This window comes from Streptomyces sp. WMMC500 (genome assembly GCF_027497195.1).
Lineage (GTDB): Bacteria > Actinomycetota > Actinomycetes > Streptomycetales > Streptomycetaceae > Streptomyces.
Genome location: NZ_CP114905.1, coordinates 6,965,855 through 7,023,525 on the forward strand (window position 1 = coordinate 6,965,855; position 57,671 = coordinate 7,023,525).

The 57,671-nt window shown below is 74.0% G+C and carries 48 protein-coding genes (2 of these 48 running past the window's edge); 14 read left to right on the plus strand and 34 right to left on the minus strand.

Translation table 11 applies throughout. The features are described 5' to 3' along the window. A protein-coding gene (locus O7599_RS30010; protein WP_281618734.1) for an FG-GAP-like repeat-containing protein crosses the window boundary here: on the plus strand, positions 1–677 show its final stretch. Its footprint begins 757 nt before the window's first position; only the last 677 of its 1,434 coding nucleotides appear in the window; its start codon lies off the left edge, out of view; its stop codon occupies positions 675–677. Positions 678–828: 151 nt separating this feature from the next. On the opposite strand, the gene O7599_RS30015 is transcribed toward O7599_RS30010, so the two are convergent. The 6 genes from O7599_RS30015 to gmd all read right to left on the minus strand — a co-directional run bounded on the left by O7599_RS30015 (position 829) and on the right by gmd (position 6,460). Beyond that, positions 829–1,074, minus strand: a complete 246-nt coding sequence (locus O7599_RS30015; protein WP_281618735.1) for a DUF397 domain-containing protein — start codon at positions 1,072–1,074, stop codon at positions 829–831. Further along, positions 1,071–1,886 carry a helix-turn-helix transcriptional regulator gene (locus O7599_RS30020; protein WP_281618736.1) on the minus strand — a complete coding sequence of 272 codons (816 nt, stop codon included), beginning with the start codon at positions 1,884–1,886 and terminating at the stop codon, positions 1,071–1,073. Before O7599_RS30020 ends, O7599_RS30015 begins: the two co-directional genes overlap by 4 nt. A 66-nt stretch (positions 1,887–1,952) precedes the next feature. After that, on the minus strand, positions 1,953–2,792 hold the full coding sequence (locus tag O7599_RS30025) for a glycosyltransferase family 2 protein (protein ID WP_281618737.1): 840 nt from the start codon (positions 2,790–2,792) through the stop codon (positions 1,953–1,955). Positions 2,793–2,801: 9 nt separating this feature from the next. Then, positions 2,802–3,260 carry a hypothetical protein gene (locus O7599_RS30030; RefSeq protein ID WP_281618738.1) on the minus strand — a complete coding sequence of 153 codons (459 nt, stop codon included), beginning with the start codon at positions 3,258–3,260 and terminating at the stop codon, positions 2,802–2,804. Further along, a complete protein-coding gene (locus O7599_RS30035) occupies positions 3,260–5,383 on the minus strand; it encodes a DNRLRE domain-containing protein (RefSeq protein ID WP_281618739.1) in 2,124 nt (707 codons plus the stop codon). Before O7599_RS30035 ends, O7599_RS30030 begins: the two co-directional genes overlap by 1 nt. A 63-nt stretch (positions 5,384–5,446) precedes the next feature. Further along, the gene (gene gmd / locus O7599_RS30040) at positions 5,447–6,460 is read right to left on the minus strand and encodes a GDP-mannose 4,6-dehydratase (protein WP_281618740.1); all 1,014 of its coding nucleotides are present in this window, start codon (positions 6,458–6,460) and stop codon (positions 5,447–5,449) included. Between the two features lie 50 nt (positions 6,461–6,510). Between gmd and O7599_RS30045 the strand changes: the two genes are divergently transcribed. Next, on the plus strand, positions 6,511–7,476 hold the full coding sequence (locus O7599_RS30045) for a GDP-L-fucose synthase (protein WP_281618741.1): 966 nt from the start codon (positions 6,511–6,513) through the stop codon (positions 7,474–7,476). 323 nt (positions 7,477–7,799) lie between these two features. Here O7599_RS30045 and O7599_RS30050 read toward each other — a convergent pair whose 3' ends face one another. From O7599_RS30050 to O7599_RS30070, 5 genes are all read right to left on the minus strand, one after another. Then, positions 7,800–9,275: a sugar transferase gene (locus O7599_RS30050; RefSeq protein ID WP_281623576.1), complete on the minus strand. Its 1,476-nt coding sequence runs from the start codon at positions 9,273–9,275 to the stop codon at positions 7,800–7,802. A 262-nt stretch (positions 9,276–9,537) separates the two neighbouring features. Next, positions 9,538–11,103: an alpha-N-arabinofuranosidase gene (locus O7599_RS30055; RefSeq protein WP_281618742.1), complete on the minus strand. Its 1,566-nt coding sequence runs from the start codon at positions 11,101–11,103 to the stop codon at positions 9,538–9,540. 63 nt (positions 11,104–11,166) lie between these two features. Beyond that, positions 11,167–12,069: a carbohydrate ABC transporter permease gene (locus tag O7599_RS30060; RefSeq protein WP_281618743.1), complete on the minus strand. Its 903-nt coding sequence runs from the start codon at positions 12,067–12,069 to the stop codon at positions 11,167–11,169. 3 nt (positions 12,070–12,072) lie between these two features. After that, on the minus strand, positions 12,073–13,008 hold the full coding sequence (locus O7599_RS30065; protein ID WP_281618744.1) for a sugar ABC transporter permease: 936 nt from the start codon (positions 13,006–13,008) through the stop codon (positions 12,073–12,075). A gap of 39 nt (positions 13,009–13,047) precedes the next feature. After that, complete coding sequence (locus O7599_RS30070) at positions 13,048–14,466, minus strand: extracellular solute-binding protein (protein ID WP_281618745.1); 1,419 nt, start codon at positions 14,464–14,466, stop codon at positions 13,048–13,050. Between the two features lie 151 nt (positions 14,467–14,617). Between O7599_RS30070 and O7599_RS30075 the strand changes: the two genes are divergently transcribed. Beyond that, positions 14,618–15,646: a LacI family DNA-binding transcriptional regulator gene (locus O7599_RS30075; RefSeq protein WP_281618746.1), complete on the plus strand. Its 1,029-nt coding sequence runs from the start codon at positions 14,618–14,620 to the stop codon at positions 15,644–15,646. A gap of 62 nt (positions 15,647–15,708) precedes the next feature. Here the strand turns inward: O7599_RS30075 and O7599_RS30080 are convergent, their stop codons facing one another. From O7599_RS30080 to map, 3 genes are all read right to left on the minus strand, one after another. Beyond that, complete coding sequence (locus tag O7599_RS30080) at positions 15,709–16,701, minus strand: aldo/keto reductase (RefSeq protein ID WP_281618747.1); 993 nt, start codon at positions 16,699–16,701, stop codon at positions 15,709–15,711. A 33-nt stretch (positions 16,702–16,734) separates the two neighbouring features. Beyond that, positions 16,735–17,391 (minus strand): biliverdin-producing heme oxygenase, encoded by a 657-nt coding sequence (locus O7599_RS30085; RefSeq protein WP_281618748.1) that lies wholly within the window; start codon positions 17,389–17,391, stop codon positions 16,735–16,737. A gap of 105 nt (positions 17,392–17,496) precedes the next feature. Beyond that, complete coding sequence (gene map / locus O7599_RS30090) at positions 17,497–18,357, minus strand: type I methionyl aminopeptidase (RefSeq protein WP_281618749.1); 861 nt, start codon at positions 18,355–18,357, stop codon at positions 17,497–17,499. 79 nt (positions 18,358–18,436) lie between these two features. Here map and O7599_RS30095 point away from each other — a divergent pair, with 79 nt between their 5' ends. After that, positions 18,437–18,679 carry a hypothetical protein gene (locus O7599_RS30095; RefSeq protein ID WP_281618750.1) on the plus strand — a complete coding sequence of 81 codons (243 nt, stop codon included), beginning with the start codon at positions 18,437–18,439 and terminating at the stop codon, positions 18,677–18,679. A gap of 58 nt (positions 18,680–18,737) precedes the next feature. Here the strand turns inward: O7599_RS30095 and O7599_RS30100 are convergent, their stop codons facing one another. The 3 genes from O7599_RS30100 to O7599_RS30110 all read right to left on the minus strand — a co-directional run bounded on the left by O7599_RS30100 (position 18,738) and on the right by O7599_RS30110 (position 22,848). After that, entirely contained in the window at positions 18,738–20,087 is a 1,350-nt protein-coding gene (locus O7599_RS30100; RefSeq protein ID WP_281618751.1) for an MFS transporter, read from the minus strand. A gap of 276 nt (positions 20,088–20,363) precedes the next feature. Further along, positions 20,364–20,996 (minus strand): hypothetical protein, encoded by a 633-nt coding sequence (locus O7599_RS30105; protein WP_281618752.1) that lies wholly within the window; start codon positions 20,994–20,996, stop codon positions 20,364–20,366. A gap of 694 nt (positions 20,997–21,690) precedes the next feature. Next, positions 21,691–22,848: an alkaline phosphatase PhoX gene (locus tag O7599_RS30110; RefSeq protein ID WP_281618753.1), complete on the minus strand. Its 1,158-nt coding sequence runs from the start codon at positions 22,846–22,848 to the stop codon at positions 21,691–21,693. Positions 22,849–23,054: 206 nt separating this feature from the next. Here O7599_RS30110 and O7599_RS30115 point away from each other — a divergent pair, with 206 nt between their 5' ends. Then, complete coding sequence (locus O7599_RS30115; RefSeq protein ID WP_281618754.1) at positions 23,055–24,806, plus strand: NAD+ synthase; 1,752 nt, start codon at positions 23,055–23,057, stop codon at positions 24,804–24,806. Positions 24,807–24,887: 81 nt separating this feature from the next. Continuing rightward, a complete protein-coding gene (locus O7599_RS30120) occupies positions 24,888–25,079 on the plus strand; it encodes a hypothetical protein (RefSeq protein ID WP_281618755.1) in 192 nt (63 codons plus the stop codon). A 24-nt stretch (positions 25,080–25,103) separates the two neighbouring features. Here the strand turns inward: O7599_RS30120 and O7599_RS30125 are convergent, their stop codons facing one another. Further along, complete coding sequence (locus O7599_RS30125) at positions 25,104–26,141, minus strand: endonuclease/exonuclease/phosphatase family protein (protein ID WP_281618756.1); 1,038 nt, start codon at positions 26,139–26,141, stop codon at positions 25,104–25,106. Between the two features lie 125 nt (positions 26,142–26,266). Beyond that, entirely contained in the window at positions 26,267–27,853 is a 1,587-nt protein-coding gene (locus O7599_RS30130) for an MFS transporter (protein ID WP_281618757.1), read from the minus strand. 226 nt (positions 27,854–28,079) lie between these two features. On the opposite strand from O7599_RS30130, the gene panB reads away from it, so the two are divergent. After that, positions 28,080–28,967 (plus strand): 3-methyl-2-oxobutanoate hydroxymethyltransferase, encoded by an 888-nt coding sequence (gene panB, locus O7599_RS30135; protein ID WP_281618758.1) that lies wholly within the window; start codon positions 28,080–28,082, stop codon positions 28,965–28,967. 330 nt (positions 28,968–29,297) lie between these two features. Then, complete coding sequence (locus O7599_RS30140) at positions 29,298–29,636, plus strand: hypothetical protein (protein ID WP_281618759.1); 339 nt, start codon at positions 29,298–29,300, stop codon at positions 29,634–29,636. Here the strand turns inward: O7599_RS30140 and O7599_RS30145 are convergent. From O7599_RS30145 to O7599_RS30155, 3 genes are all read right to left on the minus strand, one after another. Continuing rightward, positions 29,633–29,878, minus strand: coding sequence for a hypothetical protein (locus O7599_RS30145; protein ID WP_281618760.1), 246 nt, complete (start codon positions 29,876–29,878; stop codon positions 29,633–29,635). The genes O7599_RS30140 and O7599_RS30145 overlap by 4 nt on opposite strands. Before the next feature lie 137 nt (positions 29,879–30,015). Beyond that, a complete protein-coding gene (gene npdG / locus O7599_RS30150; protein ID WP_281618761.1) occupies positions 30,016–30,720 on the minus strand; it encodes an NADPH-dependent F420 reductase in 705 nt (234 codons plus the stop codon). 40 nt (positions 30,721–30,760) lie between these two features. Then, positions 30,761–32,827, minus strand: coding sequence for a hypothetical protein (locus O7599_RS30155; RefSeq protein WP_281618762.1), 2,067 nt, complete (start codon positions 32,825–32,827; stop codon positions 30,761–30,763). A gap of 242 nt (positions 32,828–33,069) precedes the next feature. Here O7599_RS30155 and O7599_RS30160 point away from each other — a divergent pair, with 242 nt between their 5' ends. The 3 genes from O7599_RS30160 to O7599_RS30170 all read left to right on the plus strand — a co-directional run bounded on the left by O7599_RS30160 (position 33,070) and on the right by O7599_RS30170 (position 35,479). Continuing rightward, positions 33,070–33,483, plus strand: coding sequence for an HIT family protein (locus O7599_RS30160; protein ID WP_281623577.1), 414 nt, complete (start codon positions 33,070–33,072; stop codon positions 33,481–33,483). A gap of 59 nt (positions 33,484–33,542) precedes the next feature. Beyond that, positions 33,543–34,391, plus strand: coding sequence for a hypothetical protein (locus tag O7599_RS30165; protein ID WP_281618763.1), 849 nt, complete (start codon positions 33,543–33,545; stop codon positions 34,389–34,391). A gap of 353 nt (positions 34,392–34,744) precedes the next feature. After that, complete coding sequence (locus O7599_RS30170) at positions 34,745–35,479, plus strand: phosphatase PAP2 family protein (protein ID WP_281618764.1); 735 nt, start codon at positions 34,745–34,747, stop codon at positions 35,477–35,479. Here the strand turns inward: O7599_RS30170 and O7599_RS30175 are convergent. The 12 genes from O7599_RS30175 to O7599_RS30230 all read right to left on the minus strand — a co-directional run bounded on the left by O7599_RS30175 (position 35,476) and on the right by O7599_RS30230 (position 52,479). Then, the gene (locus tag O7599_RS30175; RefSeq protein WP_281618765.1) at positions 35,476–36,198 is read right to left on the minus strand and encodes a DUF11 domain-containing protein; all 723 of its coding nucleotides are present in this window, start codon (positions 36,196–36,198) and stop codon (positions 35,476–35,478) included. The two genes, O7599_RS30170 and O7599_RS30175, sit on opposite strands and share 4 nt — an antisense overlap. A 222-nt stretch (positions 36,199–36,420) precedes the next feature. Continuing rightward, positions 36,421–39,516: a bifunctional [glutamine synthetase] adenylyltransferase/[glutamine synthetase]-adenylyl-L-tyrosine phosphorylase gene (locus O7599_RS30180; RefSeq protein ID WP_281623578.1), complete on the minus strand. Its 3,096-nt coding sequence runs from the start codon at positions 39,514–39,516 to the stop codon at positions 36,421–36,423. Between the two features lie 110 nt (positions 39,517–39,626). Next, positions 39,627–40,583 (minus strand): DMT family transporter, encoded by a 957-nt coding sequence (locus tag O7599_RS30185; RefSeq protein ID WP_281618766.1) that lies wholly within the window; start codon positions 40,581–40,583, stop codon positions 39,627–39,629. Beyond that, positions 40,576–41,118 (minus strand): MarR family transcriptional regulator, encoded by a 543-nt coding sequence (locus tag O7599_RS30190; RefSeq protein ID WP_281618767.1) that lies wholly within the window; start codon positions 41,116–41,118, stop codon positions 40,576–40,578. Before O7599_RS30190 ends, O7599_RS30185 begins: the two co-directional genes overlap by 8 nt. An 84-nt stretch (positions 41,119–41,202) precedes the next feature. Continuing rightward, on the minus strand, positions 41,203–41,883 hold the full coding sequence (locus tag O7599_RS30195) for a hypothetical protein (protein ID WP_281618768.1): 681 nt from the start codon (positions 41,881–41,883) through the stop codon (positions 41,203–41,205). Between the two features lie 3 nt (positions 41,884–41,886). After that, positions 41,887–42,369 carry a hypothetical protein gene (locus O7599_RS30200; RefSeq protein ID WP_281618769.1) on the minus strand — a complete coding sequence of 161 codons (483 nt, stop codon included), beginning with the start codon at positions 42,367–42,369 and terminating at the stop codon, positions 41,887–41,889. Between the two features lie 128 nt (positions 42,370–42,497). Continuing rightward, a complete protein-coding gene (locus O7599_RS30205; RefSeq protein ID WP_281618770.1) occupies positions 42,498–43,220 on the minus strand; it encodes a class I SAM-dependent methyltransferase in 723 nt (240 codons plus the stop codon). A 184-nt stretch (positions 43,221–43,404) separates the two neighbouring features. Continuing rightward, positions 43,405–44,766, minus strand: coding sequence for a glutamine synthetase family protein (locus O7599_RS30210; RefSeq protein ID WP_281618771.1), 1,362 nt, complete (start codon positions 44,764–44,766; stop codon positions 43,405–43,407). Between the two features lie 373 nt (positions 44,767–45,139). After that, positions 45,140–47,323 (minus strand): hypothetical protein, encoded by a 2,184-nt coding sequence (locus O7599_RS30215; RefSeq protein WP_281618772.1) that lies wholly within the window; start codon positions 47,321–47,323, stop codon positions 45,140–45,142. A 65-nt stretch (positions 47,324–47,388) separates the two neighbouring features. After that, complete coding sequence (locus tag O7599_RS30220; protein ID WP_281618773.1) at positions 47,389–50,505, minus strand: alpha-N-acetylglucosaminidase; 3,117 nt, start codon at positions 50,503–50,505, stop codon at positions 47,389–47,391. Positions 50,506–50,572: 67 nt separating this feature from the next. Continuing rightward, on the minus strand, positions 50,573–51,223 hold the full coding sequence (locus O7599_RS30225; protein WP_281618774.1) for a response regulator transcription factor: 651 nt from the start codon (positions 51,221–51,223) through the stop codon (positions 50,573–50,575). Next, positions 51,187–52,479 (minus strand): sensor histidine kinase, encoded by a 1,293-nt coding sequence (locus O7599_RS30230; protein WP_281618775.1) that lies wholly within the window; start codon positions 52,477–52,479, stop codon positions 51,187–51,189. The genes O7599_RS30225 and O7599_RS30230 overlap by 37 nt, the downstream gene beginning before the upstream one ends. A 270-nt stretch (positions 52,480–52,749) precedes the next feature. On the opposite strand from O7599_RS30230, the gene glnII reads away from it, so the two are divergent. The 3 genes from glnII to O7599_RS30245 all read left to right on the plus strand — a co-directional run. Beyond that, positions 52,750–53,793 carry a glutamine synthetase gene (gene glnII, locus O7599_RS30235; RefSeq protein ID WP_281618776.1) on the plus strand — a complete coding sequence of 348 codons (1,044 nt, stop codon included), beginning with the start codon at positions 52,750–52,752 and terminating at the stop codon, positions 53,791–53,793. Between the two features lie 471 nt (positions 53,794–54,264). Then, a complete protein-coding gene (locus O7599_RS30240) occupies positions 54,265–57,279 on the plus strand; it encodes a hypothetical protein (RefSeq protein WP_281618777.1) in 3,015 nt (1,004 codons plus the stop codon). Positions 57,280–57,451: 172 nt separating this feature from the next. After that, positions 57,452–57,671: the start of an integrin alpha gene (locus O7599_RS30245; RefSeq protein WP_281618778.1), read on the plus strand. It continues 1,217 nt past the right edge of the window; the window shows 220 of its 1,437 coding nt (coding positions 1–220); it begins with the start codon at positions 57,452–57,454; its stop codon lies off the right edge, out of view.

Here is a 57,671-nt window from a genome sequence, read left to right on the forward strand (position 1 = left end):
ACTCCTCAGTCCTCGGGGACTTCGACAACGATGGTTACGAGGACATCATCGTGGGCCATGAGGGCGGACAGGGTGGCGAATACACCTACCTTCCGGGGCGCCCTTATTCCGAGACAGACCGCACCTGGACACCGGACTGGAACCTCATCTACACGCACACGCAAGCCGCCTTCGGCACACCTGGTGACGCCGACCTCTACGACCGCTATGGCGCCGGACTTGCCGCGGGCGACATCAACGGCGACGGCTACGACGACCTTGCCATTGGCGATCCCAACGAGGATAGCGACGACGACACCGTCGCCGATTCCGGGCATGTGACAGTCATGTACGGCGGTTCCATCGGGCTCACGACCACCAACCGCCAAGTCTTCCACCAAGGCACCGACGGCGTCCCCGGTGAGGACGAGCCCGGCGACGGCTTCGGCTCACAGTTGCTGCTCAGTGACATCAACGGCGACGACAGGAAGGACCTGACCATCGCGGCGCTCGGCGAAGACAACGACAGCGGCGCACTCACCACGCTCCTCGGCACAGACAGCGTCATTACGGTCACCGGAGCCCGCAACCTGACCCCGACGTCCTACCTGCTGTCGACCGAGGGTCAGCCGCACCTCGGGAGCAGTCTTCAAGGGCACCCACCGATAACGCCTCAGCCGCTTCCCCCCGCCGGGTGAGGACAGTCCGGACACAGGATGGTCCGGGCCGAGGATCAGATCACTGCCCGGACCATCCGCCTGATCACCACGATAGTCATGCAGCGCGGCACACCCCCGTCAGAAACTAGCTGACGACATCGGGACCCGCGCTTCGTGGTTCCGGCGGGGGTCAGGGGTGGGTGGGGGTGTGGGTGAGGAAGGTGGTCCAGGCTTCGGGGGTGAAGCAGAGGTGGGGGCCCTCGGGGTCCTTGGAGTCGCGGACGTGGACGGCGCCGGGGACGGGGGCTACCTCGACGCACTCGCCGCCTTCGTTGTCGCTGTGGGTGGACTTGCGCCAGGCGACGGCGACTTCGACGCAGGCGCCGCCTTCACTGTCGCTGTAGCTGGACTTGAACCAGTCGAGCCTGTCCTTCATCGCTCCTCCAGGAGCCGCGTGATGAACCGTAGGGAGTCCCCCGGGCACAGAGCCTCGCGGGTGACCATGTCGTGCCGTCGCATCACGATACTGACCTTCTCCGGATCAGCGTAGAGCAGTCCGGAGGTATGGCTTTCCTCGTAGGCGAGATGCTCGTGCTCTGGTGTCTCCAGGAGTACGAACGAGCCACGGAGGCCGGCGTGGAGGCCACGGTCGGACGGCATCACTTGCAGGGTGACGTTGCGTCGCTCCGCGGCTTCCAGTAGTCGGTGCAACTGCCGTTTGTACGCCTCCTCATCGCTGAAGCGGCGGCGCAGCACTGCCTCCTCGATGACGAAGCTGAACGAGCGGGACTCGATCTCCAGCAACGCCTGCCGCTCCAGGCGGGCCTTGACCCGTTCTTCGAGCGTCTCCGCGTCCAGTGGCGGCAGGTTTGACGCCAGTACTGCGCGGATGTACTCCTCTGTCTGCAACAGGCCGGGCAGGTACCGCGACTCGTACCAGCTCAGGGCCACCGCCTCGGCCTCGTACACCATGTACTCGTGCGAGTACGACGCGAACTTCTCCGGCTGCAGGTACCCCAGCGCCGCCACCAACAGCCCCTGCGCATCGCACATCTCATCCGCCACCTGCAGCGCCCGCGGCGTCGGCCGGCGGCGGCCCTGCTCCATCATCTTCACGTAGTCGAGGCCGTACCCCGCCTCATCGGCCAACTCCTCCCGGCTGATCCCCGCCCGCTGCCGCCACCGCTTGATCTGGTTGCCGCAGTACCGCCACTGCCCCGGCGGCTGGGAGTTCTCAAGCGTCGTCACCGCGTTCACCTCACCTGTGGTCCCTCGACTCACAGTAGCGAGTCAGAGTCACTCCGTGAGGGGAAACTAGACGCTCTTCTCGCGGGTCTTCAGGCCGATCTGCCAGCGGTAGAAGCTCATCGCCAGCGCGTAGTCAAGACCGGCCCGCCCGTCGAGGAAGCCGCGCTTGTACACGTAGGCGTACGCGAACGACACCAGCGGCTTCAGCGGCGCCCGGTGGAACAACTGCCCTTGTCGCGTTTTCGCCTGGCGGATCTCCTCCCGTACCTCCGGGTGGAGTTCCAGCCACGCCTCCCAGTCCGAGTAGCGGTTGTGCCGCTCGAACCAGGTGCGCACCGGGTCCAGGTCCTCGTGCTCCAGCGTTGCCTTAAGCCGTACCACCGGGCCGTCCGCGAGCGGCTGGTAGTGGCCCTCCTGTTCGCCCATGCCGGGCGCGTCCAGGTCTCCCAGCTCCGGGAAGCGGACGCGGGTGCGGTCCATCAGGGCGCGCTTGACGATGGTGTAGCCGTGGCGGAGGCGCTTGCCCGCGAACCAGTAGCCGAGCGGGATGTCGAACGCGGCCGGCGCCACCTGGAGCGAGCCGTCGATCGCCGGGTCGAAGATGCGGTGCAGTTCGGCGAGCAGCTCCGGGCTCGGGGTCTCGTCGCCGTCGACGAAGAGCATCCAGTCCAGTTCGGGGTGGATGTGGTCCAGGCACCACTGCTTCTTCTTCGGGTACTTGCCGTCCCACTCATACGGGACGATCTCGGCGCCCTGGTCCGCCGCCAGGGCGCGGGTGTCGTCCGTGCTGTCCGAGTCGACCACCACCACGGCCTCGAAGTGGTCGATGACGGACCGCACCGTCGTCGCGATGTTCTCGGCCTCGTTCTTGGTCGGTATCGCGACGACGATGGGCAGTCTCTTCAAGCCGCTCTCCTACAGCAGGTCTTCGTACTGGGGGCACAGGGTGTGGATCGCGTCCTCGGCGTTGGCGATGTCGCCGGAGCGGATGGCCTCCCGGGCCAGCTCGTCGTCCGTCGCCGCGGCGCTCTCGATCTTGGCGCAGGCCTCCTCGCCCGCCTCCAGGATCGCCGCCGGGTCCACACCCTCGGGCACCCGGTCCTTGAGGTACGTCTTCTCCTTCTGGGAGAACTCGCCCTCGGCGGGCGCCAGCTCCTCCTCCGGCACCTTCTCGGTGTCGTCGTCCTTCCCGGCCTCCGGGCCGGGGTCCTGCGGGGCGCGGTCGCCCTCCTGCTGGGACGCCGGGGGCTTGGCGGCCCCCGTGTCGTCCCCGTCGTCGCCGCCGCTGCAGCCGGCGAGGGCGAGAGCCAGGGCCAGGGCGGTGGCCGCCGTCGCCAGTGCCGCGCGTGCGCCGCGCGTCGTACGGGCGCTCATCAGTCCGCTCCGAACGTCAGCGTCAGCTTCGGCGCGTACGAGGTCTCGCGCGCCCGCACCCACCAGGCGTCGGTGCCGTCGCTCGTCAGCGCCACGTCCAGGGTGTCGCCCAGTGAACCGCTGAGCTGGGCGGCGGACAGCGACGCGGTGTAGTCGGTGTCCAGGGCCGTCGTGCCGGTGAACGTGCCCAGCACCGTGGACGACAGGGCCGGCCGGTTCGCGTACGTCACCGCCGACTCCGACCAGGTGCCGGTGACCGGCTGCACGCTGACGGTGTCCGGGGTGCCGGCGCTGGCGTCGGTCGTGGTGCGCAGCGTCAGTTTTGCGGACTTCAGCGTCATCCCGCTGGGCGCCGCCGGCAGCGAGAACCGCAGGTAGCTGAGGTACGCGGAGGTCTTCCTGACCAGGAGCTGGTTGTGCGTGCCGTAGTTGGCGCTCGTCGCGGAGCCGTTGACGTAGGCGTCGGCGGTCGCGGTGCGCTCGACCGTCGTCTCCGTGGGCGTGCCCGGCGTGGTCACCGTGACCGCCGCGGACTTGGCGGTGGTGTTGCCGGCGGCGTCGCTTGCGGTGATCTGGTAGCTGTACGTGGTGCCGGACTTGACCGAGGTGTCGGTGAACTCGCCCTGCGGCAGTGTCCAGAAGTTGGAGTCCAGCGTCGGCTTGGTCGCCAGCGCCTCGCCGTTGCGGTAGATCGTGTACGTCAGCTTGCTGTCGTCGCGGTCCCAGCCGGCCTTCCAGCGCAGCCGTACGCCGTCCGAGACGTTCGCCGCCGTCACGCCGGTGGCGCCGGCCACCGGCTTTCGGCTGTCCGGGGTGTTGGCGAAGCGGACCAGGCCCTGCTGGAGCTTGTTGCCGTTGGACTGGATGCGGGTGAACTCGCCGCCGATCCACATGTAGTCCTTGCCGCCGCTCGACGACGTGACCATCACGCGCGGACCGATCTGCTCGGTGCCGGACGGGCCGTCGTCGGTGTCGGGGAACCAGGACAGCAGCGGCTTGGGGTTGTCGACGGACTCGGCGAGCATGTGCTGCCGCTCGTTCAGCTCCGGGAACTGCCCCATGCTGCCGCAGTTGTGCGCGTGCGAGACGCTGTACAGCACGTCCTGGTAGACGGTGACGTCCTGCGTCGCGCCCAGGCAGGTGTCGCGCCAGCGCTGGGTGAAGGTGCCGTTGAGGTTCATCGCCAGCCGGCCGTCGAAGACGCCGCCGCCGTGGCCCTCGTGCGCGGTGTAGATGCCGGTCTCGTCGATGTGGATGCCCTTGACGAGGGAGTTCCAGTGCAGCTCGTACGGGTTGTTCCTGTTGTTGCTGACGCCCTTGAAGGCCCGTACGGTCGCGCCGGTGTCGGCGCGGACGACGGCGAGGCCGTGCACGCTGCTGTCGCCGTTGAGGCCGTTGAAGTCGCCGCCGACGACGACGTGCTGGCCGTTCGGGGTCTCCTCGATGACCCGGCCGGCCCGGTCCGGGCCCGCGTTGGCCTTCCAGGAGTTCAGCGCGCCGGTGGTCGCGTTGAGGGCGGCGAACTTCACCCGGCTCTCGCCGCGGACGGTCTTGAAGTCGCCTGCCATGTACAGCCGGCCGCTCGCCGCCGCGTCGAGCCCGTAGACCCGGGCGGAGACGCTGCCGGCGTTGAAGCCGGTCTTTACTGTGCACGAGGCGATGTCGATCGCCGCCACGCGGCTGCGCGAGACGCCGTTGACGGTGCCGAACTCGCCGCCCGCGTAGAGCGTCTTGCCGTCGGGGGAGACGGTCAGCGCGCGTACGGTGGCGGTGCCGGAGCCGATGGTGAAGTTCAGCTTGCAGTTCGTCGGCTCGCCGGTCGCCGCGTTGAACGCGGCGAAGTTCGCGACCTTCGTCTCACTGGTCCCGGCCGCCGCGCCGGGCGGGCGGATGGCGGAGAACGTACCGCCGGCGAAGACCGTGCCGTTCGCCTCGGCCATGGACCACACCACGCCGTTGGTCTGCCACGTCGACAGGTCGTCCGCGGTCATCGCCACCGGCGGGGTGACCGCCTCGGCCGCGGGCGAGGAGTACGTGACGCCGACCGTCACCAGCGTGCCGGTCACCACCGCCAGGGCGACGCCGAGCGCCCCCCACTTCCGCGTCCTTCTGTGCTTGTTCATGTGCCCCCCTGGGCCGTCGTCCCCTGCGGTCGCGCATCGCGGGTCAAGGGAGAGAATATCCGCTTACCTGTCGATTCGGACGGTGGTTCCGGCGAGTTCGGCGTCGAGCGCCTCGATGTCCGCCTCCACCATGATCCGGGCCAGCTCGGGCCACCTCACCTGCGGCTTCCAGCCGAGCAGGTCGCCCGCCTTCGTGGCGTCTCCGATGAGCGCGTCGACCTCGCTGGGGCGTTCGTACTTGGGGTCGAAGCGGACGTACTCCGTCCAGTCGAGGCCCGCGGTGGTGAACGCGGCCTGAAGGAACTGGCGGACGCTGCCGGCCTCGCCGGTGGCGACGACGTAGTCGTCCGGCACGTCGCGCTGGAGCATCAGCCACATCGCCTCGACGTACTCCGGCGCGTAGCCCCAGTCGCGTATCGCGTCGAGGTTGCCCATGTAGAGGCGGTCCTGGAGGCCCGCCCTGATCCGTGCCACGGCGCGGGTGATCTTCCGGGTGACGAAGGTCTCGCCGCGGCGGGGCGACTCGTGGTTGAACAGGATGCCGTTGACCGCGAAGAGGTCGTACGCCTCCCGGTAGTTCACCGTCGACCAGTAGCCGAAGACCTTGGCGCAGCCGTACGGGCTGCGCGGGTGGAAGGGGGTCCGCTCGTTCTGCGGCGGCGGGGCGGAGCCGAACATCTCCGAGGACGACGCCTGGTAGAGCCGGGTGTCGATGCGGGCGGCGCGGACGGCCTCCAGCAGGCGCATGGAGCCGAGGCCGGTGACGTCCGCGGTGTACAGCGGGGCGTCGAAGGAGACCCTGACGTGCGACTGGGCGCCGAGGTTGTAGACCTCCTCGGGCGCGAGATCGCGCAGCAGGTTGACCAGCGCGACGCCGTCGGAGAGGTCGGCGTGGTGCAGCACCAGCCGGCGGCCGGGCTCCTGCGGCTCCTCGTAGATGTGGTCGATGCGCTCGGTGTTGAACGACGAGGAGCGCCGCACGAGTCCGTGCACCGTGTAGCCCTTGGCGAGCAGCAGTTCGGCGAGGTACGAGCCGTCCTGGCCGGTGACGCCGGTGATGAGGGCCGTCTTGCCCATGGGATCCTTCCCCCTGATCATTCCGCCGGATGGCAGAATCCGTACTTGTGATGCCATCGAACGAACTGTCCCCACCTGCCGGCGCCGGCGATCTCCTTCCGCCCGGCGCGCGCGTCTTCGTCGCGGGCCACCGCGGTCTCGTCGGCTCCGCCGTCGCGCGCCGCCTGGCCGCCGACGGCTACCAGGTACTCGCCCGCACCCGGGAGGAGCTTGACCTGCGCGACGCCGAGCGGACGGCGGCCTGGCTGGCGGCCGTCCGGCCCGACGCGGTGGTGCTGGCGGCGGCCAGGGTCGGCGGGATCATGGCGAACAGCCGCTTCCCGGTGCAGTTCCTGGAGGACAACCTGCGCATCCAGTTGAGCGTCATCGCCGGCAGCCATGCCGCGGGCGTGCGGCGGCTGTTGTTCCTCGGCTCCTCGTGCATCTACCCGAAGCTCGCCGACCAGCCGATCCGCGAGGACTCGCTGCTGACCGGGCCGCTGGAGCCGACGAACCAGGCCTACGCGCTGGCGAAGATCGCCGGGATCGAGCAGGTGCAGGCGTACCGCAGGCAGTACGGCGCGGCGTACATCTCGGCGATGCCGACGAACCTCTACGGCCCCGGTGACAACTTCGACCTGGAGACGAGCCACGTGCTGCCGGCCCTCATACGGCGCTTCCACGAGGCGCGGGAGTCGGGGGCGGAGGAGGTCGTGCTGTGGGGCACGGGTACGCCGCGGCGGGAGTTCCTGCACGTGGACGACCTGGCGGGGGCGTGCCTTGCGCTGCTGCGGGGGTACGACGCGGAGGCGCCGGTGAACGTGGGGTGCGGCGAGGACCTGACGATCCGCGAACTGGCGGAGACCGTACGGGACGTGGTCGGTTACCGGGGGCGTATCGCGTTCGACGCGGGGCGCCCGGACGGGACGCCGCGGAAGTTGCTGGACGTCTCGCGGATCACGGAGCTGGGGTGGCGGCCGGAGATCCCGCTGCGGGAGGGCATCGCGGCCGTATACGAGAGCTGGCGCCGGCCCTGAGGGGCTGCGCCCCTCAGCGACCCCGCGGCCGGCCGCCGGCCGGGCCTCCGTGGGGCTGCGCCCCTCGGGCACCCCGCCCGTTGCGGCTTCGCCGCGTGCGGGTGGCGGGACCGCAAGCTGTGTGAGCGGGCCGGCCTGGCCTGGCCGGCTGGTGCGACGTGGGTGGGCCCCGCCTGCCGCCGCGGCTTCGCCGCGTGTGGCCGGGGCGCCGGCCCCCGGCGCAGCGTGCGGCGGCCGTCCGGGGCGCGGTGCCACCGCGACGCGGACGGCCGGCCGCGCCGCCTCAGCGGCCGCGCGACGCACGCAGCGTGGTGTCCCGCGTCTCAATACGCCCCCCGGCCGTCGACGACCGCGCGGAGGGTGCGGGCCATCACGTCCATGTCGTGGGCGAAGGACCAGTTCTCCACGTAGTGCAGGTCCAGCGCGATCGTCTCGTCCCAGGTCAGGTCCGAACGGCCGCTGACCTGCCACAGACCCGTCATCCCCGGCTTCACCGCCAGCCGCCGCAGCTCCGTGTCGCTGTAGCGGGCGACCTCCTCCGGCAGCGGCGGGCGCGGGCCCACGAGGGACATCTCGCCGCGCAGCACGTTGAACAACTGCGGCAGTTCGTCCAGTGAGCTGCGGCGCAGCACCTCGCCGACGCGGGTGACCCGCGGGTCGCGGCGGATCTTGAAGATCGGGCTGCCGTCGTGCTCGTTGACGACCGACAGTGCGGACTTCCGCTGCTCCGCGTCCTCGACCATGCTGCGGAACTTCCACATGGTGAACGGCGCACCGCCCCGGCCGAGCCGGGTCTGCCGGTGGAACACCGGGCCCGGGGAGGTGAACTTGACCGCCGCCGCGATCACCGCGAACACCGGGGAGAGCACCGCGAGGCCGACGGCCGCGGCGACGCGGTCGCTCGCCGCCTTCAGCGTCGACTGCGCGCCGCGCCGCAGCGGCGGGGCGATGTGCAGCAGGGTCAGGCCCGCCGCGACCGACAGCCGCAGCCGCCGCTCGGCGACCTCGGCTATGCCCGGCAGGACGGCCAGCGGCAGCCCCGCGTCGTGCAGGGCCCACGCCAACTGCCGCAGCCGGGCCGCCGGCAGCAGCGGGCCGGGGGCGGCGAGTACGAGCTCGGCGCCGTGTTCCGCGGCGGCGGAGAGCACCGCCTGGGCGTCCCAGCCGGCCCGGTCGGAGGGGACCCGGCCCAGCCGCGCGGCCTCCGGGGCGCCGCAGGACAGCGGGGCCTCGCCGACCGGGACGACGCCGACGACGACGTACTCGTGGTCCGTACGCGCCGCCAGCCGGCCGACGACGTGGTCGGCGGTGGCCGGTTCCGCGACCACCAGGACGCGCCGTACGGCGTGGCCCTCCCGCCGGGAGGCGACGAGGTGGTGGTGCAGCAGTTTCGCGGTGACGACGGCCAGCACCAGACCGGGCAGCAGCGCGAGCAGCGCCGGCTGCGGCTCCACGGCGCTGCCGGCGCCGTCGGCGGTGAACGCGCGGACGACGGCGAGCACGCCGAGGAGCAGGAGCCAGTCCTGCAGCACCGGCACCACCGCGCCCGACTCGCCGAGCTGCCGCGCGGAGTAGCGGCGCCGCGCGGCCCGTACGGCGAGCCAGCCGCCGGCGGCCACCGCGGCGCAGAGCGCCGGATAGGGCTGCCGGGTGGTGACGAAGACGAGCACGACGGGGATGGCGATCCCCGCCGCGTCGGTGACGAGGGCGGCCGGCAGGTACCACGCCGGCTTCGCCGCGGCGGAGCGGACGCGGGAACCGCGTCTCGGCTCCGCCGTCATGATCCCGGTATCGGCCACTCCGATACGCCGCATGTTCCCCCCTGGCACATCGCGACTGATGAGGCGCACGCGATCCTCCCCTGGTCGACGTGCGCCTGACGCTCCCGGAACTTTAGGCCAGATTTACGAAGAACACCCAGGGTTCACACAAAAAGGGCCTTATGTGTAGCGAGCTTCACACCAGGTCGGCGACGCCGTGCGAGTCACGACGTACGACTCGCGAGAGGGGCCGAGGGATGTACGGAGTTTTACGGCAGTTTCGATTGCCTACCGCGGCCGGTCACCCACCCCGCTTCCGCAGCCTGATCACGTTCCACGACACGCACGGCAGTTCGGCCTCAAGCTCGCCGTCTGCGCTGATCCGCGTGGTGGCGGCGGACCGCGGCAGCACGCGCCCGGGTTCCGCCTCGGTGTTCGCCGCGTCGGGGTCGTCGTCGGCGAGGACCAGGTGTTCGAGGACCGTGTATCCGTCCGCCCCGGCGCCCGCCCCACCGCGAGCCCCGCCGCCCGCGCCGAAGCCGCGCAGCGCGACGGAGAGCCGCAGCGGCTCGTCCTGGGCCCGGTTGACGGCCAGGATCGTCAGGTCGCCGCTCTCCTCGTCGTACGTCACCACGTGGTCGAGCGCGGGGACGTCGCCGTGCTGCGGCGTCTCGACGCGCGAGCCCGCCGGGTCGGCCGCGGTGCGCAGCACCGTGCCGCGGGCGAACCGGGCGGCCTGCGCGAAGGGGTGGAAGATGGTCTGCCGCCAGGCGGGACCCGCGGGCTCGCTGCGGATCGGCGCGATGACGTTGACGAGCTGCGCCAGGCACGCCACGGCGACCCGGTCGGCGTGGCGGAGCAGGGTGATGAGGAGGGAGCCCACCACGGCCGCGTCGGTCACGGAGTACGTGTCCTCGATCAGCCGCGGCGTCTCGGCGGTGGCCAGGTTTCGTTCGCCGGGGAAGCGGGCGGCGTACCAGACGTTCCACTCGTCGAAGGAGAGCCGGATCCGCTTGTCCGCGCGCCGTACGGCACGGACGTGGTCCGCGGTGGACACCACGTCGGCGATGTACTGGTCCATGTGCGCGCCGGAGGCGAGGAAGCTCGCCCGGTCGCCGTCCAGTTCCTCGTAGTAGGCGTGCAGCGAGAGGTAGTCGACCTCGTCGTAGGTCTCCTCCAGCACCTCGCGCTCCCAGGTGCCGAAGGTCGGCATCTGCGCGTTGGAGCTGCCGCAGGCGACCAGCTCGATCGACGGGTCGACCTGGTGCATGGCCTTGCCGGCCTCGGCCGCCAGCCGCCCGTACTCCCGCGCCGACTTGTGGCCGGTCTGCCACGGGCCGTCCATCTCGTTGCCCAGGCACCACAGCCGCACGCCGTGCGGCTCGGCGACGCCGTGCTTGATCCGCAGGTCGGACCAGGCGGTGCCGCCGGGGTGGTTCACGTACTCGACGAGCGCGCGGGCGGCGTCGATGCCGCGGGTGCCGAGGTTGACGGCCATCATCGGCTCCAGACCCAGCCCCCTGGCCCAGGTCAGGAACTCGTTCGTGCCGACCTCGTTGGACTCCACCGACCGCCAGGCGAGGTCGAGCCGCCGCGGCCGCTCCGCGACGGGACCGACGCCGTCCTCCCAGTGGTAGCCGGAGACGAAGTTGCCGCCGGGGTAGCGGACGAGGCCGGTGCCCAGCTCGTTGACCAGCGCGGCGACGTCGCCGCGGAAGCCGGCGGCGTCGGCGGTGGGGTGGCCGGGCTCGTAGATCCCGGTGTAGACGCAGCGGCCCATGTGCTCGACGAACGTTCCGTACAGGCGCGGGTCCACCTCGCCGATGACGAACTCGGGGTCGACGGTGAACCTGGCGGTGTGCGGCATGCGGTGCCTTTCTCACGGAGATGTGCGGGTGGTGCGTGCTGCGGGGCGGCGCGCGTGAAGGGGCTACTTCAGGCCCGTACCGGCGATGCCCTCGACGATGCGGCGCTGGAAGAGCGCGAAGACGACGAGCAGCGGGATGGCGCCCAGCACCGCGGAGGCCATGAGCTGCGCGTACGGGATGCCGAAGGCGTCCTGGACGGAGTTGAGCCCGACCGGCAGCGTCATCATCTCGGGGTCGGTGACCACCAGCAGTGGCCACAGGAAGTTGTTCCACACGGCCACGAAGACGAAGATCGTCACGGCCGAGACGGCGGGCCGGGACACGGGCATCACGATCTGCCAGTACGTGCGCAGCCAGCCGGCGCCGTCGGCGCGCGCGGCCTCGATGAGCTCCCGGGGGATGCCGTCGAAGAACTGCTTGAAGACGAAGACGGCGACGACGTTCGGCACCTGCGGTAGCACCACGCCCCAGTACGTGTTGAGCAGGCCGACCTCCTGCAGGGCGAGGAACTGCGGGATCATCAGCACCTGCATCGGGACCATGATCCCGGCGAGCAGCAGCAGGAACACCCCGCGGCGGAAGCGGAAGCGCACCTGGGAGAGGCCGAAGGCGGCGAGCGAGGCGGTGACGACGGTGAGCACCGTGGTCAGCAGCGAGACGATGAAGCTGTTGGCGTACCAGTAGGGCAGCTTGCCCTTGTCGAAGAGGTCCTCGTACGCCGCGAAGGTGGGGTTCGAGGAGAACCAGGACGTCGGGTCGACGGCTATCTCGTCCGCCGGCCGGAGGGATATCGCCGTCGCGAACAACAGCGGCACGAGCCACAGCAGGGCGAAGGCGAGGAGGACGCCGAGCGCGACGCGGTTGAAGAGCTTCTCGGCGTCGTAGCCGCGCCGGGGCGCGGGGGCGGTGTCCGCGCGGGCGGGCGCGGCGGCGGGGGCGGCGGGGCTTTCCTTGGTGTGGGCCATGGCTCAGCTCTCCTTCTCTGCCCGGCGGACGAGGAAGAACCAGACCAGGGAGATCAGCAGGATGACGAGGAAGAGGAAGAGGGAGACGACCGAGGCGTAGCCGGTGCGGCCGTCGGTGAAGCCGGTGTCGACGATGTACTGCAGCGTCGGCCGGGTGGAGCCGTCGGGGCCGCCGCCGGTCATCATGTAGATCTGGTCGAAGACCTTCAGCGAGGCGACGATCTGGAGCACGGTGACGAGCGTCGTCGTCCGCCCCAGCATGGGGATGACGATGTGCCGGATCCGCTGCCAGGGCCCGGCGCCGTCGATCGCCGCGGCCTCGTGCACGTCCCGGGGGATCTCCTGCAGACCGGCGAGGTAGAGCACGAAGTTGAAGCCGACGGTCCACCAGACGGTGACGCCGGCCATCGACCACATCGCCCAGCTCGGGTCGCCCAGCCAGGACGGCGGGGTGTCGACGCCGAGCGACTTCAGCCAGTCCTGGGCGAGTCCGGTCTGGTCGGCGAGCACGCCCCACATGAAGATCAGCGAGACGGACGCGGACGGGATCACGTACGGCGCGAAGAACGCGAAGCGGAAGAACCAGCGGCCCCGGACGAACCGGTCGGCGAGGATCGCCAGCATCAGCGCCAGCAGCACCAGCGGGATCGTGGTGAGCACAGTGAACCACAGCGTGTGCTTGAGCGTGCGCCAGAACTCGGAGTCGCCGAGCACGTCCGCGTAGTTGGTGAAGCCGACCCAACTGCCGAAGCCGTCGCGCAGCAGGCTGCCGTTGAAGAAGCCCGCCACGAAGGTGTAGATCAGCGGGCCGACCAGGAAGATGACGTAGAAGAACGCGAACGGCGCGATCAGGGCCGGGCCCGCGAGCCGTCCGCGGACGGCGCCGGCGGCGCCGGTGCGGTCGGGGGTGAGGGCGCCGGTGCCGGCTGTACTCGCCACGGGGATGCCTTTCGTTTGCGGGGGTGTCGGCGGCGGGGTTCAGATCGGGGACTCGACGTCCGCGAGCGTGCGCAGTGCGCTGCGGACCCGTTCCGCGGTGGCCCTCGGGCTCGACCGGCCGGTGAGCGCGGCGGTGACCGCGTCGCCCACGTCGTTCTGCAGGTTGCTGCCCGCGCCGCCGTACCAGGCGACGGGGTCGTACACCGCGCCCTCGGCGGCGGCGGTGTAGTGGGACTGGGGAGTCAGCTCCCGGTACGCGGCCGAGTGCTGGGTCGGCAGCCACGCGGGGACGTGGCCGCCCTCCGCCCAGAGCTTGCTGGAGTCCAGCAGGGAGGCGGCGAACTCCAGCGAGAGGTCGAGGCGTGCGTCGTCCTGCTTCGGCGGCCGGGGAAGCACCAGGGCGTGGCTGTCGGCGAAGCAGGCGTACGGGGCGTCGGAGAAGATCCGCGGCAGCGGCCGCATGTCGAACTTCACCCCCGCGTCCAGGACGGCGATGATCTGCCACACGCCGTCCATCAGGAACCCGGCCTCGCCGTTGGTGAGCAGGGTGATGGCGGCCTGCCCGTTCGCGCCGGTGGGGATCAGCTTCTCCTTGCCGAGGCGCTGGACGTACGCGAGCGCCTCCTCGGCTGCGTCGAGGTCGACCTGCACGGTGGCGCCGGCGTCGGCGACCAGCGGCCGGCCGCCGAGCTGGGTGTAGAGGGACAGGAAGAGGCGGAACTGGGTGGCCGTGTCCTTGACCGAGGCGATCGAGCCGCCCCAGACGCCGGTGACCTCCTTCGCCGCGCGCAGCGCGTCGGCGAACTCGTCGGGGCCGTCGATGTCGACCAGTTCGCCGCCGTCGAGCAGGCCCGCCTTCTCGGCGATGTCGGTGCGGAAGTACAGGGCGAAGGGGTGGGTGTCGAGGGGGACGCCATAGAGGCGGTCGTCGACGTGGGACTTGCGCCACGGCTTGGTGTCGAACTTCTCCGGCATCATGCCCTGCTTGGCGAGCGCGTCTGCGGGCAGCTCGGTGAGCAGGCCGGCCTGGGCGAGCACCGGCAGCTTCGACAGGTGCGCGATGGCGACGTGCGGGGGGCGGTCGCCGACCGTGGCGAGGCTGAGCTTGGTGTAGTACGGGTTGCCCCAGACGAAGGTGGTGGCCCGCAGGGAGTTCTCCGGGTGCGCCTTCTCGTACTCCTCCTGCATGGCGACCATGCGCTCGCCGTCGCCGCCGGTGAACGGGTTCCAGAAGTTGAGCCGGTCCGCGGCGGGTTCGCCGCCGGTGAAGCCCTGGGCGATGGTGCTGCCGCAGCCGCTGAGCGCCGCGGTGGTGGCGGCGCCGGCGGCGAGGGCGGCCCCGCCGCGCAGCAGGGCGCGGCGGGAGGGGGCAGACGCAGTGCGTCGGGAGGGGGCGGATGCGGCGCCGCGGGCGGGGTCGGGCGCCGCGCGGCCGGGGGAGTCGAGGCGTCGGAGCATGGCGGATGTCCCTTTCCGCGGCGAACTTGTACAACGTTGTAATCGGTTCTTGGTGCAACGTTGTATATCGCCGTGCGCACCACGTCAACAGCCTGCGCAGCAAGGCGTAGGGTGTGCGCAGCCAGAACCGCGGAGGAATCGGGAGGAAGCCGTGTCCGGGGCCCGTCTCAAGGACGTCGCAGAGCGCGCCGGTGTCTCCATCAAGACCGTCTCGAACGTCGTCCGCGGCGCCGCGCGCGTCGCCGAGCCGACCCGCGCCCGCGTCCTCGCCGCCATCGACGAACTCGGCTACCGCCCGCACGCCTCCGCCCGCCACCTGCGCACCGGCCGCAGCGGCGTCATCGCGCTGGCCGTCCCCGAACTCGTCGCGCCCTACTTCGCGGAGCTGGCCACCTGCGTCATCGCCGCCGCCAAGGAGTCCGGGCGGACCGTCCTCATCGAGGTCACCGGCGGCGACCCGGCCGAGGAGCTGCGCATCGCCTGCGGCCTCAGCGACCCGCTCATCGACGGCGTCCTTCTCAGCCCCCTCGGTCTCGACCAGGCGGCGCTGGCCGCCCGCGAACGCCGCGTGCCGCTCGTGCTGCTGGGCGAGCGTGACTACGAAGTCCCCGCCGACCACGTGCTCATCGACAACGTCGCCGCCGCCCGCGACGCCACCCGGCATCTGGTTTCCCTCGGCCGCCGCCGCATCGGCGTCATCGGCTGGCAGTACGGCGAGCGGACCACCGCCACCGCCCAGCAGCGCATGCAGGGCCACCGCGAGGCGCTGGCCGAGGCCGGCCTCGCGTACGACCCGGCGCTGGCCCCGCCCGTGGGCGCGTACACCCGCGCGGGCGGCGCGGCGGCGATGCGGGAGCTGCTGGCGCTGCCGCGGCGGCCCGACGCGGTGTTCTGCTTCACCGACATGATGGCGTCGGGCGCGATGCGCGTCGCGCACGACGAGGGCCTGGCGATCCCGGCCGCCCTGGCGGTGGTCGGCTTCGACGACGTCCAGGAGGCGCGGTACATGGTGCCGTCGCTGACCAGCGTGGCGCCGGACAAGCAGGAGCTGGCCAGGCTGGCGGTGAAGGCGCTGCTGGCGCGGATCGAGGGCCCGGCGGAGGCCCCGCCGACGACGCTGCTCGCGGGGTACGACCTGGTGCCGCGGGAGTCGAGCGCGCCGGTGCCCGCCGGGCCGTAGGGCCCGTCCGGCGGATCATCTCCGGGTCCGCGGACGATCCGCCGGAGTGGCCCCCACGGTTCCTACCTCAGCAGCCCCTCGACCTCCGCCAGTTGCTCCGCGGTCAGCGGGCCCGCCGCCAGCGCGCCGGCGTTCTGCTCCGCCTGTGCCACGGTGCGGAAACCGGGGATCGGGACCGTGTGCGGGCTGCGGGCCCAGATCCACGCCAGTGCGCCCTGTGCCAGGGTGCGGCCCTCGGAGGTGAGGATGTCGCGGATCGCCTCGATGCGGGGCAGCCAGCCCGGCGCCATCCGGCCGTCCGGGCCGAAGTACTTCAGCCAGGGCGGCGGCGCGGAGCGGATGTCTCCGGCGCCGACGTGGGCGCCCGCGTCGTACTTCCCGGAGAGCAGCCCCATGGCCAGCGGGCCGCGGTTGACGCTGGCGAGGTTCAGCTCCGCGCACAGCGCCAGCATCTCCGGCGCGTCCTCCAGCACGTTGAGCTGGTGCTGCACCGCCGCGCAGTGCAGGCCCTCGGCGAAGAGCGCGGCGCGTGCGGGGTCGTCGGTGCTCCAGGCGTACGCGCGGATCAGGCCCTCGCGGACGAGTTCCTCGCACGCCTCGCGCAGCGCCACCGCCGCCTCCGGGTCGGCGTCGCCGATGTGCAGTTGGTACAGGTCCACGCGGTCGGTGCCCAGCCGCCGCAGCGACGCGGTCAGCGCCCGGCGCGCGTAGCCGGGGGTCAGGTCGCGGGAGATCGTCGTCCGGCGGTCGGCGTCGAAGGTGTTGCCCCACTTGGTGGCGATGACGACGTCGTCCCGGCGGCCCGCGAGGGCGCGGCCGAGCACGGTCTCGCTGTGTCCCGTGCCGTAGACGTCGGCGGTGTCGAAGAAGGTGACGCCGTCGTCGAGGGCGCGGTGCACGGCCCGCACCGACTCCTCGTCGTCCACCTTGCCCCAGCCCAGCGGGCCGCCCCCGGCGTCCCACCACTCGCCGCCGATCGCCCAGCAGCCGAAGCCGAGTGCGCTGACCTCGATGCCCGTACGTCCCAGAGTGCGCGTCTGCATGGGTACGAGCATGCACCTTCGAGTGCGCTCGCGCGCAAGCCGTTTTCAGGCGCTCAGCGGGTCGGCTCCCTCCAGCTCCCGGAAGACCGCCACGTTGTAGGCGAAGGCCCGGTGGCACTCCTCGACGATCCGCTTCTTCTCCAGGTCGTCGACGGGCAGCTCGTCGAGCAGGCGCCGGTAACCGCGCTTGTACGCCGCCGGGTTGGCCACCCGCTCGAAGACGTAGAAGCGGACGCCGTCGCCCTTGCGGTCGAAGCCCCAGGTCTTCTCCGCGGTGCCGCGCACGACCTGGCCGCCGGAGAGGTCGCCGAGGTAGCGGGTGTAGTGGTGCGCCACGTACCCCGCGGGCCAGTCGCGCGCGCACTGCGCGATCCGGGCCGCGTACGCCGCCGTCGCCGGCAGCGGCGCCGCCGTGGCGCGCCAGCCGGTGCCGCCGTGCAGGAAGTCGAGGTCGCGCGCCAGCTCGGGGACGCGGGCCAGCTCGGGCTGCACGAAGGGGCCCGCGACCGGGTCACCGGCGAGCGCGTCCCAGCCGTCCTCGAGAGCGCGGTAGACGAACCAGAGCTGCGCGGTGTAGCGGCGGTAGGCGTCGATGCCGAGGGCGCCGCCCAGCATGTCGCTCATGAAGGTGGAGTGGTTGGCCTCGTGGTGCTGGTCGTGGGATTCGGTGCGCAGCACGGTGGAGAAGGGCGTCGCGTCCAAGGCAAGCCTCCGAGGCACGGCAGGGGCGGTGGGCCCGACGATTCTCTTTGGTTAGGCTTACCTAAGTCAATAGGTTCCCGACGCCGTGTCGGTATACCCGCGCGGCTACGGCAGGGTCAGCACCTCCGCGCCCGACTCCGTCACCACGAGCGTGTGCTCGAACTGCGCCGTGCGCTTGCGGTCCTTGGTCACCACCGTCCAGCCGTCGTCCCACATGTCGTACTCGTACGTCCCGAGGGTCAGCATCGGCTCGATCGTGAACGTCATCCCGGGCCGCATCACGGTGGTCGCGCGCGGGTCGTCGAAGTGCGGGATGATCAGGCCCGAGTGGAAGGCGGTGTTGACGCCGTGGCCGGTGAAGTCGCGCACGACGCCGTAGTCGAAGCGCTTGGCGTACGACTGGATGACCCGGCCGATGACGTTGACCTGCCGGCCCGGGCGGACCGCCTTGATCGCCCGGTTCAGCGCCTCGCGGGTGCGCTCGACCAGCAGCCGGGAGGGCTCGTCGACGTCGCCGACGAGGTACGTGGCGTTGTTGTCGCCGTGCACGCCGCCGATGAACGCGGTGACGTCCAGGTTCACGATGTCGCCGTCGCGCAGCACCGTGGAGTCCGGAATGCCGTGGCAGATCACCTCGTTGACCGACGTGCACAGCGACTTGGGAAAGCCGCGGTAGCCGAGGGTGGACGGGTACGCGCCGTGGTCGCACAGGTACTCGTGCGCCACCCGGTCCAGCTCGTCCGTCGTCACCCCGGGCGCGATCCGCTCCGCCGCGGCGGCCATCGCCCGGGCGGCGATCCGCCCGGCGACGCGCATCCGCTCGACGGTGTCCGCGTCCTGGACCTCGGGCCCGGTGTAGGGCGCGGGCCCCTTCTTCCCGACGTACTCGGGGCGGGGGATGGCAGCGGGAACGGCGCGGGGCGGGGAGAGGGTTCCGGGCGCGAGCAGAGACGACTGGCCAGACATGGATCCGAGTCTATCGGCGGGGGATCGGGCACGATGGGCGGCGGCAGACCGCGCAGGCACGGCCCAGGTGAGGAGCGAGATGGCGCTGTTCAGGAAGAAGAGGGCGGGCAAACCGGGCGAGTGGTACTACTGCCTGGAGCACGGGCGGGTCGAGGAGGGGCCGCAGTGCAGGGCCCTGAACCGCCTCGGGCCGTACGCGACGCCGGAGGAGGCGGGGCGCGCGATCGAGACGGCGGAGGCGCGGAACGAGGAGTGGGACGAGGACGCGCGGTGGAACGACGACGCGGGAGGCGCGGGGGGCGAGGGCGGGTCGGGACGGTGAGGGGGTAGGGGGCGGTCGGGGGCGGTGCCGCGGCGTCACGTTGCGGTCACGTTGGGCGTCACGTTGCCGGGTCCGGGGCCGGGGTGCCGTCCGGGCCGCCGGGCGCCGGCTTCCCCGCCTTCTCTGCCGCCGCCGCGGCGCGGCGCTCCCGTTCCCGTACCGCGTGCTCGTTCGTGCGCGCGTCGTACGTCATCAGCTTCGGCAGGCACGCCGCCAGCAGCACCACCGCCCCCGCGCACAGCACCCCGCCCGACCAGATCGACGTCCGCACGCTCGTCAGCGCCGCCACTCCGCCGGAGCGGAACTGCCCGGCCACCGGGCCGACCGAGTACGAGAGCAGCTCGATGCCGGCGAGCCGGCCGCGTAGCTCGTCGGGGATGGTCTGGTTCCACATCGCCGCCCGGAACACCCCGCTGACCATGTCGAACGCGCCCGCCACCATGAGCAGCGCCAGCACCGTCCACGCGTTCGGCATCACCCCCGCCGCCGTGATCGCCAGCCCCCAGCCGGCCGCCGACAGCATGACCGCGCGGCCGTGCCGGTGCACCCGCCGGGTCCACCCGCTGGTCAGGCTCACGAGCAGCGAACCCGCGGGCAGCGCCGCGTACATCAGCCCCAGCGCCCACGGCGCGTCCAACTCGTCCGCGAGGAACGGGAACAGCGCGAGCGGGAAGGCGAAGAACATCGCCGCCAGGTCGATGGCGTACGTACCCAGCAGCTCCTTGCGGTGCCAGGCGTAGCGCGCGCCCTCCGCGATAGCGCGCAGGCTCGGCGCCACCGCCTCGCGCGCGGCGGGGGAGGGGGCGAGGAGCAGCGCCAACCCGACGGAGACGGCGAACGTCCCGGCGTCCAGGGCGTACGCCCAGGGCAGGCCGGCGTACGCGACGATGAAGCCGGCGAGCGCGGGTCCGGCGATGCCGCCGAGCTGCCAGCGCAGGGAGTTGAGCGCGGCGGCGGCGGGCAGGTGCTCGTGCGGCACGATGCGCGGGACGATCGAGTCGAGGGCCGGGCGCTGGATGCCGGTCAGGGCGCTGGTCAGCGCGGCGACGACGTACAGGGGCCAGAGCATCGGGTCGGGCAGCAGGCTGTTGACGAGCAGGACGGCGGAGGCGAGGCCGAGTCCCGCCTCGCTGTAGATGATCAGCTTCCGTTTGTCCATGGCGTCGGCGAGGGCGCCGCCGTAGAGGCCGAAGACGATGAGCGGGACGAGCTCGACGGTGCCGATGGCGCCGACCGCGAGGGCCGAGCCGGTCAGCTCCTTCACCTGGACGGGGAGGGCGACGAAGGTGAGGAAGCTGCCGAAGGCGGTGATGAGGCCGGCGACCCACATGAGGCGGAAGTCGCGGGAGGCGTGCCAGGGGGCGAGGTCGGGGAGGAGGTCGCGGTAGGCGCGGGATTCGTCGGCCACGAGGGGCCATGGTCGGGTGGGTGGGGGGCGGGCCGCAAGAGAATTACCGGGCGGAGGTCGCCGGGGCGGGGCGGCGGCGGGACCGGGGGTACGAGCGGGGCGGTGGCCGGCCGGGGGCCGGTGGCGAGGCGGCGGCCGGCCCGGGGACTCCGACGGGCGGTGGCGGTTCGGCGGCGGTTCGGCGGCGGTTCGGCGGCGACCCGAGGTCGCCGGTGGGGCGGTGGTGGGCCCGGGGGCACCGGTGGGGCGGAGGGTCGCCGCGGCGGCCGGGCCGGGTCACCAGCGGGGCGGTGGCGGGGACGAGAGCACTTCGGCGAGGCGGGCGAGGCGGTCGCGGAAGCCGGAGCGGGCGGAGGCGGCGGCGGGCGCGCCGTTGTCGCCGGCGGCGGCGGTGCGGTTCTCGCCGGCGGCGGCGCTGACGAGGTGCTGAACGGTTTCCAGGTCGATGTCGCCGCTGTCGCCGGGCACGGTGAGCAGTTCGTGGGCGAGCCCGGGCAACTCGGTCGAGCCGCCGTCCAGCGCGAGCACCGCGGCCCCGGCGCGGCGGGCGTCGCCGACGCGCTCCAGCAGCGCGTCGCCGGGCTCGTCGGGGGCGACGACGAGCAGGGTCTCGCCGCGCCCGGCGGCCTCCAGCCGGCCGAGCCCGACGCCGAGGTGCGCGGGGCCGGCGGGCGGCACGCGGTGGCGTACGAGGGTGGGGGAGAGGGCGGGCAGCCCGGACCAGGCGGCCTCGTCGTCGAGGTGGGCGGCGAGATGCCACGGCTCGTACGCCTCGGTCCCCACGAGCAGCAGCCCGCCGCCCCGCGCCTCGACGGCGCCCCGCAACACCCCGGCGAACCGCCGGGCGGCGCCGGGCCACTCGGTCCCGGCCAGCACTTCCCGCAGCAACGCAACGCGCACGGCATCCATGCGGCGCGATGCTGCCGGACGGGGCCGCCTCCCGCGGCGAAACGGACGCGGTATCACCGGATCGGGGCGGACCCGGCCGGGGGTCCAGGGGCCTGCGCCCCCGGACCCCCCGGTGGGGGCTGCGCCCCCGGACCCCCCGGTGGGGGCTGCGCCCCCGGACCCCCCGGTGGGGGCTGCGCCCCCGGACCCCCCGGTGGGGGCTGCGCCCCCGGACCCCCCGGTGGGGGCTGCGCCCCCGGACCCCCCGGTGGGGGCTGCGCCCCCGGGCCCCCCGTGGTCCCCGTAGAGGCTTCGTGCCCGGCCTCATCGGGGCGTCGCCTGGACACCCCCGAGGCTCCCCCAGCCCTCGGGGCCGGGGCCTGCCCCGGGGCCCGGAGGGGCCTCGTGTCCGGACCTCCATGGGGCTTCGCCCCCCCCGACATCCGGACGCCCGCGGGCTCGCCCCCCAGCCCTCCGCGGCGTTTGCCCCCGTGCCCCGCCGGGTCTCGCGCTTCGACCTCCGTGGGATGTGCCCCCGGACATCCTGCGGGGCCCATCGGGCTTCGTGGCCGGACCACCCCGGGATCTGCCCTCGGAACGCTCCATAAGGCTTTGCGTCCGCACACCCCGCCGGGCTCGCCCCCAAACCCCACGTGGCTCCGCCCCGGGGCCGCCGCGACGGCCGCTCCGCCCCCCGGGTCCGCCGCGATCCGCGTTACGCGCGGAACGGGCCCCGGACCTCGTAGGTCACCCCGTCCGTGCCCGCCGCGGAGCCGCTCGCGCCCCGCTGGGAGGAGAAGTACAGCCGCGAGCCGTCCGGCGAGAACGCCGGGCCCGTGATCTCGGACTCCGGGTGGCCGTCGATCCGCACCACCGGGGCCACCGTGCCCTCGGGGGTGATGATGTTGATCTCCATGTTGCCGCCGTCCTCGGCGACGTAGAGGTCCCCGCCCGCCCGGCCCGTGATGTTGTCGACCCCGCTCAGCGGGGTGTCCGCGTCGTAGACCATGGCCAGGGTGTTCGCGCCCGCGTCGTAGCCCCACACGCGGTTGTCGCCCTTCGTCGTGAAGTAGCAGACGCCCGCCTGCGGCGAGTAGTAGCAGCCCTCGCCGCCGTCGAAGTGCAGCGCCTCGTCGACCTGCGCCCGCGTCTGCTCCCACGGCCAGGGCGCGTCAGGGTCCGGGACCTCGCGCCATTCCACCGCCCCGCCGCCCGCGTCGCACAGCACGTCCAGGCGGCCCGACGACAGCGCGCCCCACGCTCCCCAGGACGTCGGCGTGAAGCGGTAGAAGCAGCCGTCGTCCTCGTCCTCCGTGAGGTAGACGACCCGGCGGTCCGTGTCGCACGCCGCCGCCTCGTGCTTGAAGCGGCCCATCGCGCCGTACGAGGACGCCGAGCGGTTGCCGTACGGGTCCGTCTCGTAGACCTTGCCGCGGTACGTCTCCTCGCACGACAGCCACGTGTTCCACGGCGTCGCCCCGCCCGCGCAGTTGAGGTTCGTGCCGTCCAGGATGCGGCGGGCCGCCGTCACCGAGCCGTCCGCCCCGAAGCGGATCGCGGAGACGCCGCCGATCAGCGGGAGTTCGGAGTTGGAGACGTAGATCCAGCCGTCGCCGTCCGCGAAGCACGCGCCGCCGTCCGGCGCGCCGTGCCACGTGATGCCGCCGACCGGGCGGGTGGAGCGGGCGACGACGCGGCCGGTGAAGCCCTGGGGCAGCGCCAGGCCGTTGGCGTCCGGGGGCAGCAGCGGCCCGTACGGGCTGTTCGCCGCCGCTGCCGCCGCCGGGGTCGCGGCGGCGTGCCAGAGTCCGCCGGTGACGGCGACGGCGCCGGTGCCTGCGGTGACGGCGCGGAGAAACGAGCGACGCTCCATGGGGGGTCCTCCCGGTGGGGGTGGTCGGTGGCCGGATAACGGGCGAGGGGATGCCCGCGTCACGATGCCCACGCGGCCGTGACGGGTGAACTGGGGCGGATCACAAATCTGCGCGAACATTCTGTGACGCCTGGTCCGCGGCGGATGTGACGCAGTCCGCCCGGTCCGCACACGACATCGCGTCAAACAGACGATAAAATGGCCGCGTGCCTCAACTTCGCCTCGCGCTGAATCAGATCGACGCCACCGTCGGCGACCTCGCCGGCAACGCCGACGCCGTCGTCCGCTGGACCCGGCACGCGGCCGACCGCGGCGCCCACTTCGTGGCCTTCCCCGAGATGGTGCTCACCGGCTATCCCGTCGAGGACCTGGCCCTGCGCTCCTCCTTCGTCGAGGCGTCCTGCGCCGCGCTGCGGGCGCTCGCCGCGCGGCTGGCCGCCGAGGGGCTGGGCGAGACGCCGGTGCTCGTCGGCTACCTCGACCGCAGCGACGAGCGGCACCGCTTCGGGCAGCCCGCGGGATCCCCCAAGGACGCCGCGGCCGTGCTGCACCGCGGCGAGGTCGTCCTCACCTTCGCCAAGCACCACCTGCCCAACTACGGCGTCTTCGACGAGTTCCGCTACTTCGTCCCCGGCGACACCATGCCGGTCGTGCGCGTCGCCGGCGTCGACGTCGCGCTGGCCATCTGCGAGGACCTGTGGCAGGACGGCGGCCGGGTGCCCTCGGCGCGGATCGCCGGCGCCGGTCTGCTGGTCACCGTCAACGCCTCGCCGTACGAGCTGAACAAGGACGACACCCGCCTGGACCTCGTCCGCAAGCGCGCCCAGGAGGCGGGCTGCACGACCGCGTACGTCGCGATGACCGGCGGCCAGGACGAACTGGTCTACGACGGCGACTCGATCGTCGTCGACCAGCGCGGGGAGGTCGTCGCGCGCGCCGCGCAGTTCGCCGAGGAGTGCCTGATCGTCGACCTCGACCTGCCCGCCGCCCCCGCGCGGCCGCCGGCCGGCATCGCCGACGACGGGCTGCGCATCCAGCACGTGACGCTGTCGGCGGAGCCCGTCGAGCCGTACGCGCGCCGGTACGCGGGGACCGTCGCCGCGCAGGTCTCCGACGCCGAGCAGATGTACACGGCGCTGGTCACGGGGCTGCGCGCGTACGTCGAGAAGAACGGCTTCGACTCCGTCCTCATCGGCCTCTCCGGCGGCATCGACTCCTCCCTCGTCGCCGCCGTCGCCTGCGACGCGGTCGGCGCGGAGCACGTGTACGGCATCTCCATGCCGTCGCGCTACTCCTCCCAGCACTCTCGCGACGACGCCGCGGAACTCGCCCGCCGCACCGGGCTGCACCTGCGCAGCGTCCCCATCGGCCCGATGTTCGACGCCTACATGGAGTCGCTGGGGCTGACCGGCCTGGCCGAGGAGAACCTCCAGTCCCGGCTGCGCGGCACGCTGCTCATGGCCGTCTCCAACCAGGAGGGCCCGCTCGTCCTGGCCCCGGGCAACAAGAGCGAGCTGGCCGTGGGCTACTCGACGCTCTACGGCGACTCGGTCGGCGCGTACGGCCCGATCAAGGACGTCTACAAGTCGGTCGTCTTCCGGCTCGCGAAGTGGCGCAACGAGGCCGCCGCCGAACGGGGCGAGATCCCGCCGATCCCGGAGAACTCCATCGCCAAGCCGCCCAGCGCCGAACTCCGCCCCGACCAGGTCGACACGGACTCGCTGCCGGACTACGAGGTGCTCGACGCGATCCTGGAGCTGTACGTCGACCGCGACCGCGGCAGCGCGGAGATCGTCGCCGCCGGGTACGAGCCGGAGCTGGTGGAGCGGGTGCTGCGGATGGTCGACACGGCGGAGTACAAGCGCCGGCAGTACCCGCCGGGCACGAAGATCTCCCCGAAGGGCTTCGGCAAGGACCGGCGGCTGCCGATCACCAACCGCTGGCGGGAGCGCGCGTAGCCGGCGCCCCCCTTGGGACCGGTGGACCGGGCCGCCCTTTGGGTCTGGCTGCCGTGAGACCCCCGCCGCAGGCTGGCGGCCATGAAGGAGATCACCTCGGAGCCGGCCGGCGCGCTGCGCGGCCCCGGGCCGCTGGACGTGGGCACCGAGGCGGGCGCCCGGCTGCTCGAGGAGGCCGTCGGGCTGGTCGCCGCCGGCGTCAACCCGCAGCTCGCCGACGTCGAGACCGCGGTGGCCGCTCTCGCCGAGGCCCGCGCGGTCACGCCGTACTGAGCGGCTCCGCCCGGGCTCCCGGCGTCACAGGTCCACCGAGGCCCGTACCGGGCGGTGGTCGCTGCCCGTCTCGCCCAGCACGTCGGAGCTGACCGGCTGCACGCCGCGCAGCAGGATCTGGTCGATCCGCGCCGTCGGGAAGCCCGCCGGCCAACTGAAGCCGAAGCCGCTGCCCGACGCGCCCTGCGCGGAGCGCAACTGGGAGGTGACGTTCGCCAGCGCGCGGTCGTTCATGGTGCCGTTGAGGTCGCCGAGCAGCAGCACACGGTCGACCGGCTCGTCCTTGATGGCCTCGCCGAGCGCGTCGGCGCTCAGGTCGCGCTGGTTGGCTGTGAACCCGGCGTCGAGCTTCACCCGCACAGACGGGAGGTGGGCGGTGTAGAGCGCGAGCGGGCCGGCGTCGGTGGCGACGGTGGTGCGCAGGGCGCGGGTCCAGCCCATGTGGATGTCCACGGGCCGGGTGTCCGACAGCGGGTACTTGCTCCACACCCCGACCGTGCCCGCCACCTCGTGGTACGGGTACGCCTCCGCCAGGCCGTCCTCGTACGCCGCCCTGTTGTCCTGCGTGACCTCCTGGAGGGCGAGCACGTCGGCGTCGGACTCCACCAGCTTGCGGGCGGTGCCGGCCGCGTCGGTGTTCTCCTCGGCGACGTTGTGGCTGACGGCGGTGAGGTCGCCGCCGCCGCCGGACTTGTCGGTGAGCAGCCCGCCGAAGAGGTTGAACCAGACGAACACCGGCAGCACCAGCGCGCACATCGCCGTCAGCGACCGCCGCCACAGCGCGCACACCAGCAGCACCGGGACCGCCAGCCCGAACCACGGCAGGAACGTCTCGACCAGGCTGCCCAGGTTGCCGACCCGGTTGGGGATCGCCGCGTGGCCCAGCATCACGATGCCGTCGAGCAGCGCGAGCGCGGCGACGACCAGGCCGCGGCGCCAGGTGCCGGGGCCCAGGCCCTCGCGGAGCCGGCGGCGCCAGTACGCCGCGCGTGACTCCGCGGGGGCGGCCGCGTGCGTGGTCCCGGTGCCGCGTCCGGTCTCCGCCATGTCCACGTGCGTCATGCGCTGTTCCTCACGTCACTGCACTTGCCGGTCTGCCCCCGTTACCCCTTACCTGACGAGTGGGACCGCGCCGCGAGTTGCGGACGGGACGTGCCGGAAGGTCACCGTAACGAAACCCGGACATTTCATCGGTCAGGTGAACGGACGCCGTTCCCCGCGGAGGACACATTCTGCCCGCCCTTCGCCGGCCCGGGCGCGCCGCGGTCCTTGGGGGGCATGAACGCCGCGGCCACCGCCGCGCCCGCCAGGGCCGTGCCCGCCGCCGCGAGCGACGTCACGTGCATCGCGTCGATGAACGCGTTGTCGGCCTCCTCGATCAGCTTCTTCCCGGCCTGTCCGGCGCGCTCCGCGAAGGTGCGGGTGGCCTCGATGGACTCGCCCGCCGCGTGCGGCGCCCCCGGAGGCAGCGTCACCTCGCCGCGGTAGACGGACGACAGCAGCGAGCCGAGCACGGCCACCCCGAGGGCGCCGCCGACCTGCCGGAAGGTGTTGTTGACCGAGGAGCCGGCGCCGGCCTTCTCGGGCGGCAGCGACTGCATGATCGAGGTGGTGGCCGGCGGCATGACGTGCGCCATCGCGCTGCCCATGAGGAAGAACAGCACCTCCAGGACCCACAGCGGGGACGACTCGTCCAGCAGCAGGAAGCCGGCGAAGGCGGCGGCGATGGCGAGCATCGCCACCGTGCACACCGCCCGTGCGCCGAACCGGTCGACCGCCAGCCGGGACCGCGGCGCGAAGATCAACTGGGCGACGGCCAGCGGCAGCAGGAGCAGCCCGGAGTCCAGCGGAGACAGGCCGCGCACGCTCTGGATGTAGAAGACCATGAAGAACGTCACGCCCATGAGCGCGAAGAACACCAGGCCGATGACGGCGACCGAGGCCGAGAAGCGCGGGTTGCGGAACCACCGCATGTCGAGCGCCGGGTGCCGGCTGCGGCGCTCGTACCAGACGAAGAGCCCGATGACGACCGCGCCGCCGCCGATCGTGCCCCAGACCTCCGGCGCGCCGAAGTCGGCGCGCTGACCGCCCCGGACCACGCCGTAGACGATCAGCACCAGACCGGCGATGGACAGCAGCACGCCCAGGGGGTCGATCCTCCCGGGGGCCGGGTCCCTGGAGTCGGGGACCAGCAGCACCATGCCGATCAGCGCGACGCTGATGATCGGCACGTTGACCAGGAAGACCGAGCCCCACCAGAAGTGCTCCAGCAGCAGCCCGCCGGTGATCGGCCCGATGGCGATGGCCAGGCCCACGGACCCGGCCCAGATGCCGATGGCCCGGGGCTGCTCGTCGCGCTCGAAGACGTTCACGATGATCGCCAGCGTGGCGGGCAGGACGAACGCGCCGCCCAGGCCCATCAGGGTACGAAAGGCGATCAGCTCGGCCGGGCTGCCGGAGAAGGCGGCGAGCACCGAGCCCACGCCGAAGACGACCATGCCGGCCAGCAGCGTCCGCTTGCGCCCCACCCGGTCGCCCAGGACGCCCGCGGTGAACAGCAGGCCCGCGAAGGCCAGGGTGTACGCGTCGATCGCCCACTCCAGCTCGCTCTGGCTGGCGCCGAGGCCGGTGGGGGCGGGGGTGGCGATCGTCTTCATCGCGACGTTGAGGATGGAGTTGTCGAGGACGACGACGAGGAGGCTGAAGACGAGCACGCCGAGGATCAGCCAGCGGCGGCGGTGGATGTCCGGGGCCGTCTGGTGCGGGGTGTGCATGAAATCCACGCTAGCGTGCGTCCCGCCACGCCGCCGTTTCGTCACACCGGGCCCCGGCACCCGCGCGGGCGGGGGAAAGTGGCAGGTCACAGGCTTGACACGCCGGGCGTGCGACCTTCGGCACACGTGCCGGGGCCGGGGTGTCCTTCGCCGTTGACGCGTGCCAGCATGGAGGTGGTCCGGGGACGCCGTCAGGGCGCCTCGAGATGACGAAGGAGCGTTTGCGATGACGCACGTTTCGCATGCCCCCAAGACGCCCGGCGGCGCCGACTCCGCCCCGGCGCTGTACGGCGGCGCCGCCGATTCCGCCGGCCGCGGCCGGCGGGTGACCGTACGGGACCTGGCCGCCGCCAAGCGGCGCGGCGAGAAGTGGCCCATGCTGACCGCGTACGACTCGACCACCGCCGGCATCTTCGACGAGGCCGGCATCCCCGTGCTGCTGGTCGGCGACTCCATGGGCAACGTCCACCTCGGCTACGACACGACCGTGCCGGTGACGCTGGACGAGATGACCATGCTCTCCGCCGCCGTCGTCCGCGGCACCCGGCGTGCCCTGGTCGTCGGCGACCTGCCCTTCGGCTCGTACCAGGAGGGCCCGGTCCAGGCGCTCCGCTCGGCGACGCGGCTCGTCAAGGACGCCGGCGTGGGCGCGGTGAAGCTGGAGGGCGGCGAGCGGTCGCTGCGGCAGACCGAGCTGCTGGTGGAGTCCGGCATCCCCGTGATGTCCCACCTCGGGCTCACCCCGCAGTCCGTCAACGCCATGGGTTACCGCGTGCAGGGCCGCTCGGACGAGGACGCCCACCGGCTGGTGCGCGACGCGAAGGCGGCGCAGGAGGCGGGCGCGTTCGCGCTGGTGCTGGAGCTGGTGCCGGCGGAGCTGGCCGCGGAGGTGACGCGCTCGCTGGAGATCCCGACGATCGGCATCGGCGCGGGCCCCGACACCGACGCGCAGGTGCTCGTCTGGACCGACATGGCGGGGCTGACCGGCGGCAGGATGCCGCGCTTCGTCAAGCAGTACGCGGACCTGCGGCAGACCCTCGGCGACGCGGCCAGGGCCTTCGCCGAGGACGTCGGCGCCGCCGCGTTCCCGGCCGCGGAGCACACCTTCCACTGAGTCCGCGGGGACGGCGGCGGGCACTCCGGGGCGCCGGAACGATGCGCCGATGCGGTGATCTTATTAACTGCATGCGGGTGCCCGCCGTCGTGCCGACGCGGCGCGTGCGGGGGCCGGGCGGAGGCTGGCGGAAAGACACCGACGGAAGGCGCCGGCGGAAGGACACCGAAGGAAGGACGCCGACGGAAGGTGCCGGCGGTACGACACCGGCGTACGGACGCCGGCGGAGGACCCCCGCGCCGGCCGGTTGCGCCGGTTCCGCGGGTACGGCCGGCCCGCCGGTCCCGTCGGCCAGTCGCCCCCTCGGCCCCGTGGAGAGGAACCCCGCCCATGCCCCCCGGACACCCCGGCCGCCGTCTGCTGCTCACCTGCCTCGCCGCGCCGCTGCTCTGGGCGGCCGTCACCGCCCCCGCCGAGGCCGTGGCGCCGCCCGCCGGGACGCGGGCCGCCGCCCACGTCCCCGTACAGGAAGACGAGCCGCACACCACCGGCGACGGCAAGAACCCCGGCCGCGCGCCCGCGATGGGCTCCCCGGGCGCCCCCGCCGTACGCGGCGACGACGCCTGGCCCGCGGTCACCGCCGGCGGCGTCTTCGCCGCCTCGCTCGGCGCGGCCGTGTACTTCCTCGGCTGGGGCCGCCGCCGCACGGGCCGGCCGGGCGCCGCCTAGCCCGCCGGGTCCGGGTCCCGGTCGCGGTCCCGGTCGCGAGCCAGCCGTGCGCGGCGTACGTAGAAATACGTCATGTTCGACGACAGCCCGGCCAGCAGCACCCAGACCACCCCGATCCAGTAGCCCTTCGCGAAGGACACCACCGCCGCGGCCACCGACAGCACGCACACGACGGTGGCGAAGACGGCGAGCCGGTTCGGCTCGGCGAGGAGGGACGAGGTCTGGCGGGGCTCGGACGGCATGGGGGCGGGCTCCTCGGGGATAAGGCGTGCGGGTCCATTGTGCCTCCACGCCGTACCCGGGCGGCACCGCCCCCGGCCGTTCCCGGCCGCCTGCCGGCCGTCCCACGGTTGTCCGTCAGACGTCTGTCAGACGTCCCTCACACGTCTGTCAGCCGCACCCCGGCGTGCGCCCGGTAGCGGCGGTTGACCGAGATCAGGTTCGCCACCAGCGACTCGACCTGGTGCGCGTTGCGCAGCCGGCCCGCGTACACGCCGCGCATCCCCGGGATCAGCCCGGCCAGCGCCTGCACGACGTCCGTGTCCTCCCGGGACTCGCCCAGCACCATCACGTCCGTCTCGATCCGCTCCACCTCCGGGTCCTGGAGCAGCACCGCCGACAGGTGGTGGAACGCCGCCGTGACCCGCGACTCCGGCAGCAGCGCCGCCGCCTGCTCGGCCGCGCTGCCCTCGGGCGGCCGGATCGCGTACGCGCCCTTCTTGTCGAACCCCAGCGGGTTCACGCAGTCCACGACGAGCTTGCCCGCCAGCTCCGCGCGCAGCGCCGAGACCGTCGCCTCGTGCCCGTCCCACGGCACCGCGACGACCACCACGTCGCTGCGCCGCGCGCACTCCGCGTTGTCCGCGCCCTCGACGCCGTTGCCCAGCTCCGCCGCCGCCGCCTCGGCCCGCTCCGGCTTCCGGGAGCCGATGACGACCCGCTGCCCGGCCCGCGCCAGCCGGTAGGCCAGCCCCCGGCCCTGGTCGCCGGTGCCGCCCAGCACGCCGACGACCAGGCCCGAGACATCGGGCAGCGCCCACGGGTCCTTGCGGGCGGGCGGGGTGTTCTGCTCACTCGAAGTCATGCGCCGATCGTACGGTGATCACCCGCGCACCGGCAGCGGCTCACCCCGCCGGGTCGGCCGTGCACGGCGCGCCGCCGCAGACGTCCACGATCCTGCCGGTGTTCAGGAACGCGGCCATCTGCCGCTGGGCCGCGGCAGAACTGCGCGGGTCGCCGTGCGGGTCCCGGCCCTCGGCGGGCGGGGTGTTCGTCAGCGGCTGGTACGGGCTGCCGCTGTCCCAGACCAGCATCCCGGAGCCGGCGTGCGGGTAGCGCAGCTTCCGTATCCCCCAGTACGGCTCCTCGTCCGGGTTGCGCCCCTCGGCCACCGCGGGGGTGTGGATCCGGGCGCCGACCGTACGGGCCTGCACCTCCGCGGCCGTGGGGGAGACCTGGTGGTCGCCGTACGCGACGTGCATCAGTACCTGATGGCGCGGTGTGCGCGGCAGCGGCTCGGACGTCATGTGCTGCGCGTAGCCGTTCGCCTCGCCGCGGTCCCAGAGCATCTGCATGAGCGCGAAGCCGAGTTGCTGCCCCAGCTTGTCGGGGTACGAGCGGTCCAGGACCTGCTGGAACGGCGCGAAGGCGACGCTGCGGTTGAGCAGCGTGCTGTAGTTCATCGCCGGTACGCCGAGCACGGAGCGCGTGCTGTCCTGCGCCACGGCGGTGTACATGCCGCCCATGATGCCGCCCTGGCTGTGGCCGACGTAGCCGAGCCGGTCGCGGACGTCGATCGCGGGCGCGCCGTCGGCGCCGCGGAAGGCGTCGTCCGCGGCGAGCCCGTCCGCGTGCCGCATGAGGCGGCCGAGCCAGAGGGTGTTGAGCACGCCCTGCTGGAGCCGGTCGGCGACCGCGGGGAAGCCGCTGAGGTCCTGGAGCGTGCCCACGATGAACGGGATGTCCTCGTCCGACATGCCCTGCCACTTCGTGGCGCACAGGACGAAGTTGCCCCGGGCCGCCAGCTCGCGCTGCGTACGGGAGCCGACCTGCGTCTCGTTGCCGAGGAGCCCGTGGCCGTAGAGGACGGGCCGCGCCGCGTCGCCGGGCCCGTGCGGGCCGCCGAGGGCGGCGCGCGGTATCTCGCACTGGAACGGCACCACTTGGTTGTTGCCGGGCAGCCGGGCGGGCAGCGCGTCCTTGCCGGAGTCGGCGCGGTGGAAGCCGGAGCCGGGCGGGCCGCCGGGGGCGTCGAGGTAGCTGGGCACGTTGTAGACGCCGCGGACCGTGCGGGCGACGGGGTCGTCCGCGGGGTGGTCCGTCACCTCGTACACCAGATGCTCGGGTACGCCCTTGCCGAGGCCGGCGAAGGCGTCGTCGCGGATGTGCAGCATCCGCTCGCTCAGGCCGCGCTCGCTGGCGACGGTGAAGTCCCAGGCCAGATAGAGGCCGCGGGACGAGACGCCGGCGCGGTCGAGGCCGCGCCGGACCTGGCGGTGGTCGCGCTGGCGCTCGTGCAGCGGGTCGCCCTTGCGCAGCGCGGGCCCGTCGACGCGGCGGAAGGCGGCGGGGGCGGGGAGGGTGCGGCCCCCGGCGTCCTTGAGCCGGCGCAGGGCGACGATGTAGCGGTGCCCCTCCGCGAGGTTGCGCGCGGGGCGGACGACGAGGGCCCGGCGGGCGGGGTCGGTGGCGTTGGCGTCCAGCTCCGCCCAGTACGGGTGGCGCTCGCCGGTGTCGGCGTCGAGGAGCACGATGGGCGCGTCGCGGTCGAGGGAGGCGCCGATGTCGGTGAGCGGCGCGGCGCCGGTACGCCCGAGGTCGAGGCCGGGCACGTGGGCGAGGATCATCGAGCCGGGCGAGAAGCCGTCGGCCCGGTTCCACTCGGCGGGGTCGATGCGGGTGCCGGCGGCGTTGGCGGGCATGGCGGACGGCTCGAACGCGACCCGGCGGCCGGTGTCCGTGCGGTGGTCCCGCTCGGTGTACCAGTCGTTGGGGAACGGGAGCAGGCAGTCCGCGGGACCGATGGGGTCGCAGCCGGCGCGCTCGGGCTGCCCGGCCCGTACGGGCACCTCGGCCGGATCGGCCGTATCGGCAGGACCTGCCGGATCGGCGGGACCGGCGAGCGCGGTGGGGGCGAGGAGGCCGAGCGCGAGCGCCGTGACGGTGGTCAGGACCGTGAGCCGAGGGCGCACAGGGGGCCTCCAACGGGGTGGTTACCGATCGGTTAACCGAGGTACTTAGTCAGGGCCGCGGGCGGTGTCAATGGCGGAGGCTTAAGCGATTCCGCACGCGGTTCTCACCCAATCTTCAGGCCGGAAGGGGACCTTGGGAGTCATGAACGCGCTTGTGCCCGTCTGTCCAGGCTGCGGCCGCGTGCGGTGCATCTGCCCCCCGCGCGCCCTGCGGTGTCACCGTCCCGGTGTTGACTGGAGGAGTGAACTGCACCTTCTGCGCCATCGCCGCGGGTGACATCGCGAGCCACCGCGTCTTCGAGGACGAGGTCGCGGTGGCCTTCCTCGACGCCCGGCCGCTCTTCGCCGGCCACGTCCTGGTCATCCCGCGCCACCACGTGGAGACCCTCACCGACCTGCCGGAGCCCGAGGTCGGCCCGTTCTTCGTACGGGTCCGGCGGCTGACCGGCGCGGTGGAGCGGGCCATGGGCGCGGCGGGGTCGTTCGTCGCGCTGAACAACCGGATCAGCCAGTCCGTGCCGCACCTGCACGTGCACGTCGTCCCGCGCAACCGCAAGGACGGCCTGCGCGGCTTCTTCTGGCCCCGGACGAAGTACCGGGACGAGGAACACGCCGCTGAGACCGCCCGACTGGTCCGCGCGGCGCTCGACGGGTGAACCGGCGCGGGCGGCGGACCCGGAGGGAACCCGACGCGGAGCGGCCCCGTCCGAGAGTCATGAACAGAACGAGCCCACTGCGCACATCCGCGGCCACGGCCGCGGCACTCGCCACCGCGGCGCTCGCCGCGGGCTGCGGCTCGGAGGACGCCTCCGGGTCCGCGGGCGACGGCAGCCGCGACCCCGCCGGCCAGCTCTACCGCGTCCAGGCGACCGTCCTCGCGAACGACGAGCACGGCCCCCAGCTCTGCCGCACGATGGCGGAGTCGATGCCGCCGCAGTGCGGCGGCCCCGACATCGTCGGCTGGGACTGGGACGACGTACGCGCGCACCGCGCGAGCGGCACCACGTACACCGACCCGCTGGTCCTCGTCGGCACCTGGGACGGCGAGCGGTTCACCCCGGCGGAGAAGCCGAAGCCCGCCGACGAGGCGGCCGAAGAGCCGGACGCGCCCGACGCCGCGGACTTCGACACGCCCTGCAAGGAGCTGAAGGAAGGCGGGAAGGACGCCGCCGGCGCCGGGGACGCCGCCTCGCGGCGGGTGCTGGACAAGGCCCAGGGGATGCCCGGCTACGCCGGCGCCTGGCTCGACGGCGGCATCGTCAACATCAGGTTCGCCGACGCCGGTGAAGGCGGCGGTCCCGACGCCGCCGAGCGCAAGCTGCGCGACGTCTGGGACGGCCCGCTGTGCGTCGTCGGCGCCGAGCACACGGAAAAGGAGCTGGCGCGCGTCCAGCGGCAGGTCGGCAAGCACGTCGACGGCATGCTCAGCTCGGCCGTCGACCCGGTGCGCAACGCCGTGGCCCTCGAAGTCGTCGCCGCCACTCCCGAACTGCGGCGTGAGCTGGACCGGACGTACGGCGAGGACACCGTCCGGCTGACGGGCTGGCTGCAGCCCGTCGCCTGACCGCACCGCCCGTGGACCGGGTCCCGCGCCGCTCCTCCCCATCCGGCGCGGGACCCCGCGCGGCTGGCCGCGGACTCCTCCCGGGGCGGTAGGCGGCGCCGCCGCCTACCGCCCCGGGAGGAGATTCCGGCCCTCGTGCGGCACCGGGGGATGATCTGACGACCCCTCTCCGTCTGGCAAACTGTCTCCTCATGGGCGCGTCGTATTCCCGGGACCTTGCTCCCCGGCCAGCGGAGATTGCGAGGACTCTGCAGGACCGGCGGACCCCCGTTTCCTCGACTGACACGGACGACGGTGAGAGACGTGCTCTCCCGCCGCCGCCCGGGCAGCGCCTGCGCGCCCTCCTCGACCGGATGCGCTCGCCGCGCCCCCCGCGGCTGTGGTTCGAGATCATGCTCGTCGCGCTCGTCTACTGGACGTACTCGATAATCCGCAACGCCGTGCCCGAGCAGGAAGAGCAGGCGCTGAAGAACGCGGACCGCATCTGGAGCTTCCAGGAGGACCTGGGGCTGGCCTTCGAGCGGTCGCTCAACCACGCGGTCGACGGCGTCACCTGGCTCGTCGTGTCGATGAACTACTACTACGGCACGCTCCACTACGTCGTCACCATCGGCGTGCTCGTCTGGCTCTACCGCCGCCAGTCCGGCCGCTACGCCGCCGTGCGCCTCGCGCTCGCCGTGACGACCTGCTTCGCCCTCATCGGCTACTACAGCTTCCCGCTGGCGCCGCCGCGGCTGATGGAGGGCATGGACTTCATCGACACCGTGCGGGTGCACGAGACCCTGGGCTCGATGTCGCAGGGCAACCTGGCCAACGTCTCCAACCAGTACGCGGCCATGCCCTCGATGCACGTGGGCTGGTCCGTGTGGGCGGGCATCACCATCGCCGTGCTGGCCAGGCCGCTGTGGGTGAAGGTGCTCGGCGTGCTCTACCCGACCCTGACGCTGCTGGTCATCATGGCGACGGCGAACCACTTCTGGATGGACGCGGTGGGCGGGATCATCTGCCTGGCCTTCGGCTTCGCGGTCTCGTACGCCTGGTACGGGACGATCGCGTACCGGCTGCCGCAGAAGGTGGCCTCCCCCTAGCGTCGCGGGCGAGGTCCGCGCGCCGTGGTGCGTCCGCGCGGGCCGTCGTCCTCCGTGTCCCGGGACCGGCGGCGGCGCAGGATCACGATCCCCGCGGTGCCGACGAGCAGCGCGGCGGCGGCGCTGCCGACCGCGTAGACCTTGTTCGAGGAGACCCAGGGCTCGGGGGACCACTCGTCGTCGGCGCTGGTGCAGGTGAGCCATTCCCCGCGGGTGCCGCCCTGGAAGCAGACCGTCGTGGCGGACGCGGGGGCGCCGTCGCGGGCGTCGTCCTCGGCGCCGGGGCGCCGCGGGGCGCGTACGCCATCGGAGGCGTCGGCCGGGTCGGCGGCGTCGGCGGCGTGCAGATCCCGGGCGTCCCTTTCGGTCCTGTCAGGAGCGGCGGTCACCGTCAGCACCCGGCTCGTGCCCGCCGGCAGGGTGATCCGCCACGTCACCTGCTGCCCGTTCGTCCTGGCCCGCGGGCTCGCGGACACGTACTCCAGGGATTCGGGGAGGAGCTGGGTGACCCGGCCGTGCGGCGCGTCCGCGCCGGAGGTGTTGCGGACGGTGATCGCGTACGTCGTGCCGCCGTCCGCCGCCGCCCGGCTCTCCAGCGCGATCCGGACCGGCGACGACGGCCCGGCGGGCGGGGGTGCGGCGGGGGAGAGCGGCGGGGAGGTGGCGAGGGACGCCAGCAGGCCGGCGACCGTCGCCGCGGAAGCGATCGCCGTACGCATTCCTGCCACCTCGCTGTCCATGCTGCCCGGCCCGTGCGGACGGTCTACCAGCGGGCGCCGTCGAGAAAAAGGGCAAATCGCACGAGCGAGGCGCCGATGCTACGAACGGCCCGCCGGAGCGTCGCCCCTTCGGAGGAACCGGCCGCGGCGGCGTCCGGGGCCGGCCTCCGGCGTCCGGCGGTCCCGGGCCCCCGGGTCCCGGTGGCCCCGGGCCCGGACGCGTCAGTCGCCGTAGAAGATCCGCTCCACGACCGCCCGCGCCCGCCGCGTCGTCCGCCGGTACTCCTCCGGCAGCTCGCCGGCCTGCCCCGGGCCGTAGCCGAAGTAGCGTGCCACCGCGCCGAGTTCCCGCTCGGCGGCGGGGAAGGTGTCGCCGGGCCGGCCGCGTACCAGCATCACCGCGTTGCGCAGGCGCGTCGCCAGCAGCCAGGCGTCGTCCAGTATCCGCGCGTCGTCCGCGTCCAGCAGGCCCGCGCCGCGCGCCGCGGCCAGCGCCGCGCGGGTTCGGGTCGTCCGCAGCGCGGGCACCGCGCGCGCGTGCTGCAACTGCAGCAACTGCACCGTCCACTCCACGTCCGCGAGACCGCCGCGCCCCAGCTTCGCGTGCAGCGCCGGGTCCGCGCCGCGCGGCAGCCGCTCCGCCTCCATGCGCGCCTTCAGCCGCCGGATCTCGCGTACGGCGTCCTCGTCGAGCCCGCCCGCCGGGTAGCGCAGCGGGTCGATCAGCTCCGTGAAGCGCGCCCCCAGCGCGGCGTCGCCCGCGACCGGCTCGGCGCGCAGCAGCGCGTGGCTCTCCCACGTCAGCGACCAGCGCCGGTAGTAGGCCGCGTACGACGCGAGGGTGCGCACCAGCGGCCCCGACTTGCCCTCGGGCCGCAGGTCGGCGTCGACCAGCAGCGGCGGGTCGGCGCTGGGCAGTTGCAGCAGCCGGCGCAGCTCGTTGGCGACGGCGAACGCCGCCGCGCCCGCCTCCTCGTCGGAGACGCCCGGGCGCGGCTCGTGCACGAAGAGCACGTCGGCGTCCGAGCCGTAGCCCAGCTCGTGCCCGCCGAAACGGCCCATGCCGATCACCGCGAACCGCGTCGGCAGCGTGTCGCCCCAGCGGGCGGCGGTCGCCGCGCGCAGCGCGCCGGCGACGGTGGCGGCGTTGAGGTCGCTGAGGGCGCCGCCGGTGCGGTCGACGGCGGCGGCGATCCGGGCGTGCTCGTCCCCGTCGTCTTCCCGCCCGTCACCGGCCTCCTCCCCGGCGAGCGCCGGGTGCGCCCCGTACGCCGTGATGAGGTCCGCCGCCGCGGTACGGAACAGCTCCCGCCGCCGCACTCCGCGGGCCGCCGCCACCGCCGCCTCCGGGGCCGAGTGCCGGCCCACGGCCGCCAGGATCTCCTGCTCCAGGTGCGCCCGCCCGCGCGGCCGCAGCCCCTGCTCGTCGCCGAGCAGCGCCACCGCCTCCGGCGCCCGCAGCAGCAGATCGGGCGCGAGCCTGCCCGAGGACAGCACCCGCGCCAGGTTCTCCGCCGCCGCGCCCTCGTCGCGCAGCAGCCGCAGGTACCAGGGCGTGCTGCCCAGCGCGTCCGAGACCTTGCGGAAGTTGAGCAGCCCCGCGTCCGGGTCGGCCGAGTCGCCGAACCAGCCCAGCAGCACCGGCAGCAGCGTCCGCTGGATCGCCGCCTTCCGGCTCATCCCCGACGTCAGCGCCTCCAGGTGGCGCAGCGCCGCCGCCGGGTCCTCGTACCCGAGGGCGACCAGCCGCTCCCGGGCCGCGTCCGGGGTGAGCCGCACCTCCCCGGGCGCGAGCCGGGCGACGGCGTCGAGGAGCGGGCGGTAGAACAGCTTCTCGTGCAGCCGGCGCACCTCGAAGGAGTGCCGCCGCCACGCCTTGCGCAACTGCGACACCGGCTCGCCGCGGCCCTCGTCGGGCAGCAGCCGCACCAGCGAACGGCCGAGCGCGCGCAGTTCGTGCTCGTCCTCGGGCACCAGGTGCGTACGGCGCAGCTTCTGGAGCTGGATGCAGTGTTCCAGCGAGCGCAGGAAGCGGTACGCGGCGTCCAGCGCGGCGGCGTCGGCGCGGCCCACGTACCCGCCGTCGGCGAGCGCGGCCAGCGCGTCCAGGGTCGTGCCGCTGCGCAGCGAGGCGTCGGCGCGGCCGTGCACGAGCTGGAGCAACTGCACCGCGAACTCCACGTCCCGCAGCCCGCCCGGGCCCAGCTTCAGCTCCCGGTCGAGCTGCGCCGCCGGGATGTTCGCCACCACCCGGCGGCGCATCTGCTGCACGTCCGGCACGAAGTTCGCGCGCTCCGCCGCCTGCCACACCATCGGCGCGATGGCCTCCGCGTACGCCGCGCCCAGCCCGGGGTCGCCCGCCACCGGGCGGGCCTTCAGCAGGGCCTGGAACTCCCAGGTCTTGGCCCAGCGCTGGTAGTACGCGAGGTGGGAGGAGAGGGTGCGCACGAGGGGGCCGTTGCGGCCCTCGGGGCGGAGGTTCGCGTCGACCGGCCAGATGGTGCCCTCGGCGGTGGTGTCGGAGCAGACGCGCATGAGGCGGGCGGCGAGCCGGGTGGCGGCCTGCACGGCGGCGCGCTCGCGGGCCGGGTCGTCGCCCGGGCCCTCGTCGCGCGGCTCGGCGACGAAGATGACGTCGACGTCCGAGACGTAGTTCAGCTCCCGCCCGCCGCACTTGCCCATCCCGATCACCGCAAGCCGGCACTGCGCCGCGTCCTCGGGCTGCTCCTCGGCCGCGATCTCCAGCGCCGCCCGCAGCGTCGCGGTCGCCAGGTCGGCCAGCTCCGCGGCGGCCTGCACCACGTCCGTCGTCCCGCACACGTCCCGGGCGGCGATCCCCAGCAGCGCCCGCCGGTACGCCACGCGCAGCGCGTCGGCCCGCGGCATCCCCGCGCCCCGCGCCCCCCACACGCCTTCGGCGAGCGCCCGCTCGAACTCCGAGGTCATCGGGTGCAGATCGACCGCCTCGTAGGTGGCCAGCGACTCCCAGTCGTCCGGATGCCGCGCCAGGTGGTCCCCCAGCGCCTCGGACGCGCCGAGCACCCCCAGCAGCCGGTCGCGCAGCGGCTTGGCGGCCACCAGCGTGTCGAGGAGCGCCTGCCGCCGCTCCGGCGCCAGCGCCTCCGCGAGCCGCACGAGCCCGAGCAGCGCCCGGTCGGGATCGGCGGTGCCGCCCAGCGCGTCGAGCAGCACCGGATCGTCCCGTACGCCGTCGAGCACCGGCGACTCCAGCAGCCGCCCGGCGTCGGCCGGTTCGCCGAACCCGTAGCGCAGCAGCCGGGTGAACGCGCTGCTCCTGCGCCCCTGCGGAACCGACATCGCGCGCACCGCCTCCCGTCCCGTGATCACGCCGGGCTACGAGCTTACGACGAGGGGCCCGCGGCCGGGACGGCCACGGGGGCCGGCGGGGGCGGGTGCCTTCCGCGCGCTCACGCCAGCGCGATCAGCCCGATCGCCGCCCCCGCGCACACCAGCCCGGCCGACTGCGGCAGGGTCAGCCGCTCGCGGAGCACGAGCAGGGCCAGCAGCACGGGGATCGCCGGGTACAGCGAGGCGAGCACGGTGGCGACGGCCATCAACTCCGCACGGGCCGCGTAGAGGTAGAGGACGGTCGCGAGGGTGCCGAGCACGCCGGCGACGGCCACGTGCGGCGCGCAGCGCCGGGGCAGCACCCACGGTGCCCGGTCCCCCAGCACCGCGACGGCGACGACGGCGACCGACACGGCTCGGCTGACGGTGACGGCCCACAGGTCGCCTCCCCCGCCGGCTACGCCCTCATTGGCGGGCAGGCGGGCGAGGGCGATGAAGTGGGTGGCGAACCCGGCCCCGGCGATCAGCGCGTCCACCGAGGGGGATCCGCGCCGCCGGGGGTACGCCGCGGGCCGGGAGGGCCCGTGTGCGCCGCGGTCCGGCTCCGGTGCGTACCGCCGCGGCGGCCCGGGACTCCGCCGGCCCTCGCCGCCGTCCTGCCCGTCCGGGCCGCGTGAGACCAGCCACAGGGCGGGGAACGCCGCGGCGATGCCCGCGAGGGCGGCGGCGGCAGGGCGTTCGCCGAGCAGGCTGATGCCGAGGACGACCGGGACGGCCACCGCGGTCACGTCGCTGACCGGCACCACGACGCTCATCGCCCCCGTCGTCAGCGCGCGGTAGAGGAACGCCACCCCCACGCCGGTGCCCACCCCGGACAACGCGCCCCAGCCCAGCCCGGCCGCGTCCGGGGCGCCCGCGGCCGGTATCGCCAGGGCGGCGGTCACGCTCACCACCGTGCCGCACACCTGCGCGTACAGCGCGACCGTGACCCCGGCCGTGCGCCGGGCGGCGAGCCCGGCCGCGAAGTGCGTGAGCCCGAAGCTGACGGCGGACGACAGCGCGAGCAGCTCACCCACCGCGACCACCCTGCCCGGCACGCGCGGCCTGCCCGACCGGGCAGAGGTGCTCCCCGGCCAGGCAGGCGCCGCGGTCGCAGAGCCGGCACAGCACGTCCTCCGAGCCGACGTCCCCGTACACCTCGGTGAGCAGCAGCTCCAGCGCCTCCGTCAGCCCCGCCGCCTGCTGCGCGGGGAGCGCCGCGAGCACGCGCCGCAGCCCGTCCCGGCGCGCCGCCTGGGCCCGCACGGCCGCGGCGGCCCCGGCCTCGGTGAGCCGCAGCGCGACCCCCCGCCCGCCGCCGCGCTCCCGCTCGACCAGCCCGCGGCCGACGAGCTGGTCGACCATCCGCGCACACGCGGGCTGGCTCAGCCCGATCCGCCGCCCCAGTTCCGTGACCCCGATGCCCTCCGCGCCCCGCAGCGTGACGAGCGCGGCGGTGCCGCTGACGCCGACCCCGGAGGCCGCGGCTGCCGCGGCGGTCATCCGGTCGGCCACGGCGAGCGCGGCGGCGCCGAGGAGGTTCGCGGTCCGGATCTCCTCTGGTTCATGCATAACTCATGCATAGCTCACGCGCGCGGGCGTCGTCAACGAGCGGGTACCGCGGCGTTGTCGGGCCGCCGGCGTGTGTGACCGGGCTCAACCGCTGGCCCGCAGGATCCCTTCCTCCACCAGGGCCGCGGCGAGCTCCACCTTCTCGTCGTCGCTCAGGTTGCCCGCCAGCTCGCGCACGTAGAAGGCGCCGGTACGGGCGACGAACTCCAGTGCGTCGGCGGCGACGTCGTTCACGCTGATCAGGATCTCACCGTCCGGCGCGAGCAGATGGACCTCGCTTCTCTCCACCCGGACGCCTTGTCGCCCCGCCTGCTCGTTGACGAGCCGGCGCCGCAACGTCAGAATCCGGCCGTCATACCAGACATCGGGCAGTTCTTCGCCGAACATGTCCTCGTACTGGTCCTTGAACTCCCCGAACGAAGCCGTGGGGCGCTCCGGCGGGGCACCCTTCGCCGGCGCCGGCACGGGTGCGTTGCTGGGCGCGTGATGGACGTAGCGGCCGAAGAAACGCTCGCAGAATTCCTGGTACTGCACCGTGAAGAGAATGAACTGGTGCCATGCCTCGTCGATCCGAAGCGAGTGCATCCGCCAGGACCGCCCGGGATGCTCGTGCACCAGCACGCAGTACCGTTTGACCTCCCTGTAGAGCAGCTCCGCCTCTGCCGGCGAATCGACGATCTTCTCTTTGAGCAGCTTCTCGATCAGGTAGGGCGCCGGATGGTCCACCGCTGCGGACCGCCGGTCGGTCCGCAGGCTCAGAGCCACCGTCTACTCCGGTGGAGACGTGCAGATGCCGCACGGGCTGTGGCAAGGCTGGCAGGGTGAATGGCAGTCCTCTGCGGACTCGGGGCGCTGCCGCCGGGTGATGCGCAGCCGACCTTCCGACGGCAGGGGAGCGGTCACGCCGTAGACGTCGGCCGCGCTCTCCTGACGGCGTTGGGTGGCCGCGCCGTAGACGTCGGCGACGCTCTCCTGACGGTGCCGGACGACAGCGGCATCGGAATCGAGCCAGAGCACGGACCCGCCGAAAGGCAGCAGATGCGCCGGGGCCTCTTCGACGTGCAGAACGTCTGCTCGGCGGATCTCGACGCACTGCGAGAGGTCGTAGAGGTTCGCGTACAGCCGGATGTGGTCACTGCTGTTCGCCGAACCAACGTAGCCGCAGAACATCTTCGCTTTCGGCGCGTGTGGCTGCAGGATGCGCAGGAGCGGATGCTCCGGAACGGACGTACCGGCTTTGTTGGTCGCCAACGTTCTTCCTTCTCTCTGGTTCCACGGGGCTCATGGAAGTCCCGACCGTAGGACCGCAACCGCGAACTCCGCCGACGACGCCACTGGACCGTCAGCCGATTTCAGTAAGCGGCACCGCCACTCGCGCCTCACAGATGCCGGACGGCGGGCCGCGTGGCGCGGATGATGCGGGTGGTCATCGGGAGCCCGCGACCGCGACCGGCGTCGTGGACGGTTTCCACGTCGACGACATCCAGGCCGGCCTGCGCGAGCAGCCGTTCCCACAGCGGGAGGTCCAGGACCCACCGCTCAAGCGTCACCGGAGTCCCGTCGGTCAGGACGGTGGGCAGTCGGGCGGAACGAACCGACCTCTCGGCGGCCTCGCCGTTGCGATAGTGGCCCAGAGTGGAGAACACCAGCATCCCGCCCGGCCGAAGGCTCGCGGCGACGGCCGGGAGGAGACGGCGGGGATCGGTGAAGTCCAGGGCGCCGAAGACGCTGTAGACGAGGTCGAAGGCGGAGGGACGCTCGGCGAGGTGGGAGGCGGCCTCAGCGAGGACCGCGCGGAGCCGCGGCACGTCACCGTACGACCGGCGGCAGCGCTCGTACATGGAAGCGGACGAGTCCAGCGCGGTCACTTCGGAGGCGGTGCTGCTCCGGGCAAGGTGGGCGGCTTGGCGTCCGGTGCCGGCACCCACCTCGATGACGGCGATGCCGTCAAGGGAGCCGAGGATCTCGGCACCCGGCCCGTTGCGCTGGTACCAGTCCCAGTGGAAGGTACCGTCCACCCCCGCAGCTCTGTCGGCCCGGGCCCGGCGGGCGCCGTAGCACTGCCAGAGGTCGGGGCCGGTGTCCCGCGAGGGTGGTGTCACGGGGCTCATCCTCGACCCCCGGTGGCGGTCGACGGGGGCATCGGCGCGTGGTTTCCACCCGAAGGGGTTCGGCGACGCCACGTCCCCGCAGACGGGCCGCGCCTGAAACGTCCACGACCCCGCGTCAGCGGACCGCGGGGCCGATGCGTCGTCCCACCGGGGACGATCACCCTGACCCCTGCGGCTACAGCACCGGGAGGCTCTTGCGCAGCTCGAAGGCCGTGACCTCCGAGCGGTACTCCTCCCACTCCTGCTTCTTGTTGCGCAGGAAGAAGTCGAAGACGTGCTCGCCGAGCGTCTCCGCGCAGATCTCGCTGCGCTCCATCAGCCCGATCGCCTCGCCGAGGTTCTGCGGCAGCGGCTCGATGCCCATCGCGCGACGCTCCGCGTCCGTCAGCGCCCACACGTCGTCCTCGGCGCCCGGCGGCAGCTCGTAGCTCTCCTCGATGCCCTTCAGGCCCGCGGCCAGGAGCATCGCGTACGCCAGGTAGGGGTTGCAGCCGGAGTCGAGGGAGCGGACCTCGATGCGGGTGGAGCCCGTCTTGCCCGGCTTGTAGAGGGGGACGCGGACGAGCGCGGAGCGGTTGTTGTGGCCCCAGCAGATGTACGACGGCGCCTCACCGCCCGCCCCCGCGGTGCGCTGCGAGCCGCCCCAGATGCGCTTGTACGAGTTCACCCACTGGTTCGTCACCGCGGACACCTCCGCGGCGTGCCGCAGCAGCCCGGCGATGAAGGAGCGGCCGACCTTCGAGAGCTGGAACTCCGAGCCCGACTCGTGGAAGGCGTTGCGGTCGCCCTCGAAAAGTGACAGGTGCGTGTGCATCCCGGAGCCCGGGTACTCCGAGAACGGCTTGGGCATGAACGTCGCCTGCACGCCCTGCTCCAGCGCCACCTGCTTCATGATCAGCCGGAAGGTCATGATGTTGTCTGCGGTGGCCAGCGCGTCCGCGTAGCGCAGGTCGATCTCCTGCTGTCCGGGCGCGCCCTCGTGGTGCGAGAACTCGACCGAGATGCCCATCGACTCCAGCATCGTGATCGCCTGCCGGCGGAAGTCCATGCCGATGTTCTGCGGGGTGTGGTCGAAGTAGCCCGAGTTGTCCGCGGGCACCGGGCGGCTGCCGTCGACCGGCTTCTCGTTCAGGAGGAAGAACTCGATCTCGGGGTGGGTGTAGAAGGTGAAGCCCAGGTCGGAGGTCTTGGCGAGGATCCGCTTCAGCACGTACCGCGGATCGGCGAAGGACGGCGAGCCGCCGGGCATGAGGATGTCGCAGAACATCCGCGCCGTGCCGGGGGTCTCCGCTCGCCAGGGCAGCACCTGGAAGGTGGCGGGGTCGGGCTTGGCGAGCATGTCGGACTCGTGCACCCGGGCGAAGCCCTCGATGGCGGAGCCGTCGAAGCCGATGCCCTCGTCGAACGCCTGCTCAAGCTCGGCGGGGGCGACGGCGACGGACTTCAGGAAGCCCAGCACGTCGGTGAACCACAGCCGCACGAACCGGATGTCGCGCTCCTCCAGGGTCCGGAGCACGAACTCCTGCTGCTTCTCCATGGTCCACATCCTCGCAGGTGACTCGGTGGCGCGGGCGCGAGCCCTCAGTATCACGGTAGGGAGTTTCCGCCGCGTTTCGCACCCCGCGGGTGCAGGTGCGTGCGGCGGGGCGGGTGTGGCTGGGGGTACGGGTGTGAGCCGGGGGGTGTGACGTGGGGGGCGCGTGGTCACGTGCGTTGCGGCGGCGGGGCTGGTGGGGCCGGGTACGGGGCCGATCAGGTGCGGCGTGCGTGGGGCGGGAGTGGTGTGGCTGCGGGGCGGGGGTGTGGCGTGGGGGTGGGGTCGCGTGTGCTGCTGCGGCGGGGCGGTGGGGGGCTGTGGTCGGTTCCGCGTGCGTGCGGTGGCGCCGTCCGTGGGTTTCCGCGGGGCCGGGCTACGACAGGGGGCGCAGTGTCGTGCCGTCCGGCAGGGTCGCGCTCAGGTCCGCGCGGGCGCCGCGTTCCGCCGCCGTGGCCAGGAACCGGCCGTCCGCCGCGCCGCTCACGCCGCCGGAGGCGGTGACCGAGGCGACGTCGCGGCTGCCCGCCGCCAGCACGTACCACCTGCCGGAGCGCGCCTTCCACAGCACACCCGCCAGCGCGTGCGGCGCCCGTACGCCGCACGCCGTGGTGTCCCGCGCGCGGGCCGCCACCGCGCCCTGCTGCCCCGGGTCGGTCGCCGGCGGCTGGAACTGCGCCAGGGCCACCCCGCCCGCGCCGCGCCAGGTCTCCGCGCGGGTGCACACCCACGCGGCGGTGCCGCCCGCCTCGGGTAGCGGCTGGCCGGCGAACGTCCAGGAGTTCACGGACCGTACGCCGTGGGCGCGGAGCTCGGCGAGGTGGCACGCGGTACGGGCCCAGCGGTCGCGGGCCGCGGCCCCGGCGACGTCGGTGGCGGCGGCCGGGGAGCCGTACGTCAGCCTGGCCGGCACCAGCTCGCCGAGGTCGGTCGTGAGCTGGGCGGGGGCGCCGGTGCCGGCGGAGGGCCGGGTGCGCAGTTCCAGGGCCGGCCAGGTGGTGCAGGGGCGGCCGGCGGTGTCCGGGTCGTCGGAGGGCGCGCGGGCGCTGGATTCCGCGGGGGTGTCCGAGGGGGCGGTGGTGGGGAGCGGAGGGCTCGGGACGGGGTCGGTGACGCCGTCCGTGTCACGGCCGACCCGCCGCGGCTCCGCCGCCGGGTCGAGCAGCTCGCGCAGCGAGACGCCGGAGACCCACGGGGCGGTCAGATAGCGGACGTCGCCGTCCGTGCGGCCGACGACGACGGCCAGCGCGCTCGTCGCGTCCGCCGCGTCGGCGCGGGCGAAGTCCAGCACCGCGGCGTGCGGTTCGCCCGGCACCTCCGCATATCGCGCCAGCCGCAGGCCGTCGTGGAAGAGGACGACGGTGGCCCGGTCCACGTCCCCCGCGTACAGCAGCCGCGGCGGTCCCGCGGGCGGCCCGGCGGCGGTGCCGGGCGCCGCCGAGACCCGTACGGACGCGCCCGGCCGGGCCCAGACGGCCAGCGCCCGGCGCAGCAGCGCGGCGTCGCCGGTACGGGCGCCGCGGGCCGGCCAGGCGGCGAAGTCGGGGCGGCCGGTGCGCCGCCAGTCGTCGCGGCCGGCGACGGCGAGCCGCGCCGGGTCGAGCGCCTGCTCGGCGAAGGCGTTGCGGGCGTACGGGGCCGCCGCCGCGTCGTCCGCACCGCCCCCGGTGCCGGGGACGCCGAGCAGGGCCACCACGGCGACGACGGCCGCCGCGGCGGCGAGCGCGGCGCGGGTGTGCTGGCGGCGCCGCAGCAGGTCGGTGGGGCGGGCCTGCAGTGAGCAGGGGTCGAACTCCGGGGAGTGCAGCAGCCGCCGCTCCGCGCTGCCGGGCGGCTCGGCGACGCCGTCGGCGGCGGCGAGCGCGGCCCCGGGGTCCTCGGCACCGGCCGCCGCGAGGAGCCGGCACACGTCGGGGTCCGGCAGCGCTTCGAGGCCGCGCAGCACGTACGCGGCCCGGGCCGGCGCGGGGAGCGCCGCGAGGGCGCGGTCGAGGGCCAGTTCGTCGGCGCCGCCCGGGCGCGGGTGGAGCCGCAGCCCCCAGAGCCGCGGCAGGGGGCTGGGCAGCCCGCCGGCCCGCGGCAGGCCCAGCGGGCGCCGGGGCCGCCCGGCGTCGAGGGCGGCCCGTACGATCCGCAACCGCACGTAGGCGTACCCGGCCCCGCCGTCGCCCCCGTGCCACCAGGCCGCGCCCCCGGCCCCGAGCCCGTCCCCGGACCCGTCCCCGAGCACGTCGAGCCCTCCCGCGCCCCCGTCCGCCCGCTGTCCCGGCACCGCGCCCGCGGGCACTCCACCGCCCGCCCCGCCGCCCGCCCCGCCGTCCGGTGCCCCCGGCGCGGTGCGGCCCCGCGGCAGCGAGCGCTGCACCAGGCCGTGCGCCGTCAGCACCCGCCTGCCGCGGTCCTGTTCGGCCGGCAGCAGCAGGTACGCCAGTCGGGTCAGGTGCGCGTAGTGCTCGACGACGGCGGCCTCGGCCTCTTCGACGTCGACGGGTGAGGAGACGGTGTCCGCGGGCGGTGGCGGCTTCGCGGCCCCCCGGGCGGTGACGGCCTGCTGATCCACGCTGGGTTAAACGAGTGAATCCTCGGATGGTCACCCCGGCCGGGGCCCGGCCCGCCCCCGTCACCTCACGCGCTCGTCCAGCCGCTGAACTCCACCGTCCCCCGCACCCCCGCCGCCGCCGACATGAACGGCCCCGCGTCCTGCGCCCCCGCCGTCCCCGGCACCGTCACCGTCGCGACCGTGCGCCACATCGCCCCGCCGTCCGTGGAGAACGCGCCCGTGAACGCGTCGCCCGCCCGCGTCAGCCGCAGCGTGACCGGCGCCGTGACGTCCGTGACGCGGCGGTACGTGTCCAGCGTGCCGTCGCCGTTCGAGTCGTACGACAGCACCACGCCGTTGGCCGGTGTCACCGCCAGGTTGAGGAACCCGGCCGCGCCCGCCGTCCGCAGGTCGTTGCGGGCGACGATGCCGGCCCGCGCCCACGGGCCCGTCGGCGCCTGGGCGTCGACCGTCAGCGTCACCGCGCCGCCGGAGGCCAGCGCCCCCGGCCGGAAGACGGCGCCGAACTCGGCGGTCGCCTTCCACATGTCCGCCCCGCCGCCGTCGATCGCCCAGCGGTCGCCGAGCTGCCCGAAGACGGCGGCGTTCGTCGTGACGGTGGCGACGCTGTCGTCCAGCGGCCCGGCGACGAACAGCGTCCCGGGCGTGTGCACCGTCACCGGGTCCTGCCCCGCCATCCCGTACGCCGTGCGCACCTCGTACCCCAGCGGCGTCAGCGGCTCCGCGGGCGGCCCGGCGGGCGCCCGTACCTCCCACGCGAACTCCGCCCGCCCCGCCGCCGGCACCGGCGGCAGGGTCGCCGCGCCCGGCGGCGCGGCGTCGAGGCCGGTCAGCTCCAGCTCCACGGCGCCCGTGGCGGCCAGCCCGCACATGTTGCGGAAGGCGGCGGTCAGCCGCCCCGTCCCGCCCGGCGCCAGGGCGGGGGGATCCGCGACGGCGGTCACGACACCCTGGTACGGCGCGGTGGCCAGCACGTCGTGGACGCGCCGCGCGACGGCGTGCGCGTCGCCGGAGGGCCGTTCGGGGTAGGGGTTCCGCTGCCGCGTCCAGGGCTCCTCGACCGCGTACCAGTCGAAGGGCCCGGGCTCCCGCCCCGCGGCCAGCGCGTCCTGGAGCTCCTCCAGGTACGCGCGCCAGCGCGGCGCGTGGAAGTCGCGGATCAGCCCGGACCAGTCGCGGTTCGCGTAGTCCGCGAGGTGCCCGCCGTCGGCGGTGGGGCGGTCGGCCCAGGTGGTGACGAGGACCCGCGCGGTGCGCTCCAGCAGCGCGGCCTCCGCGTCGTCGGCGGCCGTCCGGCGGGCGTCGGCGAGCCACGGGCCGAGGAGGAACGCGCGGTGCGCGCCGGTGGTCTCGTCGCTGAGCGCCATCAGCTTCAGCCACAGGTCGGACAGCGTACGGAACGCGGTCTCGTCCTTCCGCCCGTACGCCGCCCTGAGCTGCGGCAGCAGCACCCGCGACCGGCTGGCGAGCGCCTGCCGTGCGAGGTCGACGAGGTCGTGGCGGTACGCGTCCGAGGCGCGCAGCGCCGGGGCGACGCCCAGCAGCGCGCCGAACGCCCTGTCGAACTCGGCGAGGTCGAAGGCGGGCGTCTTGGTCGCGTAGTACGCGCCCGAGCGGGCGTCCAGCGACGGGCGGGCGGCGAAGAGCGAGTCGTGCGGGCGGCCGTCGGCGCTGGAGATCGCGTACGCCGTCTCGCGCAGCGCCGCGAACGCCGCGCGCGCCGCCGGGTCCTCGCCCCCGTAGCGCACGGCGGCGTACTCCTCGAACCACGCCTCGCGGTTCACCGGCTCCGCGCGCCACGCCAGTTCGGTGAAGAGCTCCAGCGCCGCCGGGTCGCGCTCGGCGGCCTCCGGCATGTACGCGGTGCCGACGCAGGCGCTGCCCGGCTTGTCCCGCCAGGAGGCGAACCGCTCGGCCCACATGTGGGTCTTGGCGCCGATCGTGGTGCGCCCGCCGAAGTTGGGGATGGTGCCGAAGGCGTAGGGCACGCCGCCCCAGTCCGCCTCGCGGTCGGTGACCCGCTCCAGGTCGGACAGGCCGTCGACGACGAGCATCCGCTCGGGGTGGGCGAGGCCGTCGAGCAGGTCGCGCCGCGGGTTCTCCTGCCAGCCGAGGATGACCCACGTCGCGCCGGGGCGGGCGGTCTGCAGCGCGGTCTCGACGGCGCGCGCGGCCTCCGGCACGGGGACGTCGCCGGGGTCGCCGCCCTCGTGCAGCAGGTCCATCTTCAGGTGCGCCACGGGCCCGAACAGCGCTTCCTGGTGGCGGTAGTACGCGGCGGCGACGTCGCGGAAGACCTCGGTGCGCGGGTCCAGCCAGTCGGGGCGGGGCAGGCCCGCCCAGGTGCCCTGGGGGATGGTGCGGCCGAGGGGGTGGCGGTCGGTGAAGCCGTCGGGGACGGTGCCGAAGTAGCCGGGCAGGACGGGGGAGATGCCCAGCTCGCGCATGCGGCCGACGATGCGGCGGCCGAGTGCGGTGCGCTCGGCCAGCAGCGCGGGGCTCACGGGGCCGCCGTAGCCGCTCATGTTCTGCAGCAGCCACCACGGCTGGTGGCTGGGGGCGGGCAGCCAGGCGCGGGCCTCGGCGTCGGTGTAGCCGAACTCCGTCAGCAGCCGGTGGTAGACGGCCTCGGTGCCGGGGGTGACGAGCACCTGGTTGCAGCCGTGCAGGGCGAGCACGTCGAGGAACCGCTCCCAGCGCGGCCAGTCGTGGTACGGGCCGGTGTAGCCGTCGTGCGTGTCGTTGAGCGCGAAGCGGGCCGGGACGGTGGCGCGGCGCTCCACCGGCGCCGCGGGCGCCGGCAGGCGGCGCGGGAGCCGGGTCTGGCTGCCGGACCAGGAGACGACGGCGCGGCAGGTGTACTTCAGATACCAGTGCACGCCGGTGAGCAGCACCGCGGGGCTGGTGCCGCCGACCTCGATCCGGCCGGGCCGGCCGCTGACGGTGAACCGCTCGTCGCCGTCGAGGGCGGTGAGCACGAACTGCGGGGCGTGGTCGGGCAGCAGCCGCTCCAGCGCCTCGCTCGCCGCCGTCACGTCGAACCCCCTGCCCGCTGCCGCGTCCGCCGTGGTGCCGTCTCCGGCCGTCACGCTACGGGCGTGCGCCTGCCCGCCGACGAGTGCCGCGCCCGCGCCGAGCGCGCCGGCCGTGCCCAGGATCGTGCGTCGCGTCATGTCCGTCATCAGCGGACCGTAGCCACGCGCGGGGGGAGGGGGCAACGGAGGGAAACGGGTGAAAAGTGACCCTCCGTCAGCCGCGGTCCAGGTACGCCAGCACCGCCAGCACCCGGCGGTTGTCGTCGTCCGACGGCGGCAGCCCCAGCTTGCCGAAGATGTTCGACGTGTGCTTGGCCACCGCCCGCTCCGTGACCACCAGCCGCTCCGCGATGGCCGCGTTGGACCGCCCCTGCGCCATCAGCTCCATCACCTCGCGCTCCCGCGGCGTCAGCGTGTTCACCGGCTGGTCCTGCGCCGCCCGCCGGCTCAGCAACTGCGAGATCACCTGCGGGTCCATCGCCGTACCGCCGCCCGCCACGCGCCGTACCGCGTCGATGAACTGGTCGGCGTCGAACACCCGGTCCTTGAGGAGATAGCCCACCCCGCCCCGTTCGTCGGCCAGCAACTCGCGCGCGTACAACTGCTCCACGTGCTGCGAGAGCACCAGCACCGGCAGCCCCGGCCGCTTCGCCCGCGCCTCCAGCGCGCACTGCAGTCCCTCGTCCGAGAACGACGGCGGCAGCCGGACGTCGACCACCGCGACGTCCGGCTCCAGCTCGTCCAGCGCCCGCGCCAGCTCCGGGCCGTTGTCCACCGCGGCCAGGATCTCGAAGTCATACGCCTCGAGCATGCGGACGAGACCGTCCCTCAGAAGGAAGAGGTCTTCGGCGATGACAGCGCGCACGGAATCTCCAGGGTGACCATCGTGGGGCCGCCGACCGGGCTGTTGACGGCCAGTACGCCGTCGAATGTACCGAGCCTGCGCTCCAGCCCCGCGAGCCCGGAGCCCTTGCCCACCGCCGCGCCGCCTCGGCCGTCGTCCGTGATCGCGATCCGCAGCATGCCGTCGCGGTGCCCCATGTCCAGCCACACGCGCTGCGCCTCCGCGTGCTTGACCGCGTTCGTCAGCACCTCGCTGACCGCGAAGTACGCCGCCGACTCCACCGGCTCGGCCGCCCGCCCCGGCGGCGTGCCCAGGTCGATGTCCACCTCGACCGGCACCGGCATGCGCAGCGCCAGCGCGCGCACCGCGTCGGCGAGCCCCCGCTCGGCCAGCACCGGCGGGTGGATGCCCCGTACCAGGTCGCGCAGCTCCGTCAGCGCCTCCGCGGACTCGCCGCGGGCCCGCGACACCAGCTCCTTCGCCTTGGCCGGATCCTTCTCGATGAGCGCCTCGATGGTGCCGAGGCTCATGCCCATGGCGACCAGCCGGGCCTGCGCGCCGTCGTGCAGGTCGCGCTCGATGCGGCGCAGCTCGGCGGCGGAGTTGTCGACGGCGTCCGAGCGGGTCTCGGTGAGCCGCGCGACCCGCTGGGCGAGCTCGACCTCGCGCGGGGCCAGCACGCCCTTGGTCATCTGGAAGTGCAGCCCCAGCAGGCGGTGGCTGGTGAAGAGGCCGACGACGAGCAGCGCGGTGCCGAGTCCGGCGGCCATCAGCGCGGTGCTCTGCGAGGAGACGGGCACGAAGCCGTACCAGTAGGTGTGGTCGCCGCCGGAGGTGATCGGGTCCCAGACGCCGGCGGCGAGCACGTACCCCTCCAGCGGGTAGAAGGTCAGCGCGACCGTCACGACGGCGAGCACCGTGCCCGCGATCATGTCGGTGAACAGCCAGCGCACGTCGCGCCAGGTCGCCGGGTCGGTGAGCATGTGGCGGGTGCGCTGCGCCTGGCCGACGAGCCCGCCGTGCAGGTTCGGCGGCCAGGGGCGGTACGTGGCGGGGATGCGCACGTCCGACCACTGCGCGGCGAGCAGCCGGCGCAGGTTGGCCTGCATCCGCACGCCCTCCAGCACCCAGGGCGTGGTGATCAGGCCGATGCCGAGCACGGGTATCAGCACGACGGAGACGAGGGTCAGTACGAAGAGCGTGATCGAGGCCGCGGTGCACAGCACCGTCAGCGCCAGCGCCCGTGCGCCGGTGAGCGCCCAGTTCCGGAAGATCATCTCCGTGTCCCCTCTGCTCCTGCGGGTGCCTGCCGGCTACGTGCCCGTCCCGAGTCACAGTCTGCCGCGTGGACCTGACGCGGGCACGGGGCCGTACCCCCGGGCCGGGGTGTAGCTAGCACCACCCCGTCGTACGGGAGGCGGGGGACACACCGGGTTTACATCCGGGCAACGGACGGGAAACGGCGGCTTGCGAGGCTGCCGGCAGGACGACACCGCACACCGGCGGGACGACCGCGCCCGCCCGCACAGGTACGAAGGACGGCGACCGTGAGCCACGCATCGAGCCACCCCGCGAGCTACAAGGCCGAGTACATCTGGATCGACGGCACCCAGCCCACCGCCAAGCTGCGCTCGAAGACGAAGATCGTCGCGACCGGCGCGGAGCCGCCGGTGTGGGGATTCGACGGCTCCAGCACCAACCAGGCCGAGGGCAGCTCCTCCGACCGCGTCCTGAAGCCCGTCTTCACCTGCCCCGACCCGCTGCGCGGCGGCTCCGACGTGCTCGTGCTGTGCGAGGTCCTCGACACGGACCTGAGCCCGCACGCCTCGAACACCCGCGCCGAGCTGCGCGAGGTCGCCGAGCGCTTCGCCGGCCAGGAGCCGGTCTTCGGCATCGAGCAGGAGTACACGTTCTTCCGCGGCTCCCGCCCCCTCGGCTTCCCCGAGAACGGCTTCCCGGCCCCGCAGGGCGGCTACTACTGCGGCGTCGGCGCCGACGAGATCTTCGGCCGCGAGGTCGTCGAGGCGCACCTCGACAACTGTCTGAAGGCGGGCCTCGGCCTCTCCGGCATCAACGCCGAGGTCATGCCGGGGCAGTGGGAGTTCCAGGTCGGCCCGCTCGGCCCGCTGGAGGTCGCGGACCAGCTCTGGGTCGCGCGGTGGCTCCTCTACCGTACGGCCGAGGACTTCGGCGTCTCCGCCACCCTGGACCCCAAGCCGGCGAAGGGCGACTGGAACGGCGCGGGCGCGCACACCAACTTCTCCACCCGGCGGATGCGCGAGAGCTACGAGGCGATCGTCGCCGCGTGCGAGTCGCTGGGGGAGGGCGACAAGCCGCTGCAGCACGTGCGCGCGTACGGCGCGGGTGTGGAGAGCCGGCTGACCGGGGCGCACGAGACGGCGCCGTGGGACGAGTACTCCTACGGGGTGTCGGACCGCGGCGCGTCGGTGCGGATCCCCTGGCAGGTGGAGAAGGACGGCAAGGGGTACATCGAGGACCGGCGGCCGAACGCGAACGTGGACCCGTACGTGGTGACGCGGCTGATGGTGGACACGTGCTGCGCGGCGCTGGAGAAGGCGGGCCTGGACTGAGGACGGGCCGGGGGCCGCGGGGGCGGCCGGGGCCGTCGGATGCCGGGGTGCGGAGCGTGGGGAGCGCGGGGGGATTGCGGAGCGGCGCGCGGCGGTGGGCGGAGTCCGCGTAGCCGCTGCGCCCGGAGCCCCTGGCCGTGGCGGGGCTCGCCGGGTCGCGGTCGCCGCGGATCCCGTTCGCGTCGTGCGCGGCGGGACTTCGGGTGCCCCGGGCGGCGACGGCGGCGCTGAAGCCCTTGCCGGGGGTCCTCCGGCGGTGATTCCAGCCCGGCGGTCGGGGGGTCGGGCGGCAGCAGGGCCGAGCGCGCAGCCCCGCGCGCTCGTCGGGTCGTACGCGTACCTCATCGGGCACCGCGCGCTCTCCGGCGGCCGTACGGACTGGTGCAACCGGATTGTCCCCTCGCCCGTTCGGCTCGCTCGTTCGGCCGCGCTGCGCTGGCTCGGGGCCCCGGAGATGCCGAGGCTGAGTGCATGTCAGGGGCGCGGCGGGTCTGGACGGCGATCGCCGCCGCGCTGCTGGGCGCACTGACGGTGCTGCTGCTGTGCCGGTACACGGTGGCCGACCCGGCGTACTACACGAGCGCGGTCCGGGAGGCCGACGGCTACCAGCGCGTGTACGACGAGGTGCTGCCGGACCCCGCCGTCCGCCGGGCGCTGCGCACCGGCGCGCTGGGCATCCCGCTGCGCAGCGACGCGGTGGTCGACAACCTGCCGCTGCTCGTGCCGCGCCCGGCGCTGGAGCAGGCGGCGCACCGGCAGGCGCGGGCCCTGGTCGCGGCGCTGACCGGCACCGGGGGGCCGGCGCCGGGCGACGACTGGCGCGGCCCGGTCACCGAGAGCGCGACGGAGGCGGGCAGCGACCAACTGCGCGCCCTGCGCGCCGACGCGGACCCGGCCGCGGCCCGCGGCCTCACCCAGCTCATCAACCGCCTCCGCGAGTACGTGAACCCCTCGCGGCCGGCGGCGACCCCGGCGTCGGCGCTGCGGGCGGCGGTGGCGGGCTTCGTCCACGAGACGTGGCCACCGGATACGGCACGGCGCATCATGACGGCCCTGGACGAGGTTCTGCCGGGGGCGAGGGAGAACCGGCACGCGCCGGCGGCGGGGGCCGGGACGCGGGCGGAGGCGGGGGCGCTGTTGGTGGGGCGGGGGGATGTGGTGGGGCGGCCGGAGCTGTGGTCGGTGGCCGGGGGGTCCGGGGCGGGGGTGCCGGAGGGGGGCGGGGCGCGGTCGGTGGGGCCGCAGGCTGTCGGCGTGCACGGGGCGGAGACGGGGGCGCCGTTGGTGGCGCGCCGGGACGCCGTGGGGCCGCCGGGCTCGTCTTCGGACGCGTGGGAGGAAGGGCGGGGAGCGCTGGTTGCGGGCGGGGGTGCCGGCCCGGACGGAAGGGTGCAGGCGGTGGGGGAGGCGCGGGCGCCGTCCGTGGCGGAGACCGGTGCCGGGCCGGGTCCGGCGGCCGGGGCCGCCCCGAAGCTGTCGGGGTGGGTGCCGGAGCGGGGGGCGGTCGTACGGATCGTGCTCGCCGCGTCCGCGTCGTGGTGGGCCGTCGCCGCGGTGGCCGCCGCCGCGGCGGGGGCCGTGGTGCCGGCGCTGCGTGCGGCGGCCCGGGCCCGGCGCCCCCGGGCGCGTACCGCCGCCGCGGCGTGCGCGGGCGCCGCGGTGCTGACCGCCGCCGCGGGGACGGCGGTGTGGGCGGCGCTTCCGGCGTCCGCGCGGCTGGTGCCCGACGGCCTGCCGCCCAGCGTGTCGGCGCTGCTCACGGACGTGGTGGCCGGCCTCTACCGCGAGGCGGCCCTGACCTGGGCCGGAGCCCTGCTCACCCTGGCCCTCGCCGCCGCCGCCCTGGCCCTCACCGCCTCGACCGCCGCCCGCGGAGCACTGCGCCGCACGCTCGCCGCGGTCACGGACACCGCCGTTACGGACGCTGCGGCCATGAACGCCGCGGTGACGGGGACGGCGGTGACAGGCACCGGGGTGACGGACGCGGCGGCCCCGCACACCGCGGCCCCGTACACCGCGGCCCCGTACACCGCGGCCCCGCACACCGCGGCCCCGCACACCGCGGTCACGGACAGCGCGGGCGCCGACAGCGCGGGCTCGACGGCGGCCACCGGCCCGGGTCGCCCGGCCTCCGGCCCCGCCCGCGCACACCGGCACCGCACCCCCGCGCCGGCCGCGGGCCGCGCCGCGACGGCGCCGCCCCCCGCCACCGACCCGCGCCCCCGGGCCCCGAAGACCGCTCCCCACCCCGCGACACCGCCCCCACCGGCCCGTACGACCGCCGCCACCCCGAAAACGCCGCGCGCCCACCGCCCGGACGCCGCGTCCGCCGCCGCGTCCCGAACCCCCGCCGCCCCACCGCTCGATCCGGTCCCGGCCGGGCGGGCGCCCTCCCACCCGGGCGCCGCAGCCGCCCTGCCGACGGCCCCCGCGGTCCGCCGACTCCCGGCCGCCGCCCCGCCGCCCGACGGCGCCTGCGCCCCGCCGCCGAAGGCGTCCCGCTCCCGCCGGGTCCGGCGCGTCGGTGTCGGGGCCGCGGTCGTCGCCGCGCTCGCGCAGGTCTGGGTGCTCGTCGGGGTGCCCTCCGCGGACGCGCTCGCCTGCAACGGTGACGTCGCCCTCTGCGACCGCCCCTACGACCGCGTCGTGCAGGTCGGGTCGCACAACGCCATGGCCACGGTCCCCGACGGATTCCTCGGGGCACACCAGGACGTCTCCCTCACCGGCCAGCTCGACCGCGGTGCCCGCGCGCTCCTCCTCGACACCCACTACTGGGAGACCGCCGAGCGGCTCGTGCCGCCCGCCGGCACCGCGGGGCTCGACGCCGCCGCGCGGGCGACCCTCGTGCGGGCGGTGGACTCCGTCGTGCGGCCCCGGCCCGGGACGTGGCTGTGTCACGGGCCGTGCCGGATGGGTGCCACCCCGCTCGCCGCGCAACTGCGCGAGCTGCGCGGCTGGCTGGAGGCGCACCCGCGGGACGTGGTGACGCTGGTCGTGCAGGACGGCATCTCCCCCCGCGACACCGCCCGCGCCTTCCGCGCCGCCGGCCTCGGGCCGTACCTGCACCGGCCCGATCCCGATCCCGCCGCGCCCTGGCCGACGCTCGGCGAGATGGCCGACTCCGGGCGGCGGCTCGTGGTCTTCGCCGAGGAGGCCGACGGGCCGGCGCCCTGGTACCGCAACTTCTACGACTACGCCGTCGAGACCCCGTACCGCGCGCGCAGCGCCGACGAGTTGAACTGCGCGCCCCACCGCGGCGGCAGCGACCCGCGCAAGCGGCTCTTCCTCCTCAACCACTTCGTCACCCACGGCATGGGCGCCCCCCGCACCGAGGCCGCCGCCGTCAACGACGCCGACGTCATCGTCCGCCGCGCCAGGACGTGCGCCCTGCTGCGCGGCCGGCTGCCGACCATCGTCGCCGTGAACCACATGACCCTCGGCGACGCCGTCGGCGCCGTACGCCGCCTCAACTCGGAAAGCCCGTGACGGACGCCCCGGCGGGCGCGCCTCGGTGAACCAGCCCCGGCCCGCTCGACGTCCCCGCGGTGCCGGACTCCCGACCGCTCGACTTCCGTACCGCCGTACAACCTTCACCCCGTCCCACGGGTCTCTCCCACGCCCGCGGACCGCTCGTCCGCCGCCGAACCGGGAGGCCCACGTGACCGCTCAGCCCCGCCACCGTGCCCTCGTGGCACTCGCCACCTCCGTCGTCCTCGCCGCCGGCGGCGTGACGGTGACGGTCGCGACGCCCGCGGCGGCGGCCCCGAGCGGGCTCAAGGGCGACTTCGACGGCGACGGCTACCGCGACCTGGCGATCGGCGACCCCGCCGCCACCGTGTCGGGCAAGTCCCTCGCCGGGGCCGTGGTCGTGCTCTACG

Bases quoted from the DNA above. Each gene is read 5' to 3' on its own strand.
- O7599_RS30105 (WP_281618752.1), bottom strand. From the start codon at position 20,996: ATGGATGCCGTGCGCGTTGCGTTGCTGCGGGAAGTGCTGGCCGGGACC.
- O7599_RS30055 (WP_281618742.1), bottom strand. From the start codon at position 11,103: ATGCCGCACACCGCCAGGTTCACCGTCGACCCCGAGTTCGTCATCGGC.
- O7599_RS30145 (WP_281618760.1), bottom strand. From the start codon at position 29,878: ATGCCGTCCGAGCCCCGCCAGACCTCGTCCCTCCTCGCCGAGCCGAAC.
- O7599_RS30180 (WP_281623578.1), bottom strand. From the start codon at position 39,516: ATGTCGGTTCCGCAGGGGCGCAGGAGCAGCGCGTTCACCCGGCTGCTG.
- O7599_RS30165 (WP_281618763.1), top strand. From the start codon at position 33,543: ATGAACAGAACGAGCCCACTGCGCACATCCGCGGCCACGGCCGCGGCA.
- O7599_RS30125 (WP_281618756.1), bottom strand. From the start codon at position 26,141: ATGACGCACGTGGACATGGCGGAGACCGGACGCGGCACCGGGACCACG.
- O7599_RS30095 (WP_281618750.1), top strand. From the start codon at position 18,437: ATGGCGCTGTTCAGGAAGAAGAGGGCGGGCAAACCGGGCGAGTGGTAC.
- O7599_RS30070 (WP_281618745.1), bottom strand. From the start codon at position 14,466: ATGCTCCGACGCCTCGACTCCCCCGGCCGCGCGGCGCCCGACCCCGCC.
- O7599_RS30060 (WP_281618743.1), bottom strand. From the start codon at position 12,069: ATGGCCCACACCAAGGAAAGCCCCGCCGCCCCCGCCGCCGCGCCCGCC.
- O7599_RS30170 (WP_281618764.1), top strand. From the start codon at position 34,745: ATGCGCTCGCCGCGCCCCCCGCGGCTGTGGTTCGAGATCATGCTCGTC.
- npdG (WP_281618761.1), bottom strand. From the start codon at position 30,720: ATGACTTCGAGTGAGCAGAACACCCCGCCCGCCCGCAAGGACCCGTGG.
- O7599_RS30190 (WP_281618767.1), bottom strand. From the start codon at position 41,118: ATGCATGAACCAGAGGAGATCCGGACCGCGAACCTCCTCGGCGCCGCC.
- O7599_RS30220 (WP_281618773.1), bottom strand. From the start codon at position 50,505: ATGACGGACATGACGCGACGCACGATCCTGGGCACGGCCGGCGCGCTC.
- O7599_RS30140 (WP_281618759.1), top strand. From the start codon at position 29,298: ATGCCCCCCGGACACCCCGGCCGCCGTCTGCTGCTCACCTGCCTCGCC.
- O7599_RS30045 (WP_281618741.1), top strand. From the start codon at position 6,511: ATGCCATCGAACGAACTGTCCCCACCTGCCGGCGCCGGCGATCTCCTT.
- O7599_RS30210 (WP_281618771.1), bottom strand. From the start codon at position 44,766: ATGGAGAAGCAGCAGGAGTTCGTGCTCCGGACCCTGGAGGAGCGCGAC.
- O7599_RS30130 (WP_281618757.1), bottom strand. From the start codon at position 27,853: ATGCACACCCCGCACCAGACGGCCCCGGACATCCACCGCCGCCGCTGG.
- O7599_RS30240 (WP_281618777.1), top strand. From the start codon at position 54,265: ATGTCAGGGGCGCGGCGGGTCTGGACGGCGATCGCCGCCGCGCTGCTG.
- O7599_RS30175 (WP_281618765.1), bottom strand. From the start codon at position 36,198: ATGCGTACGGCGATCGCTTCCGCGGCGACGGTCGCCGGCCTGCTGGCG.
- gmd (WP_281618740.1), bottom strand. From the start codon at position 6,460: ATGGGCAAGACGGCCCTCATCACCGGCGTCACCGGCCAGGACGGCTCG.
- map (WP_281618749.1), bottom strand. From the start codon at position 18,357: ATGTCTGGCCAGTCGTCTCTGCTCGCGCCCGGAACCCTCTCCCCGCCC.
- O7599_RS30120 (WP_281618755.1), top strand. From the start codon at position 24,888: ATGAAGGAGATCACCTCGGAGCCGGCCGGCGCGCTGCGCGGCCCCGGG.
- O7599_RS30030 (WP_281618738.1), bottom strand. From the start codon at position 3,260: ATGAGCGCCCGTACGACGCGCGGCGCACGCGCGGCACTGGCGACGGCG.
- O7599_RS30035 (WP_281618739.1), bottom strand. From the start codon at position 5,383: ATGAACAAGCACAGAAGGACGCGGAAGTGGGGGGCGCTCGGCGTCGCC.
- O7599_RS30080 (WP_281618747.1), bottom strand. From the start codon at position 16,701: ATGCTCGTACCCATGCAGACGCGCACTCTGGGACGTACGGGCATCGAG.
- O7599_RS30230 (WP_281618775.1), bottom strand. From the start codon at position 52,479: ATGATCTTCCGGAACTGGGCGCTCACCGGCGCACGGGCGCTGGCGCTG.
- panB (WP_281618758.1), top strand. From the start codon at position 28,080: ATGACGCACGTTTCGCATGCCCCCAAGACGCCCGGCGGCGCCGACTCC.
- O7599_RS30110 (WP_281618753.1), bottom strand. From the start codon at position 22,848: ATGGAGCGTCGCTCGTTTCTCCGCGCCGTCACCGCAGGCACCGGCGCC.
- O7599_RS30015 (WP_281618735.1), bottom strand. From the start codon at position 1,074: ATGAAGGACAGGCTCGACTGGTTCAAGTCCAGCTACAGCGACAGTGAA.